This is a genomic window from Exiguobacterium indicum HHS 31 (assembly GCF_001939065.1).
Classification (GTDB): Bacteria; Bacillota; Bacilli; order Exiguobacteriales; family Exiguobacteriaceae; genus Exiguobacterium_A; species Exiguobacterium_A indicum.
The window spans coordinates 1-57,671 of sequence record NZ_MPSZ01000005.1 but is presented as its reverse complement, the minus strand read 5'-3'; the positions used below and the strand labels follow the sequence as shown (position 1 = coordinate 57,671).

At 46.2% G+C, this 57,671-nt stretch carries 54 protein-coding genes and 1 other annotated feature (1 of these 55 running past the window's edge); of the genes, 30 read left to right on the top strand and 24 right to left on the bottom strand.

What is annotated here, in order from left to right; translation table 11 throughout:
* Positions 1-1,400 carry the 5' portion of a formate--tetrahydrofolate ligase gene (locus N179_RS12220; protein WP_075642952.1) on the bottom strand. Its footprint begins 280 nt before the window's first position, so the window shows 1,400 of its 1,680 coding nt (coding positions 1-1,400); the start codon lies at positions 1,398-1,400; the stop codon falls past the left edge of the window.
* 166 nt (positions 1,401-1,566) lie between these two features.
* Here N179_RS12220 and N179_RS12215 point away from each other — a divergent pair, with 166 nt between their 5' ends.
* The 5 genes from N179_RS12215 to N179_RS12195 all read left to right on the top strand — a co-directional run bounded on the left by N179_RS12215 (position 1,567) and on the right by N179_RS12195 (position 5,798).
* Positions 1,567-2,454, top strand: coding sequence for a carbohydrate ABC transporter permease (locus N179_RS12215; RefSeq protein ID WP_023467232.1), 888 nt, complete (start codon positions 1,567-1,569; stop codon positions 2,452-2,454).
* Entirely contained in the window at positions 2,451-3,338 is an 888-nt protein-coding gene (locus N179_RS12210) for a carbohydrate ABC transporter permease (RefSeq protein ID WP_023467233.1), read from the top strand. The genes N179_RS12215 and N179_RS12210 overlap by 4 nt, the downstream gene beginning before the upstream one ends.
* Positions 3,339-3,481: 143 nt before the next feature.
* Positions 3,482-3,729 (top strand) — a binding site (T-box leader).
* 66 nt (positions 3,730-3,795) lie between these two features.
* Complete coding sequence (gene asnA / locus N179_RS12205; RefSeq protein ID WP_035398809.1) at positions 3,796-4,770, top strand: aspartate--ammonia ligase; 975 nt, start codon at positions 3,796-3,798, stop codon at positions 4,768-4,770.
* A 166-nt stretch (positions 4,771-4,936) separates the two neighbouring features.
* Positions 4,937-5,158 (top strand): hypothetical protein, encoded by a 222-nt coding sequence (locus tag N179_RS12200; protein WP_023467235.1) that lies wholly within the window; start codon positions 4,937-4,939, stop codon positions 5,156-5,158.
* Between the two features lie 16 nt (positions 5,159-5,174).
* Positions 5,175-5,798: a DedA family protein gene (locus N179_RS12195; protein ID WP_075642951.1), complete on the top strand. Its 624-nt coding sequence runs from the start codon at positions 5,175-5,177 to the stop codon at positions 5,796-5,798.
* 64 nt (positions 5,799-5,862) lie between these two features.
* On the opposite strand, the gene N179_RS12190 is transcribed toward N179_RS12195, so the two are convergent.
* Positions 5,863-7,323 (bottom strand): potassium/proton antiporter, encoded by a 1,461-nt coding sequence (locus tag N179_RS12190; protein ID WP_023467237.1) that lies wholly within the window; start codon positions 7,321-7,323, stop codon positions 5,863-5,865.
* A gap of 188 nt (positions 7,324-7,511) precedes the next feature.
* On the opposite strand from N179_RS12190, the gene N179_RS12185 reads away from it, so the two are divergent.
* Positions 7,512-8,792: an ABC transporter substrate-binding protein gene (locus tag N179_RS12185; RefSeq protein WP_075642950.1), complete on the top strand. Its 1,281-nt coding sequence runs from the start codon at positions 7,512-7,514 to the stop codon at positions 8,790-8,792.
* A gap of 58 nt (positions 8,793-8,850) precedes the next feature.
* Here the strand turns inward: N179_RS12185 and N179_RS12180 are convergent, their stop codons facing one another.
* Complete coding sequence (locus tag N179_RS12180) at positions 8,851-10,140, bottom strand: NCS2 family permease (protein ID WP_023467239.1); 1,290 nt, start codon at positions 10,138-10,140, stop codon at positions 8,851-8,853.
* A gap of 197 nt (positions 10,141-10,337) precedes the next feature.
* Here N179_RS12180 and N179_RS12175 point away from each other — a divergent pair, with 197 nt between their 5' ends.
* The 11 genes from N179_RS12175 (at position 10,338) to N179_RS12130 (ending at position 21,238) form a co-directional block, all read left to right on the top strand.
* The gene (locus N179_RS12175; RefSeq protein ID WP_023467241.1) at positions 10,338-12,101 is read left to right on the top strand and encodes a sensor histidine kinase; all 1,764 of its coding nucleotides are present in this window, start codon (positions 10,338-10,340) and stop codon (positions 12,099-12,101) included.
* Positions 12,098-12,802: a response regulator transcription factor gene (locus N179_RS12170; RefSeq protein WP_035398805.1), complete on the top strand. Its 705-nt coding sequence runs from the start codon at positions 12,098-12,100 to the stop codon at positions 12,800-12,802. Before N179_RS12175 ends, N179_RS12170 begins: the two co-directional genes overlap by 4 nt.
* A gap of 24 nt (positions 12,803-12,826) precedes the next feature.
* Positions 12,827-13,534 (top strand): purine-nucleoside phosphorylase, encoded by a 708-nt coding sequence (gene deoD / locus N179_RS12165; protein WP_023467244.1) that lies wholly within the window; start codon positions 12,827-12,829, stop codon positions 13,532-13,534.
* Between the two features lie 100 nt (positions 13,535-13,634).
* Entirely contained in the window at positions 13,635-15,017 is a 1,383-nt protein-coding gene (locus N179_RS12160) for an aldehyde dehydrogenase (RefSeq protein WP_075642949.1), read from the top strand.
* A gap of 40 nt (positions 15,018-15,057) precedes the next feature.
* Positions 15,058-16,251, top strand: a complete 1,194-nt coding sequence (locus tag N179_RS12155; protein WP_023467248.1) for a CDP-glycerol glycerophosphotransferase family protein — start codon at positions 15,058-15,060, stop codon at positions 16,249-16,251.
* Between the two features lie 17 nt (positions 16,252-16,268).
* Positions 16,269-16,658: a glycerol-3-phosphate cytidylyltransferase gene (gene tagD / locus N179_RS12150; RefSeq protein ID WP_023467250.1), complete on the top strand. Its 390-nt coding sequence runs from the start codon at positions 16,269-16,271 to the stop codon at positions 16,656-16,658.
* 3 nt (positions 16,659-16,661) lie between these two features.
* The gene (locus tag N179_RS12145) at positions 16,662-17,855 is read left to right on the top strand and encodes a CDP-glycerol glycerophosphotransferase family protein (RefSeq protein WP_338083377.1); all 1,194 of its coding nucleotides are present in this window, start codon (positions 16,662-16,664) and stop codon (positions 17,853-17,855) included.
* A 158-nt stretch (positions 17,856-18,013) separates the two neighbouring features.
* Positions 18,014-18,727, top strand: coding sequence for a Crp/Fnr family transcriptional regulator (locus N179_RS12140; RefSeq protein ID WP_023467252.1), 714 nt, complete (start codon positions 18,014-18,016; stop codon positions 18,725-18,727).
* 221 nt (positions 18,728-18,948) lie between these two features.
* Entirely contained in the window at positions 18,949-19,062 is a 114-nt protein-coding gene (locus N179_RS16890; protein WP_023467253.1) for a hypothetical protein, read from the top strand.
* A 12-nt stretch (positions 19,063-19,074) separates the two neighbouring features.
* A complete protein-coding gene (locus N179_RS12135; protein ID WP_075642947.1) occupies positions 19,075-19,545 on the top strand; it encodes a cytochrome c oxidase subunit II in 471 nt (156 codons plus the stop codon).
* Between the two features lies 1 nt (position 19,546).
* A complete protein-coding gene (locus N179_RS12130) occupies positions 19,547-21,238 on the top strand; it encodes a b(o/a)3-type cytochrome-c oxidase subunit 1 (protein ID WP_075642946.1) in 1,692 nt (563 codons plus the stop codon).
* Positions 21,239-21,535: 297 nt separating this feature from the next.
* Here the strand turns inward: N179_RS12130 and N179_RS12125 are convergent, their stop codons facing one another.
* The 5 genes from N179_RS12125 to N179_RS12105 are packed head-to-tail and all read right to left on the bottom strand — an operon-like array spanning position 21,536 to position 25,009.
* Positions 21,536-22,165 (bottom strand): response regulator, encoded by a 630-nt coding sequence (locus N179_RS12125; RefSeq protein ID WP_023467256.1) that lies wholly within the window; start codon positions 22,163-22,165, stop codon positions 21,536-21,538.
* Positions 22,162-23,187 (bottom strand): sensor histidine kinase, encoded by a 1,026-nt coding sequence (locus N179_RS12120; RefSeq protein ID WP_035398797.1) that lies wholly within the window; start codon positions 23,185-23,187, stop codon positions 22,162-22,164. Before N179_RS12120 ends, N179_RS12125 begins: the two co-directional genes overlap by 4 nt.
* The gene (liaF, locus tag N179_RS12115) at positions 23,184-23,903 is read right to left on the bottom strand and encodes a cell wall-active antibiotics response protein LiaF (RefSeq protein ID WP_029340864.1); all 720 of its coding nucleotides are present in this window, start codon (positions 23,901-23,903) and stop codon (positions 23,184-23,186) included. Before liaF ends, N179_RS12120 begins: the two co-directional genes overlap by 4 nt.
* Positions 23,904-23,962: 59 nt before the next feature.
* On the bottom strand, positions 23,963-24,580 hold the full coding sequence (locus tag N179_RS12110; protein WP_023467259.1) for a PspA/IM30 family protein: 618 nt from the start codon (positions 24,578-24,580) through the stop codon (positions 23,963-23,965).
* A 51-nt stretch (positions 24,581-24,631) separates the two neighbouring features.
* Positions 24,632-25,009, bottom strand: a complete 378-nt coding sequence (locus tag N179_RS12105; protein WP_023467260.1) for a lmo0954 family membrane protein — start codon at positions 25,007-25,009, stop codon at positions 24,632-24,634.
* A 273-nt stretch (positions 25,010-25,282) separates the two neighbouring features.
* Between N179_RS12105 and rsgA the strand changes: the two genes are divergently transcribed.
* A complete protein-coding gene (gene rsgA, locus N179_RS12100; RefSeq protein ID WP_035398795.1) occupies positions 25,283-26,332 on the top strand; it encodes a ribosome small subunit-dependent GTPase A in 1,050 nt (349 codons plus the stop codon).
* A gap of 72 nt (positions 26,333-26,404) precedes the next feature.
* Here the strand turns inward: rsgA and abc-f are convergent, their stop codons facing one another.
* The 3 genes from abc-f to pflB form a co-directional block, all read right to left on the bottom strand.
* Positions 26,405-28,105 carry a ribosomal protection-like ABC-F family protein gene (abc-f, locus tag N179_RS12095; protein WP_075642945.1) on the bottom strand — a complete coding sequence of 567 codons (1,701 nt, stop codon included), beginning with the start codon at positions 28,103-28,105 and terminating at the stop codon, positions 26,405-26,407.
* A gap of 274 nt (positions 28,106-28,379) precedes the next feature.
* Complete coding sequence (pflA, locus tag N179_RS12090; RefSeq protein ID WP_023467263.1) at positions 28,380-29,099, bottom strand: pyruvate formate-lyase-activating protein; 720 nt, start codon at positions 29,097-29,099, stop codon at positions 28,380-28,382.
* 34 nt (positions 29,100-29,133) lie between these two features.
* Entirely contained in the window at positions 29,134-31,383 is a 2,250-nt protein-coding gene (gene pflB, locus N179_RS12085) for a formate C-acetyltransferase (protein WP_075642944.1), read from the bottom strand.
* A gap of 340 nt (positions 31,384-31,723) precedes the next feature.
* Here pflB and N179_RS12080 point away from each other — a divergent pair, with 340 nt between their 5' ends.
* From N179_RS12080 to N179_RS12070, 3 genes are read left to right on the top strand one after another with little or no spacing between them, the layout of a single operon-like run.
* Positions 31,724-32,152, top strand: a complete 429-nt coding sequence (locus tag N179_RS12080) for a hypothetical protein (protein WP_023467265.1) — start codon at positions 31,724-31,726, stop codon at positions 32,150-32,152.
* A gap of 28 nt (positions 32,153-32,180) precedes the next feature.
* Positions 32,181-33,353: a DEAD/DEAH box helicase gene (locus tag N179_RS12075; RefSeq protein ID WP_023467266.1), complete on the top strand. Its 1,173-nt coding sequence runs from the start codon at positions 32,181-32,183 to the stop codon at positions 33,351-33,353.
* Positions 33,350-33,994, top strand: coding sequence for a hypothetical protein (locus N179_RS12070; protein WP_023467267.1), 645 nt, complete (start codon positions 33,350-33,352; stop codon positions 33,992-33,994). The genes N179_RS12075 and N179_RS12070 overlap by 4 nt, the downstream gene beginning before the upstream one ends.
* A 55-nt stretch (positions 33,995-34,049) precedes the next feature.
* On the opposite strand, the gene N179_RS12065 is transcribed toward N179_RS12070, so the two are convergent.
* The 7 genes from N179_RS12065 to N179_RS17060 all read right to left on the bottom strand — a co-directional run bounded on the left by N179_RS12065 (position 34,050) and on the right by N179_RS17060 (position 41,435).
* The gene (locus N179_RS12065; RefSeq protein ID WP_035398791.1) at positions 34,050-35,837 is read right to left on the bottom strand and encodes a GGDEF domain-containing protein; all 1,788 of its coding nucleotides are present in this window, start codon (positions 35,835-35,837) and stop codon (positions 34,050-34,052) included.
* 10 nt (positions 35,838-35,847) lie between these two features.
* Positions 35,848-37,689 carry a GGDEF domain-containing protein gene (locus tag N179_RS12060; protein ID WP_023467269.1) on the bottom strand — a complete coding sequence of 614 codons (1,842 nt, stop codon included), beginning with the start codon at positions 37,687-37,689 and terminating at the stop codon, positions 35,848-35,850.
* Positions 37,690-37,860: 171 nt separating this feature from the next.
* Positions 37,861-39,762 (bottom strand): ABC-F family ATP-binding cassette domain-containing protein, encoded by a 1,902-nt coding sequence (locus N179_RS12055; protein ID WP_055966670.1) that lies wholly within the window; start codon positions 39,760-39,762, stop codon positions 37,861-37,863.
* 1 nt (position 39,763) lies between these two features.
* Positions 39,764-40,462, bottom strand: coding sequence for a lysophospholipid acyltransferase family protein (locus tag N179_RS12050; protein ID WP_023467271.1), 699 nt, complete (start codon positions 40,460-40,462; stop codon positions 39,764-39,766).
* 78 nt (positions 40,463-40,540) lie between these two features.
* Positions 40,541-40,798, bottom strand: coding sequence for a hypothetical protein (locus N179_RS12045; protein ID WP_023467272.1), 258 nt, complete (start codon positions 40,796-40,798; stop codon positions 40,541-40,543).
* Positions 40,799-40,836: 38 nt separating this feature from the next.
* On the bottom strand, positions 40,837-41,142 hold the full coding sequence (locus tag N179_RS12040; protein ID WP_075642943.1) for a hypothetical protein: 306 nt from the start codon (positions 41,140-41,142) through the stop codon (positions 40,837-40,839).
* Positions 41,143-41,267: 125 nt separating this feature from the next.
* Positions 41,268-41,435 (bottom strand): hypothetical protein, encoded by a 168-nt coding sequence (locus N179_RS17060; RefSeq protein ID WP_023467274.1) that lies wholly within the window; start codon positions 41,433-41,435, stop codon positions 41,268-41,270.
* Between the two features lie 233 nt (positions 41,436-41,668).
* Between N179_RS17060 and N179_RS12035 the strand changes: the two genes are divergently transcribed.
* The 5 genes from N179_RS12035 to map all read left to right on the top strand — a co-directional run bounded on the left by N179_RS12035 (position 41,669) and on the right by map (position 46,826).
* Complete coding sequence (locus tag N179_RS12035) at positions 41,669-42,523, top strand: CvfB family protein (protein WP_023467275.1); 855 nt, start codon at positions 41,669-41,671, stop codon at positions 42,521-42,523.
* 332 nt (positions 42,524-42,855) lie between these two features.
* Positions 42,856-44,415: a degradosome RNA helicase CshA gene (gene cshA, locus N179_RS12030; protein ID WP_035398788.1), complete on the top strand. Its 1,560-nt coding sequence runs from the start codon at positions 42,856-42,858 to the stop codon at positions 44,413-44,415.
* A gap of 106 nt (positions 44,416-44,521) precedes the next feature.
* Positions 44,522-44,788 (top strand): hypothetical protein, encoded by a 267-nt coding sequence (locus N179_RS12025; RefSeq protein ID WP_023467277.1) that lies wholly within the window; start codon positions 44,522-44,524, stop codon positions 44,786-44,788.
* Positions 44,789-44,860: 72 nt separating this feature from the next.
* Positions 44,861-46,051 carry an EAL-associated domain-containing protein gene (locus N179_RS12020; RefSeq protein ID WP_023467278.1) on the top strand — a complete coding sequence of 397 codons (1,191 nt, stop codon included), beginning with the start codon at positions 44,861-44,863 and terminating at the stop codon, positions 46,049-46,051.
* A 13-nt stretch (positions 46,052-46,064) separates the two neighbouring features.
* Positions 46,065-46,826, top strand: a complete 762-nt coding sequence (gene map, locus N179_RS12015; protein ID WP_023467279.1) for a type I methionyl aminopeptidase — start codon at positions 46,065-46,067, stop codon at positions 46,824-46,826.
* 78 nt (positions 46,827-46,904) lie between these two features.
* Here map and menC read toward each other — a convergent pair whose 3' ends face one another.
* The 6 genes from menC to N179_RS11985 all read right to left on the bottom strand — a co-directional run bounded on the left by menC (position 46,905) and on the right by N179_RS11985 (position 54,052).
* Positions 46,905-47,975: an o-succinylbenzoate synthase gene (gene menC, locus N179_RS12010; protein WP_075642942.1), complete on the bottom strand. Its 1,071-nt coding sequence runs from the start codon at positions 47,973-47,975 to the stop codon at positions 46,905-46,907.
* On the bottom strand, positions 47,972-49,354 hold the full coding sequence (gene menE, locus N179_RS12005) for an o-succinylbenzoate--CoA ligase (protein ID WP_244150236.1): 1,383 nt from the start codon (positions 49,352-49,354) through the stop codon (positions 47,972-47,974). The genes menC and menE overlap by 4 nt, the downstream gene beginning before the upstream one ends.
* 63 nt (positions 49,355-49,417) lie before the next feature.
* Positions 49,418-50,242, bottom strand: a complete 825-nt coding sequence (gene menB / locus N179_RS12000) for a 1,4-dihydroxy-2-naphthoyl-CoA synthase (protein WP_023469886.1) — start codon at positions 50,240-50,242, stop codon at positions 49,418-49,420.
* A gap of 18 nt (positions 50,243-50,260) precedes the next feature.
* Complete coding sequence (gene menH, locus N179_RS11995; protein WP_075642940.1) at positions 50,261-51,037, bottom strand: 2-succinyl-6-hydroxy-2,4-cyclohexadiene-1-carboxylate synthase; 777 nt, start codon at positions 51,035-51,037, stop codon at positions 50,261-50,263.
* Positions 51,034-52,677 carry a 2-succinyl-5-enolpyruvyl-6-hydroxy-3-cyclohexene-1-carboxylic-acid synthase gene (menD, locus tag N179_RS11990; protein WP_083639944.1) on the bottom strand — a complete coding sequence of 548 codons (1,644 nt, stop codon included), beginning with the start codon at positions 52,675-52,677 and terminating at the stop codon, positions 51,034-51,036. The genes menH and menD overlap by 4 nt, the downstream gene beginning before the upstream one ends.
* Positions 52,667-54,052, bottom strand: coding sequence for an isochorismate synthase (locus tag N179_RS11985; protein ID WP_035398779.1), 1,386 nt, complete (start codon positions 54,050-54,052; stop codon positions 52,667-52,669). The genes menD and N179_RS11985 overlap by 11 nt, the downstream gene beginning before the upstream one ends.
* Before the next feature lie 159 nt (positions 54,053-54,211).
* Between N179_RS11985 and N179_RS11980 the strand changes: the two genes are divergently transcribed.
* The 4 genes from N179_RS11980 (at position 54,212) to N179_RS11965 (ending at position 57,647) form a co-directional block, all read left to right on the top strand.
* Positions 54,212-55,105: a 1,4-dihydroxy-2-naphthoate polyprenyltransferase gene (locus N179_RS11980; RefSeq protein ID WP_035398777.1), complete on the top strand. Its 894-nt coding sequence runs from the start codon at positions 54,212-54,214 to the stop codon at positions 55,103-55,105.
* A gap of 178 nt (positions 55,106-55,283) precedes the next feature.
* Positions 55,284-56,195, top strand: coding sequence for a guanosine-inosine kinase (locus N179_RS11975; protein WP_029340887.1), 912 nt, complete (start codon positions 55,284-55,286; stop codon positions 56,193-56,195).
* Between the two features lie 28 nt (positions 56,196-56,223).
* Positions 56,224-56,652 (top strand): NUDIX hydrolase, encoded by a 429-nt coding sequence (locus tag N179_RS11970; RefSeq protein WP_075642938.1) that lies wholly within the window; start codon positions 56,224-56,226, stop codon positions 56,650-56,652.
* Positions 56,653-56,738: 86 nt separating this feature from the next.
* Positions 56,739-57,647: a YihY/virulence factor BrkB family protein gene (locus N179_RS11965; RefSeq protein WP_029340889.1), complete on the top strand. Its 909-nt coding sequence runs from the start codon at positions 56,739-56,741 to the stop codon at positions 57,645-57,647.
* Positions 57,648-57,671: the final 24 nt, after the last annotated feature.

Below are 57,671 nucleotides of genomic sequence, written 5' to 3'. Positions count from 1 at the left end.
TCAAAATGAACGTCAGCTGCGCCGTAGACACGCTTTGCGATACGCTCGATCTTTTGACGAAGCGGTAAGACGTCAGGATACAGAGGGCGGAATTGGCTCGGTTCCTCAAGAGCTTGCATGACTTCCGTGACGAGTGCTTCGCCGCCAGCTCCCCCTTTACTGAAGACTTCACTTTCCGCGACACGAATATTACGATCCTGACACCATTCCAAGATCATATTCCGTTCTGCTTCCGTGTCGGTGAAGAAACGGTTCAAGGCAACAACGGCAGGGACACCGAACAGATTCATCGTCTCGACGTGTTTTTCAAGTAACGCAAGACCATCTGTTAAGGCGGCGAGATTTTCTTCGCTGAGTTGCGTTTTGTCGACACCTCCGTGCATCTTCAAGGCACGAATCGTAGCGACGATAACGACGGCATCCGGGTGAAGTCCGCCGATCCGTGATTTGATGTTGAAGAATTTTTCGGCACCTAAATCGGCTCCGAATCCTGCTTCTGTGACAACGTAATCACTTAGCTTCAGTGCAGTTTGCGTTGCAATCAAAGAGTTACAGCCATGTGCGATGTTCGCGAACGGTCCACCATGAATCAGTGCTGGTGTTCCTTCGACGGTTTGAACGAGGTTCGGGCGGAACGCATCTTTCAGGAGTAACGTCGCAGCTCCTGATGCCTGAATATCTTTGACTGTAACCGGCTGTTGATCGTACGTATAGGCGACGACGATGCGACTCAACCGCTGTTCAAGATCCGAAATGGAGTCTGCTAGACAGAGGACCGCCATGATTTCGGAAGCGACCGTGATGTCGAATCCATCTTGACGCGGCACACCATGCGCAGGACCACCAAGACCAATCGTAACTTGGCGCAAGGCACGGTCATTCAAATCAAGAACGCGTTTCCAGACGATACGACGCGGATCGATACCAAGGATGTTACCTTGATGCAGGTGATTGTCGAGCAAGGCACTGATTGTATTATGAGCAGATGTGATCGCATGCATATCGCCTGTGAAATGCAGATTGATCTCTTCCATCGGTAGAACTTGGCTATAGCCACCACCACACGCGCCACCTTTTAAGCCCATCGTCGGACCGAGTGAGGGTTCCCGTAAACAAATCATCGTCTTATGGTTTGCCCGATGCAACGCCTGTCCGAGTCCGACAGTGACGGTTGATTTTCCTTCACCGGCAGCTGTCGGATTGATAGCTGTGACAAGGATCAATTTCCCGTCAGATTTCGTTGCCAATCGGTTCAACAGTCCATCTGTCAACTTCGCTTTATACTTTCCGTACGTATCAAAATCCTCTTCTTGCAAACCAATCCGGTCCGCAATTTCTCGAATCGGGCGTAAGACGGTCTGTTGTGCGATTTCTAAGTCTGAACGAATGGTCTTTTCCATGGTATCGACTCCCTCTTTGATTGGATCTCTCTTTTTTCTAATAGTAGCGTATCTAGTGCGAACGCGCCAAAGGAAAACGTTCAATATTTTCCACCCAATGGGTCAAATGGTGACGTGTTCAAGTGTTAGAGAAAGACGTACTGTAGAGTGGAGGAGGGATGAAACAATGACATCTGGACAAAAGAAGTGGAAACGCGGTCTTGATTTTTGGCTCTTCGTCGGACCGGTCTTTCTTGTATTCGCAGTGATCGTGCTTGTACCGTTTTTCAATGGCGTTATGTATTCGTTCACGGATTGGAACGGTGTAACCGGAGAATTGAATTGGATCGGCTTTGATAACTATGTCCGTCTCTTTACGAGTGACGAGCAGTTCCAGCAGTCATTTTGGTTGACGACGAAATATACGGTCGTTGCCGTCATCTTAACGAATGTCGTCGGTTTCATCTTGGCGTTCTTATTGACACAAAATATTCGCACACGTAATTTCTTACGAACGATTTTCTTCATGCCGAACTTGATCGGTGGGTTGATCCTCGGTTTCGTTTGGCAGTTCATCTATGTCAAAGGCTTCGCATCGATCGGTGAATTGACAGGGTGGAGTATATTTGAACTTCCATGGTTAGGAGATGCCCGGACAGGATTCTGGGGTATCGTCATTGTTTCGATTTGGCAAGGTGGCGGTTACATCATGGTCATCTATATCGCGGCTCTGCAAAACGTGCCACAAGAGCTGATTGAAGCGGCAAAAATCGATGGTGCCAATCGTCTATCGACGTTACGGAACATTACGTTGCCACTGATCATGCCGTCGGTCACAATCTGTCTCTTCTTGACGATTTCATGGTCTTTCAAGTTATTCGATACGAACTTATCCCTAACGAACGGCGGACCATTCAAATCGACCGAGATGCTTGCTCTAAACATTTACAAAGAATCGTTTACGAATAATAATCTTGGACTCGGATCAGCGAAGGCAATCATCTTCTTCGTTGTTGTTGCAGCGATTACAGTCACTCAAGTCTATCTGACGAAAAAACGGGAGGTGGAAGCATGAGTACGGCACAACCATTACCCACTCCGCAAGAGGAGAAACCGAAGCGCTCTAAAAAGACGAGAGGTCGTTATTCACTCCGTCTTGGAACAGTCGAACTGGCAGCCTTATTGATGGGGCTACTGTACATGATCCCGTTTTATTACGTTGTCTCGAATTCTTTCAAGACGCAGGGCGATATCTTTACGAACACAACGGGTCTACCAAAGGAATGGATGACGTCCAACTATTCAGAAGCATGGGAAGCGATGAACTTCGGAAAAGTTTTTTTAAACTCCGTCATCATTACAGTCGGCGCTAACGCGGTCATCATCATCTTTTGTTCGATGGCGGCCTGGAAACTCGTCCGGACGAAAACACGCTTGTCGACGATCATCTTTTTCTTATTCGTTGCGGCGATGATCATTCCATTCCAGTCGATCATGATTCCCTTATCGAAATTGTCTGGTGATCTCGGATTGCAGAACAGTTATTGGGGATTGATTCTGATGTATCTTGGTTTTGGATCTGGATTATCAATCTTCTTATACCATGGATTCATGAAGTCGATTCCTGAAGAAATCGAGGAGGCGGCCATCATTGATGGTTGTTCACAATGGGGTGTGTTCTGGCGCATCGTGTTCCCATTACTCAAGCCCATCACGGTCACGATCATCATCTTGAACACGCTGTGGATTTGGAACGATTTCCTACTGCCATCGCTGATGTTACGAGACGTCGATTTACGGACGATTCCACTCGCGACGTTCTATTTCTTCGGTCAATATACGAAGCAGTGGGACTTAGCACTTGCCGGACTCGTCCTCGGGATCATTCCGTTATTGTTGTTCTTCTTTGCCTTGCAGAAACAGATCATTCAAGGAATTACGAGTGGATCGATCAAATAATTTTTGTAAGCGCGTTCTCGCTTCTGCGAGAACGCTTTTTTCATGATTCACACGTCAGATTAATCTGACAACTTTTATTTTTTTGAAAAAAAGTCTTTTCAAATGCTTGCGACCTGTTGTACGATGTTCTCAATTCAATTGTAACAACGACGTTGAAGGGAAGAGTAACACCTTGTACGACCGTATAGCGAGCTGGGGATGGTGAGAGCCCAGTCGGAAGCAAGATGCGAAGAACCTCCCGGAGTCGCTACCCGAACCCGAATGTCAGTAGGCGTAGCCGGAGTTGCCTGTCCGTTATCATAAGGCCGAAGATGAAGTGATTCGTCTTTTGAGTGAGCAACATCGTTGCTAACATGGGTGGTACCGCGGAACCGAGTCTTTCGTCCCATATTCTTGGGAAAGAAGGGCTCTTTTTTATGGCTTCTTTTTCAAAACACAATTGAGGAGGAACACCACCATGACAACACTCGTATCGATGAAACACACACAGGAAGCGATCACACTCGTAAAGAAACGCTTTGAAGAACGCTTTTCGACAACACTCGGATTGACACGTGTCGAAGCACCATTGTTCGTAGAAAGTACACTCGGTGTCAACGATCATCTCAACGGCGTAGAGCGAATCATTCGTTTCGATGCTTTGGATCACACAGCAGATCTTGAAATCGTACAATCTCTTGCAAAGTGGAAGCGTCAAGCGCTTCATACGTACGGATTTGAAGCGGGAGAAGGATTATACACGTTGATGCATGCGATTCGTCGCGATGAGATGCTGGATGCGACACACTCCATTCACGTCGATCAGTGGGACTGGGAACGGATCATCACGAAAGAACAACGGACGAGTGCTTATTTACAAGAAACGGTACAAGCGATTTATGCAACGATTCGCCAAGTCGAACAAGAAGTAGAAGCGGAGTATGGTATTTCAGCAATCTTACCGGAAACGATTCATTTCATGACAACACAAGAGTTAGAGGATGCGTATCCGACACTTTCGACGAAAGAACGTGAAACAGAAGTCACGAAAGCATATGGTGCTGTTTTCCTCATGCAAATCGGTGGCGCACTGGCTTCAGGTGAGAAGCATGATGGTCGAGCGGCTGACTACGATGACTGGACGCTCAACGGTGACATTTTAGTACACCACCCAGAAATCGGAGCATTCGAATTGTCTTCAATGGGTATTCGCGTTGATCGTGAAGCGTTGTTGAAACAGACAGCGATTGCTCAAGAAGAAGATAAATTGGCATTCCCATTCCATCAAGGTGTACTCGAAGAGCGTCTACCGTTAACGATGGGTGGAGGAATCGGTCAATCTCGTATGGCGATGTTCTTATTGAAGAAGCGTCATATCGGTGAAGTCCAAGCTTCTGTCTGGTCAGAAGAGACGCGTAAAAGTCTTCAAGCGGAAGGCATCCACTTGCTCTGACATATATATAGTAAGAAAGCGTCAAAACAGGATGTTTTATAAAGCAAAGGGCATGCTCCGATTCGGAAGCGTGCCCTTTTTTAGGTTCGTACGACCTCAGGCGGAGGAAAGACGTGTCGATTCCTGATAGAATGGGGATAACAATAAATAAGAAAGAGGTGAAAGCATGTCTTCTCTATTAATTGTTGGGATACTCATCCCTATTTTGTTCATTGCGTTTCTTTGGTTTAACATTAAGGGCTTACGAACGATGTGGCGGGATTATAAACGGACAGGCTCAATCGTTGCACTCGGTTTCTTCATTGTCGGGATCATCGGAATCTTCACAGGCGTCTGGACGACACTAGTCGTCATCATCTATTATCTCCTCCGTCCAGCGAGAGGATGAACGGAGGGTTACTTGTATGTTGGAATGGTTGTTCTCAGCCGGAGAATCCAATCTCTGGCTGTTTTTAGGAATTATGATCGTTGGTCTTGGTACGGAATTGATCCCAGCAGAAGTCGGCTTACCATTACTTGGTCTATATGTATCGAACGGAACAGTCAGTTGGACAGTTGCTGTTCTTGTCGGTTTTTTAGGAAGTCTAATGGGCGCGACGGTCTTTTATCTTTTAGGTCGTTATGCTGGTCGTCCGATACTTATCCGGTACGGCAAATGGTTACTGATTAAAGAAAAAGAAATTGAGCAAGGGGAGCGCATCGTCGTGAAATACGGCACATGGTCTGCTTTGTTCGGACGCTTCTTCCCAGTCGTGCGCTCGGTCGTTTCGATTCCATGTGGTTTGTTCGGCTTATCATTCAAACGTTATCTACTCGCTTCAAGTATTGGACTTTTCCCAGTTTCCTTCTTCTACATTTGGGTTGGTGAACGGTTTGGAGTAGAACGCGCGGAATCGATGCTAAAGGGATTAGAGCAAGAGTTGTGGTGGATCTTAGGTGGAATCGTCGTGATTCTTGGAGGGTATATCCTTTATCGTCGCTCTAAAGCAAAACAGAAGGAACAGACGCAAGACACAAAGACGAAATAATAGAATAAGTGAACATATAAAAAGGGAGTAGATGGCAAGCATCTACTCCCTTTTTATATGAAGCTCAAGCGGGTGGGAACAAAAATCGTTTCAGTGTTTTGATGCGATGTTTTGGTGTCAGCAATAACAGTTGATCATTGCCTTCAAGGGCAGTGTCGCCACGCGGTGTGATGATTTGATCATCACGAATGATGGCAGTGATCAAAAATTCTTGTGGCAAATCAATCTCTGAGATCGTCGTTCCAATGAATGGATGGGACATTGGTAACGTTAACTCAATAATTTCGGCGTTCGGTTTACCAATCGACATGAATTCAATGACCGTATGAATAGCAGAAGTCTGTGTTTCGTTCAGTCGTAATCGCTCGGAAAGAAACGTCAACATACTCCCTTGAATTAGCGTAGATAGTAAGACTGTGAAAAACACGATATTGAAGATCATCGATGCATTCTCGATATCCGCAACGAGAGGGTATGTCGCGAGAATGATTGGTACCGCTCCTTTTAGGCCAGCAAAGGAAATGAAGACCTTCTCTTGCCACGAATAACGAAACGGAAGAAGACTCACCCAGACTGACAAAGGACGAGCGATGAAAATTAAGATCAGCGCCAGCGCAATGGAAGATAGGATGACCTGGACATCGAGCAATTGTTTCGGAAAGACAAGCAGACCGAGCACGATGAACATTCCGATTTGAGCAAGATGCGCCATACTCATCGTAAAACGAACGAGTGTCTGTCGATAGACGAGTTCATGATTACTGATGTAGATCGCTGTGACATAAACGGCTAAAAATCCACTTGCATGGAACGTATCAGCTAAACCGAAAGACAGGAAAGCAAACGACATGAGCATGATCGGATAAAAGCTAGAAGAGGACAAATCGATCCGATTGATCAATGTCGAAGCTGCCCATCCGATGAACAAACCAATTAGAAGTCCCATCGCCATTTCCCAAACGAGTGATCCAAGTCCCGATAAGAGCGATGCTTCTTCAGGGTTCGTCACGAACTCAAGGAACAAGACAGTCAAAAAGACGGCCATCGGGTCATTCGTACCGGACTCGACTTCAAGTGTTGATCCGACTTTCCGTCGAATCGGCTGACCACTCAAGACAGAAAAGATGGCAGCGGCATCCGTCGAACCAACGATTGCCCCGAGTAAAAAAGCATTCGCCCAACTAAAGCCCAGAATATAATGGGAAGCAACGGCAACGATGGATGTAGCGATGAAGACCCCGAACGTCGCAAGCGAGAGGGAAGGGGCTAATTCATGACGCACTTCCTTCCAAACCGTTTGCAGACCACCCTCGAATAAGATGATGATGAGGGCGACAGTTCCAAGAAGCTGAGCCAGTTCTGCATCGTCAAAACGAATGAACCCCGTAATGTCGCTTCCAGCAATCATACCAAGGGCGATAAAAATCAGTAGAGCAGGAATATTCAGACGACTTGATAGCTTCGTCGTCCAGACGGCGGCAAACAGCAATATACCAATCAATAAAATCGTGAGTTGCAAGGACATGGCATCAAACTCCTATTCATAAAAGAATCTCTAGTTTCATGATACAACAATTCCGATGAAAAGACTCGGATAACGATTGTTCAATATTTTCCACCACACCGGACAACTTTCTCTCTCTTCATTGCAAGCGTTTTCATTTATTGTGAAGATGTAGCACGAAATGAAACGAAATCAGGGAGGGAATCCGAATGCGTAAAAGAAGATGGGCAGCATTACCTGTCGTCACGACGGCGATGGTCGTCGCTTTGGCAGCATGTGGTGGCGGTACATTGAATAGCGATGACTCGAAAGATAGTGGTTCAAAAGACGGTAAGACGCTCAACGTATTCCAATTCAAGGCTGAAATCGCAAAAGACATGGAAAAGATGGCAAAAGCGTATGAAAAAGAAACTGGGACGAAAGTCGTCGTGCAAACAGTCGGTGGTGGATCGGACTATGGCGCGGCTCTGAAATCACAGTTCGCTTCAGGTAATGAACCAGATGTCTTTAACAATGGTGGCTTTACGGAAGCAAAAACATGGCAGGATAAGTTAGAAGATTTGTCAGATGAAAAGTGGGTCGGTGATTTAACGGATCTATCAAAAGAGCCAATGACGATTGATGGTAAATTGTATGGTATGCCAATGAACCTTGAGGGATATGGCTTTATCTACAATAAAGATATCTTCAAAAAAGCCGGTATCACGGAACTTCCAAAAACATTAACGGAATTGACGGAAGCTTCTAAGAAGCTGAAGGCAGATGGAGTGACACCGTTCTCGATCGGATACGGGGAGTGGTGGGTTCTTGGAAATCACCTTTTAAACATTCCGGTCGCACAACAGGATGATCCAGATCAGTTCATTTCAGATCTCAACTCTGGAAAAGCGAAGTTCGAGGACAATAAACAGTTCAAGGAATTCATGAATCTATTTGATTTGACGATTGAGTATGGAAATAAAAATCCGTTAACGACAGACTATAATACACAAGTCTCTCAGTTTGCTGAAGGTAAGACAGCGATGATCCAACAAGGGAACTGGGCACAACAATTGATCACGGATGTCAATCCGGACATCAACATGGGCTTCATCCCGATGCCGATCAATGATGATAAAGAAAAAATGGATCGTCTGCCTGTCGGCGTACCAAACAACTGGGTCGTCAATAAGAACTCGAAGAACAAAGCAGAAGCGAAGAAATTCCTCGAGTGGATGGCGACGTCTGACACAGGAAAAGACTACATGGTCAATAAATTTAAATTCATCCCTGCCTTCAAATCAATCGAAGCGAAGGATTTAGGACCGCTTGCAGATGATATTCAAGCGTACTCGAAAGATGGAAAAACCATCTCATGGAACTGGTTCAAGTATCCGGATGGTGCTGTAAACGAGTTCGGAGCGATCATGCAAGCATACGTTGGTAAGCAAAAAACAGCTGATGAGATGCTGCAGGACTTCACAAAAACATGGGATAAAATGAAGAAATAAGAAGTGATTTAAAAAACATGCCTGTTCCGACTAACTGACGGAACAGGCATGTTTTTTATTATAAGAAGAATAATTGGATGAAGAAGAGAAGCGCGAACACATAGATGAGTGGGTGGACACGCTCTTTTTGGATAGCTTTCATGATCGGATAGACGATGAAACCGAATGCGATACCGGTTGCGATGCTACCGGATAATGGCATGATCAAGATGACGAGGAAAGCCGTGAAAGCTTCGCTGAAGTCATCCCATGGAATCTGCTTGATGTTTTGAATCATGAAGGCACCGACTAAGATCAATGCGGGCGCAGTAATCGCAGGGACGCTCGAAATCGATTGAACGAACGGTCCAAAGACGGCAGATAATGCGAATAGAATCCCGACCGTCACGGATGTGAGTCCAGTCCGTCCACCAGCAGCGACACCCGCTGCAGATTCTACGTAAGCCGTTGTAGGACTTGTTCCGAATAATGAACCAGCGACCATCGCAGTCGAATCAGATAATAGGGCACGTTCGCTGTTTTTCAATGATCCATCTTTTTCAATCAATCCAGCCTGTTCTCCGACAGCGACCATCGTACCTGTCGTATCAAACATCGTCACGAGAACGAAGGAGAGGACACCGCTGAACAGACCGTATTGGAACACGTCTTGAATGGCGTTGAACGGATTCGTGATGATCAATCCTTCTGGTAACGTCGGTAACGCAACGAAGGAATCGGAAAACTTCAATTCACCTGTCAGGAATGCAATCAATCCAGAGAGGATCATGGCATATAAAATAGCACCTGGTACACGTTTGATTGTCAAGATCGCTGCAACTAATAATCCGATGAGTGTGATCAATGCTTCTGGTGACGTCAATGCGCCAATCGTGACGAGTGTATCTTCACTAGCGACTAAAATTCCTGACATCTTGAGACCGAGTGAAGCAATGAAGAGACCGATTCCACCTGTGATCGCAAGCTTTAATGTCATCGGAATGATTTCAATCAGCTTCGTACGAATCGGTGAGAGTGATAACAATAAGAAAATGACACCAGCGACGAAGACAACCGAGAGTGCTGTCTGATATGGAATCTTCTCACCAACGACAAGTGTATAAGTAAAATACGCATTGAGTCCCATTCCAGGTGCGACTGCGATTGGTAGATTCGCATAAAGCCCCATCAGAAGCGTACCGATCAATGTCGCGATGATCGTCGCAGAAAAAGCTTGGGCTTGGGGGATACCGGCATCTGCTAAAATCGTTGGGTTGACGAGCAGAATATAGGCCATCGTAATGAACGTCACGAATCCAGCTTGGATTTCACGTTTTACGGTTGTTTGATGTGCGGCAAGTTTAAACATGGGTAAAAGGACCACCTTCATAACAAATTGATTAAAAAACGAACATTGATGATATTATAGTAAAATTCATTCGGAATCAAGTCGAAACAAAAAAGAATTTTTTGTAGGAATCATGAAAGAGAATATCAGGAAATGATGTAAGCGGATTCAAGGTTATGATACGATTGATTACAAGAAAAAGGATGGGGGCGCCTTTCATGAAAAGTATCCGGACGCGTTTGATTCGTCTCGTCGTCCTGGCGATCTTGATTCCGACTGCCCTCGCGACATCGATTTCCTATCTGTATGTGCGGCACCAAAACATTGAACAGGCAGAACGTTCTAGCCTGAACGTATTGACGCGGGGAAATACACAGGTGACCCATTATATAGAGGATATCCGCCGTCTATCGACGAGTCTGTACGCGAATCGTTCGTTGATGAACATCATGCGCGTCGGGGCAGATCAGGAACTAGACGAATCCGATGGAGTCGTTTCGCGGGCGATGTTAGGTCTGTTTTTATCACGTCAGGATATCGAGCAGTTACATTTCGTCATTTTAAATGGTTATTCGGAGTATTCGGTCTATAACATGAAAACAACGAGTCGAGGAAAGTTTGATTGGATGCAAGAAACGGATTATTTTCGATTGATGAAACAAAAAAACGGCTGGTTGATTGACGAAGCGCACACGATTGAACCATATAATGTGCACACGATGATTCTTGATGAAAAACAAGTCGTTAGTTTTCGTTATCGCATCGATCGTGTCGAAACAGATGAGCCACTCGGCTTCCTTTCGGTGGATATTCCCGTCCGTGTATTTGAACAACAGTTAAAACTGTTCGAGAATGATCCGGAAGAGTCGTTATGGTTGATGACAGAACAGCGTGTGTTGGCACAGACTGGGGCAGAGATGGAACTACCGGTCGATCGATTCACTGGGCAGAGTGGGAGTTTACGTGTCGGAAAATCGTTCATCGTCTACTCAAAGACGATGACGAATGGCGTTCCACTCATACTCGTCAAACGGATTCCGTATGCGTCAGTCATCCAAGGGGCGAATGAAACGGCATTGATTCTTGTTTTGATTGGTCTCGTCTCACTGTTCGTTATGATCATTGCCGCAAGTCTCGTTGCCATGCAGATCACGAAGCCAATCAAACAGTTGACAGCAAACGTCTGGCGAGTCGAACAAGGGGATTTATCAGCACCATTCGTTGCGACGACGAATGACGAGATTGGATTACTCAACCGTCAGTTCCAACGCATGATTCAACGGATTGATCGTTTAATCAAACGGGAGTATCGACTGGCACTCGAAAACCGGACGAATGAGCTACGGGCATTACAATCTCAGCTCAATCCGCACTTCTTATTCAATGCCTTACAATCGATCGGAACGACGACGTTACAAGGAGACCGGAAGATCGCGTACCGCTCCATCACCGGATTATCACAAATGATGCGCTACTCGATGAATAATGAGCAGACGATCGTGACGTTAAAACAAGAAGTCGATCATCTTCAAGCGTATATTCGTTTGCAACAGCAACGTTTTCCGGAACGCTTCCGTTATATCGTTGACGTCCCGTGGCATCTCAATGACATTGAAGTGCCGAAGATGATCTTGCAACCGTTCGCTGAAAATTACTTCAAACACGGCTTTCGACAGCAATTAGCAGCGACGGAGAACTATCTTGCTTACAAAGTCCGGACGGATGGCGGACGCCTCATTATTCAAATCGAGAATAGCGGTGCCGTCCTCGAAACAGGACGACTTGAAGAGATTGATCGTAAAATGCGCATGCATCGTAGCCCAGAGGATCTCGAGACGAGCGGCATTGGTCTCCATAATATTTATGAACGGCTCTTGATTTTTTACGGGGAACAAGCAAATATGACGCTCTCTTCTTCAGCTGTAGAGGGCGGATTCAAAATCGTGATTCGGATTCCATATGAGAAGGGGGACTTGGCATGAACGTGTTGATCGTAGACGATGAACGACATGTACGGGAAGCGGTCAAATTGCTCGGGGAATGGGACAGTTGGCAGGTCTCACATATTTACGAGGCGGAACATGGGGAAGAAGCGAAACGATTACTGGATACTGGAATGATCGATTTAATGCTGACAGATGTCGAAATGCCTGGACTCGACGGATTAACATTACTAGAATGGACAAAAAATCATCATCCAAAGGTCGTCACGATCGTGCTGACAGGGTATGATGATTATACGTATATGCGACGTGCCATTTTGCATCAATCCTTTGATTATTTATTGAAGCCGGTTGATCCAGATGTACTCAATGATGCCTTGTCCCGCGCGATGGAATGTATCCATCCGGTAGTGGAATCAGGGGAAGCGATTGATCAAATCGCCAAATACATCGAAACGCATTATGCGGAAGAATTGACACTGCAATTCATGAGCGAACGGTTTTACTTGAGCCGAGAGTATATATCACGACGCTTCAAACAGCGTTTTTCCGTTAACTTATCTGATTACATCCAAACGATTCGCTTGAATCGGGCGAAGGAATTATTGAGTGAAACGGAAGCGCGCATCTACGAAATCGCACTTGAAGTCGGATATCAGGACGATAAGTATTTTCGGAAAGTGTTCAAAAAACAATTCGGTATGACACCGAATGAGTTTCGTGAATTGTTGTCGATTTAAACGACTATCGAGGAGGAATCGTACATGAGTGTACACATTAATGCAGCTGAAGGACAAATCGCCGAAACGGTCTTACTTCCAGGAGATCCGTTACGTGCTAAATACATCGCTGAGACGTTTTTAGAGGATGTTGTTCTTTATAACGAGGTTCGAGGCATGTATGGCTTCACAGGTACTTATAAAGGGAAAAAAGTTTCGGTTCAAGGAACAGGTATGGGTGTACCATCGATGTCGATCTATGCGAACGAACTCGTTCAGTCATACGGTGCGAAGAACTTGATCCGTGTCGGTACTGCCGGTGGGATCACGCCAGACGTTAAAGTTCGTGACGTCGTCATCGCGATGAGTGCTTCGCATGACATGGCACAGAACCGTGTCCGTTTTAATGGACTAGACTACGCACCGACAGCTTCTTTTGATCTGCTGCATAAAGCATATACAGCAGCTAAAGAACAAGGTATCGATGCAAAAGTCGGTCAAATCTTCACGACGGATCAGTTCTATCAAGATGATTTCCATCATTTCAAAAAATGGGCGGATTTCGGATGTCTCGCAATCGAGATGGAAGCGGCAGGTCTTTACACACTTGCAGCAAAACATAAAGTAAACGCACTGACGATCCTGACGATTTCAGATCATCTGTTGACAGGTGAAGAAACGACATCGGAAGAGCGCCAAACGACATTCAACGATATGATGAAAGTCGCGCTTGAAACAGCGATTCAATTATAAGAAGTAAGACGGAGAAGCCTCTCCGTCTTTTTTCATAGTCGAAAAGAGATATGGTAAGATAAAGGCAGTGTTATAGATCAGTTAAAGGGGAGATTCTCGGATGGAGACAACGATGACAGAGACAGTGCTTTCAGAGCGCCTTGAGACACAGCGTCACTTTTTCCAAACAGGTGCAACACGTAGTCTAGCTTTTCGCTTAAGCATGCTGACATTCTTACGCCAAGCGATTGAAACGCATGAAGCGGAGATCTATGAGGCATTAAAACAAGATCTCAATAAAGGACAGCATGATGCTTTTACGACGGAAATCGGTTTCGTTTATGGGGAGATTCAACGGATGGAGCGACAACTCCGTCGACTGGCACGCCCGAAGCGTGTCGCAACACCGCTTCTGCATATCGGCTCAAAAAGTGAAATCCAGTATGAACCCTATGGCAACGTTCTTGTCATCGCGCCATGGAACTATCCTTTCCAGCTGGCACTTGCTCCGGTCATTGGTGCGATTGCAGCGGGGAATACGGTCGTCCTTAAACCATCCGAGCTGACACCGAACGTCTCTCGTGTATTACGAGAAGTTTTTGAAACGGCATTCCATGAACGATTCGGAATCGTCATAGAAGGAGATGCTGAAGTCAGTAGCGCTTTATTAAACGAACGCTTTGATTATATCTTCTTTACGGGTTCCACACGCGTCGGAAAAATCGTGCATCAAGCTGCAGCGAAGCATTTGACACCGGTCACACTTGAACTGGGTGGTAAATCACCGACAATCGTTCACAAGGATGCGGATCTTCGTCTAGCAGCGAAGCGGATCGCATGGGGAAAATGGCTGAATGCCGGACAGACATGTATCGCCCCGGATTACGTATTGATTCATGAGGACGTTAAAGAACGTTTCTTGCAGTTGATTGAAGAAGAAGCCTTCAAACAGTACGGGAATGGCGTCGGCGTCTCATCCTACGTCAAAATCGTATCGGACGATCATCTGAATCGCCTCAGCAGTTACTTGTCGCAAGGGACGATCGAATTCGGTGGACAAGTCGATCCGGAAACGCGTAAGATAGCGCCGACCGTCATGACGAATGTAGCGGTGGATGCTCCAGTGATGCAAGACGAAATCTTCGGACCGATCCTGCCGGTGTTGACCTACCGTGAAATCGAAGAGGTCATCGCGTTCGTCAATAATCGTGACAAACCGCTTGCACTTTATCTGTTCACAGAGAACAAAGCCGTCGAACATCGTATCCTTGAACGGATTTCATTCGGTGGTGGATGTGTCAATGACACATTGATGCACGTCGCACAACATCACTTACCATTTGGTGGAGTCGGGGCGAGTGGCATGGGTGGATATCATGGCAAGTATAGTTTCGAGACGTTCAGCCATCGTAAAGGAATCGTCAAAAACACGACGACGTTCGATTTACCTTTCCGCTACATGCGAACAAATAGCAATTCCAAATGGATGCGCTTTTTGTTATGATGAGCTGTATTGAATACGTGGTATGAGAGGGATTTTGATTGTGAAGAAGAAATTAATTCGACTCATGAAAAAAACAGGTATGGTGGAGCGAAGTCTTCGGGTCATGATGCGAATCTTCACCTTATTTCCGGTACGGAAAAATCGTGTCATGTTTGAAAGCTTTTTGGGCAAACAGTACAATGATAGTCCTAAAGCCATCTACGATGAGTTGAAAAAGATGAACGTTGACTTAGAATTGATCATCAGCAAACAACGCGGTGTTTCTATGACGGATGAACAGGTGACATCTGTGAATCGGATGACGATCAAATGGATTTTTTTATTAGCTACTTCTCGCGTTTGGGTGTCCAATAGTCGCCTTCCTTCATGGCTAGTAAAACGAAAAGGTACTCTATATTATCAAACATGGCACGGAACGCCACTCAAAAAATTAGCACTTGATATGGTGGATGTCCGAATGGCGAACACATCAACTGATCAATATAAAAAAGATTTTGTAAAAGAATCAGCAAAATGGGATGTCCTTCTCTCTCCGAACGCATACTCGAGTGAAATTTTCAAAAGAGCGTTTGGATACGAAGGAAAAATGTTAGAAATCGGATATCCTAGAAACGATGTGCTGTACCAAAATGAAAAACATGAAAGTATTATTGAGCGGGTAAAGGCACATTATCAAATAGAAACCGATAAAAAGATTATTTTATATGCTCCAACATGGAGAGATGATGATTACGTTGAGCAAGGAAACTACTCATTTACGTTACCTTTCTCCATTGAACGATTTGAGGAAGAATTTGGAGATGAGTATACAATGCTTGTACGACTCCATTATCTTGTTGGCGATCAATTGGATTTGAGTGCTGTCTCAGCGATTAAGAATGCCTCTAGATATCCGGAAATTTCTGAGCTATACTTAGCGGCAGATATCTTGATAACGGATTATTCCTCAGTGATGTTCGATTATGCGCACTTAAAACGTCCGATGCTATTCTACACCTATGATCTCAAACATTATCGTGATCATCTAAGAGGATTCTATTTTTCTTTTGAGGAAGAAGCACCGGGTCCGTTGATTCAAGAAGAGCAAATTCTTTTTGAAGAGATCAGACAGATCGAGTCGTGGGAGCGACGATTCGATTTGAAAAGTGAAGCATTTCGTCGTCATTATTGCGAATGGGATGACGGTCACGCAGCACAAAGAGCTGCGCTGGATATCTTAGAGAATATTAAATAAACGGGGAGTGTTTTTAGATGAAGAAGGTCATTACGTACGGTACATTTGATTTGTTACATTGGGGACATATCAATATTTTACGTCGCGCTAAAGAAATGGGAGATTACCTCATCGTGGCAATTTCGACAGATGAATTCAATCGTCTTAAGCATAAACAAGCGTACCATAACTATGAGAATCGTAAATTAATCTTAGAAGCAATTCGTTATGTGGATGAAGTCATTCCAGAGAACAACTGGGAACAAAAAGTAGAAGACGTTCAAAAACATAATGTTGATGTATTCGTTATGGGTGATGACTGGAAAGGTGAATTCGACTTCTTAAAAGACCATTGTGAAGTCGTTTACTTGGAGCGCACTGAAGGAATTTCAACTAGCCAAATTAAGAATGAGCTAGGCTCGAATTAATGGATGAAGAGACCTCGCGGGAGTGAGGTCTCTTTTTTAAGGGAGTCACTAAATATGCGTTCAATGATGATTTCGATCTATTTATTTATCTTTCGAATAGTCTATCAACTATTTTGTTTTTTACCTATTCAAGAAAAGACGTTATTTTGGATGAGCTATGGTGAAAATGCTATGCCAATACATCTTCGCTTAAATCAACGAAACAACCAACAAAAGCAAGTTCTTATCTTCGACGAACGCTATATGCGGGCGACAGATTGTTGGAATGTCAGTCGCAAAATTGCTTATCATCCAATGCGATTAATTACGATTTCTTATCATTTAGCTACTTCTCGTCATGTTTTTTTAGATAATTATATTGGAGAATTCAGCGTTTCCTCTACTCGAAAAAATACAAGGCGGATTCAATTGTGGCATGCCGCTGGAACGTTAAAACAGTTTGGGCTGACCTCATCGAAAACTCGTTCGATGTCCACGTCGACACAGAAACGATTTCGACGTGTCTATCAAGAATACGGAGATTTTATTGTTCCAGGAATGCGGTGTGCTGAACAATTCATGATGCCGCACGATTTAGAACGATCCCACTTTAAAGCGTTCGGCATGCCACGAACGGACTATTGGTTTGATGAGGAGCAACGAAAACAGAAAACAGTGGAATTAAGAAAACAATACGCAAAGACTGATCGTCGGATCTTATTGTATGCACCGACATACCGGGAATACAAAGAAACAGAAGATCATACGATTCAACAGTTTGAAAAACTTGCTCAAGCGGGGTGGACGATTCTCGTTAAATTGCATCCGACGATTCGAGCGCTTTCGACCTATCGTTCTAGCCATATCCATCTTGTGGACGATACGTATTCAATCAATGATTACTTGCTGATCACAGATGTGCTCGTAACTGATTATTCCTCCATTCCATTTGAAAGCTGTCTCCTCAACATTCCGGCGTTCCTGTATACACCGGATATCGATACATATCGACAACTACCAGGTCTCGTCGATCAGTATCCGAAACCATTGCCTGTGCGACAGACGGAGCGAATGGAACAATTGATGGATTGGATCATGTCTGAGACGATACTAGAAGAGTGCCGTCAGTACATGCAGGAATTTCAAACGAGTTGGTATGATCATCCTCCTGGTCAAGCAGTGGAACGCATCGTTGATCATTATTACGGAGATATATGATACTCAATCTGACGATTGCTTTAGTTTTAGAAAGCGGTCGTCAGATAAATTTCCGAAAATAAATGTGAAACATTGAACAAAGTTTGACAATCTTTTGAAAATCCATTCTTTTCGACTGTGATGTTCTATACTAAAAGTAGAAGAAGAGGAGAGGAGAAATGGATATGCTAACTTGTGGAACGACTGAAGCCAATACGTTCGTCTTATCACCCGAAACGCGAACGTTGCTTGAGAGCTTCATGACAGAAACGACGTTCAAAAAGGATTCCATTGTCTGTTGGGAAGGGGAAATGAACGATAAATTGTTTTATGTGAAACAAGGAGGCGTCAAACTATCGAAGTTGACGAAAAAAGGCAGTCCATTACTCATGTTTTTATATTTCAAAGGAGATTTGTTTGGCGAATTTGATGTAGGAGAAGCTTTTCCGAGTTCCTACAGTATTGAAACGATGGAAGATAGCATCATCGGATTCTTATCGAAAAATCAATTAGAAGAGCTTATGAAAAAAGACGGTGCCTTTGCGCTTGAGATCATGCGATGGCAAGCATTAATGCGGAAGCAAACGGAAACGAAATTACGTGACTTACTACTGTTTGGAAAACCAGGGGCATTAGCTTCGACGTTACTTCGCTTGATTGCGATGGAAGGGGAACAAGTGGGAGAAACGTATCGTCTTGCGAAGCGACCATCCGACGGTGAGTTTGGTCAATTGATTGGTGCACCACGTGAGACCGTTAATCGTATGTTTTCTCAGTGGAAAAAAGAAGGGGTCGTTTCGATGACAGCAAAAGAAATCACCATTCACGATCCGCAATATCTACGGGATCTGTGTCATTGTGAAGGGTGTCCAGCAGGTGTTTGTCGAATTTAATAAGATGTACGAATCATCCCGACGCGAAACAGGACTTTCCTGTCTCGCGTTATTTTTGTGTATAAAAGTTTTTTCTACGCTCGTTTAGATGTGAACTTTCTGTGTGTTTTCGAAATGAAAAGTGCGGAATTTTCATATTTAAAGTGATATTTATCACAGTTTCCAGACTTGCTGAATTCTTACAATAAAGACAAGTTCAGAGTAGGAAAGGAGTAATCACGATGAGTCAAAAGACAGAATCGAACCTAAAAGGAACATTCGTTGCCGTCCTGATCGTAGCAGGTGTCATCATCGGGATGTGGAGTTCAATCTTTCTATTGTTCATATCACGTTAAGGAGGAATCACGATGCACATTCATCTTTTAGAAAAAATCTGGCTGATCTTCGGAGTAGCGATGCTCGCGATCTTCTTGACGATCATCGGTATATCCGCTTTTGCATCCGGAAATCAACCGCCATCCGATGCGACATTGATTGATCCGACGAAAGTCGATCAGACGAAACCGTTTGATAAGCCAGGACTAAAGAAAATTGATGACAACCGATATGAAGCGGTCATCGTTTCACAAGCTTTTCAGTTTACACCAAAAGATATGGTCATACCTAAAGGGGCGACAGTCGATTTTCTCGTGACATCGAAGGACGTCGTTCATGGATTTGAAATCGTTAAGACGAACGTCAATATGATGGTCGTTCCCGGACATATTAATTCGATTGAGTATACGTTCAAGGAAGCAGGCGAATATCTCGTCGTCTGTAATGAATATTGTGGTAATGCCCATCATATGATGGCAACGAAAATCAAGGTGGTGGAATAAGATGAATGCTATATCAAATAAACTAAGACAGTTCGAGATGGAGCGTGGTCTACCCGCTACCGTCATCGGAGTCAAGGAAGCGAAAATGGCCTTTGCACATGTTAGTTTTTCACTTGTCGCCTTATTGATCGGTGGTCTATGTGGATTACTACAAACGATGGTACGGACAGGTGCCATTCCAGAAATCGCTGGAATCGGATACTATGAGCTTCTGACTGCTCACGGATTGATGCTTGCAATCGTCTTTACGACGTTATTCATTTTCGGATTATTGTTCTCATTTTTAGGTCAATCGTTCGGACGCTTCGAAGAGTTTCCGCGACGTCTCGGATGGGTCGGGTTCTGGTTCATGATTCTTGGTGTCGTCCTCGTCACGTGGATGGTGCTTGCAGGTGAAGCTTCCGTCCTCTATACGTTCTATGCACCACTCAAGGCACATCCTGTTTTTTATATCGGACTCGTCATCTTCGTCGTCGGAACGTGGATCGCGTCTGGTGCCATGTTCCGAATGTATGCTGATTATAAGCGGGAACACCCTGGTGTTCATCCACCGCTTCAAGCCTACATGAGCATTATGACTGCCTTGTTATGGGTGGTTGCGACACTCGGCGTAGCGGCAACGATTCTCTTTCAACTTCTTCCTTTATCTCTTGGTTGGACGGATAAGGTCGGGATCGAGCTATCTCGGACGCTATTTTGGTACTTTGGTCATCCGCTCGTCTATTTCTGGTTGTTACCTGCCTACATCGTCTGGTATACGGTCATTCCGAAAATCGTTGGTGGGAAGATTTTTTCTGACGCGTTAGCACGCATGTCGTTCTTGTTATTCCTACTCTTTTCATTCCCTGTAGGTTTTCACCATCAATTGTTAGAGCCAGGGATTTCTGCATTTTGGAAGTATGTCCAAGTCGTCTTGACATTCCTCGTCATCATTCCATCATTGATGACTGCCTTCTCGATGTTTGCGACATTTGAGCTAGCAGGTCGCCGTAAGGGAGCAACTGGCATATTTGGTTGGGTGAAGAAAATGCCATATCGGGATGTCCGGTTCCTTGCACCGTTCATCGGGATGTTGTTCTTCATTCCAGCAGGTGCAGGTGGTGTCATTAATGCATCGCATCAGCTGAACATCATCGTTCATAACACATTATGGGTTACGGGACACTTTCATATCACGGTCGGTGCTGCTGTCGCACTAACGTTCTTCGGAACAGCCTACTGGCTTGTCCCGCTCTTACGTGGTCGGACGTTAACAGCGGCAATGAATCGTCTTGGACTTATTCAAACGGCTGCCTGGACGATCGGAATGCTCTTCATGTCGACTGCGATGCACATCTCAGGATTACTCGGTAATCCACGACGGACGGGACCAGCCACCTACTTCAAGGATTCAATCGTCGCTGACTGGATTCCATATCATGTCGCAATGGCGATCGGCGGAACGATTTTATTCATCTCGATTCTGCTATTCCTCTATGCGATGTTCCAACTGGCCTTCCGAGCGCCAAAAGGAACGGAAGAATTTCCGATTGCTGAAACGGAAGAAGAGGCGATGGCAACGCCACTCTTCTTTGAAAATTGGAAGCTATGGATTTTCGTGACGTTCGCTTTGATTGCGTTTGCGTACACGGTACCGATTTGGCATATGATTGAAAATGCCCCTCCAGGAGCTCCCGGATGGAGACTCTGGTAAGACAGTGAAGAGGGGACTGACTCAAAAAAAGAATGACGCGTCATTACACACCATTTCCTCAGGCGAGACAAAGCCCCCCTTTCCTACTTCATTTAAGCAAGAAAGGGGGGCTTGTTTGTCTCTGACAACGCATAAATGCGCTTTTCCTGTAGGAGTTGCGTGTGACGCGTCATTCTTTTTATTACGAGATAAGGGAGGCAGATCATCAATCTGCCTCCCTTATCTTTGTAGAGACTGACTTTTGAGTCAGCCCCTTATTTGCGTGAGCTTAAGGAATAAGTAATGAAGGGCTAAATCTTATTTGACGAGATTATGCTTGAAGGCATAGACGACAGCTTGTGTACGGTCTACGACATCGAGTTTCGATAAGATGTTCGAGACGTGTGTCTTAACGGTTTTTAAGGAAATGAATAATTCGTCTGCGATTTCTTGGTTCGCCATACCACGAGCCATCAATTGAAGAACTTCCTGCTCACGTTCCGTCAAATCGTCATGCAAGTGTGTCGTAGGACGACGAAGACGTTCCATCATTTTACCGGTCACTTGTGCTGCCATGACAGATTGACCGTTTGCCGTCTTGCGAATCGCTTCTGCGATGTCAAAGGCGCTAGCCGTTTTTAAGACATAACTCATCGCACCGGCTTCAATGACAGGATAAACTTTCTCATCATCAAGAAAACTCGTCACGACGAGAATTTTTGCTTCCGGCCAGTCTTTGCGAATCAGTCGCGTTCCTTCGACGCCATCGACTGGCTCCATCACTAAATCCATCAAGATGACATCCGGTCGGTGTTCAAGCGCAAGCAAGGCTCCTGCTTGACCATCCGACGCTTCGGCGACGACCTCGATGTCTGGTTGTGTGGAAAGGAAAGCAGACACACCGGCCCGGACCATCTCGTGATCATCTACTAATAATACGCGTATCATACTTGCACCATCCGATCTTTTCTAAGTTTGACTTCGATTTGGGTTCCTTGTCCTGGAACACTGACGAGACGAATCGTTCCGCCCATCTCAGCCGTTCGTTCCCGCATCGAATTAATGCCATAAGAGGCAAGTTTTTTTTCATCAACGACGAATCCAACACCATCATCATTCATGCTCAGAATGATCGTTTCGTTGAATTGTCGGAGCTCGATATCCATATGAGACGCTTTCGCATGACGTAATGCATTCGTCAATCCTTCTTGGACGATCCGGAACAACTCGTTTTCGATTTGTCGTGGAAGTGTCATCTCTTCTAACTTCCAACTCAACTGTGTGGACTGCTTTCTAGATAATTCTTCGAGCAGTTGCGAAAGTCCTTGTTGTAACGTCATCCCTTCTAGTTCGACAGGGCGAAGCTGAAGTAAGAGGGAGCGCATTTCAGACTGCGCCGTTTGCGCCATCGTCTCGACCATCTCGATCTGTTTGGCTGCAGCTTCAGGTTGAGACAGAATCGTCTGTTTAGCTGCTGTCGTCATCATGGAGATGGCATAGAGCTGTTGCGAAACGGAGTCGTGTAAATCACGTGCGAGTCGCTTTCGTTCCTCCGTGACGGCTTGAACTCTTACTTGTTCAACGTGTTGCGGACGTGTACTGATTTTTTGGACGGTCTCGACTTGTTCGTCGATACGTTTTCCAATCCGCGACAAGCGCGTCAACGTATGAAAGTAGGGACCCGGAACGATCGTCACATCTTTTCCTTGTTCCAGTTCAATGATGGCAGTCGTGACACGTTTGAAGTCACGTCGCAAGAAAAAGTAATGCATGCTACCGATGGCAAGCGGTAGTAATAACGAGAGTCCGATGACGAGTAGAAGGACAGGGAAATCTTGTTGACGGACGAATAGGACATGCCAATCGACTTGTCGTGTACTTAAGAATAACAACGTCGTCATGACGGCAGTCAAAAAGCCCGTCATGACTTGGAGTGCAATGACACCAAGCGGGAATTGATCACGCTTCATATCGAAGACACCTCCACGTTGCCAATACCGAGCATGACATGAATGCGAACCTTCCGCGTCGCTTCGCCGTATTCCGGTGCCCGGAATTGAATGCGTCGATTAAAGAAGGTCGGAATCCGGCGGATATCTGTCTTGACGCTTCCGAAGCCGATTGACGTGTCGAGTGTATAGTCGTAGCCGGACGGTAAAAGAATTCGGACGTCCCCGACGACACCACTGACGACGATCAAGGTCTCGCCTTCTGGAACATAGGCGTGCGTCAAATCGATTTCTAAATCCTTGACGATGAACTGTTCGCTCAAATCCTGTAAGACGTACGGTGCATCGGCTTGAGTCGAGAAGGAATAAGCGGGTTGAATCTTGATCCCTTCCTCTTCATATTGATGCGGAGCAATCCGTGAAAATAAAAATTCGCGGACAGAATGTCGTGTCACGAGAATGATCCCAAGATAGAGCAAGATACCAGCAATGACAAAACCGATGGCAGCCGAACTAAGGACGACGCCAGCAAGAATGATCGTACCGACGATGTAGAAGAGGATTGCTAATTTTTCATGATTGCGTCGCCGGAAATGAATCCCGACATAATACAGCAGGAACGGAAATAAGACACCAAACAATACATTTCCTGCACCGGACAATAGGTCATAGAACAGACCGAGGGCGAACAGGATCGATACGTAACCGACCAGTTGTTTCGTACTTAATCGTCGCACGATCAATCTCCTTTCTAACATGACAAAGGGAGGCATACGCCTCCTTCATCATTGACTGCTTATTGGTGAATGCGGCGTTCGAGTTCAGCGATACGCGCATCGATATCATCTTCATCAACGGCTGGTTGTTTTGCTTCAGGCTCTTCTGCCGTGAACGGATGTGCTTCTTCTTTTATAGTAGCATTTGGTTCGCGATCTAGCACCTGGTTCATCTTGTTTTTTAAGTTCGAGACGTTTTCGCGCATCATCCATTCGTACCGTTTGTTTTGTAGATCTTCGAGCTTTAACTTCAATTCGAGGGCTTCACGTTCCAATTCGTTCAGCTCGCGTTTCGTCTCAGCGACGAGTTCTTCAAAGAACCGGTACTGCTCCCCGTAATGCTTCGATTCGATGGCTGCACGCTCAGCCAGTTGTTGTTCACCGGCTTCGTTCGCGATTTCGACTTGCTTGAAGCGTTTATCGGCTAAATCCTTCGCTTCTTCCTGTTTTTGTGTCAGTTCCAGCAGCAATGTCCGTTGACGCTCGAGTAGTCGATCAATCTCTTTTAAATCAGCTTCTGTTGATCGGATATGACGAACAAGTTTCTTAGCAGGTACTTCGCCCTGTTCAGCAGCTTTTTTGACTTCTGTCATCATTTGTGTCGCAAAATCGTTGAGTTGATCAAATACGTTTTTCATGAAAAAATTCCTCCTTGGAAGTGGCGAATGATATCGGGTCACACATTTTGATTAGAAACGTTTTTCGTCTAGGTCTTTCCAGTCTGCTTCGAAATGTGTCGTTGATGTACGGCGACGGTTAAAGAGATCTTGAACATTGACACGTTGTAGTTTCATACGCATGTAACCGACGTACAATGCGATGGCTGCTGCGATTCCGATGACTGCCCAGATGTTCGAGAGGGCAAGCCCGATTCCGATGGCTGCTAGGAATCCGAAGCCGAGTTTCGCTGGCCATTTGTTCGATTGCATGAACTTACTGATCGAATAGAACGCGAGTAACGCCCCTAAACCAAGTCCGATCATATGCGGTAATGTTCCGATAACGACGGCAAGTAACGCCAGTCCGGCGAGAATCATCACCAGTTGTTTTCCTTTCGATTGCTTCATGAGGAAGCCTCCCTTGTGTTGATACCTTTATGATACGGGAGTCCTTCTATTCCTACGACACTCTTTGGACCGTATTTGCTCTCGGGCTTAAGGCGGAGAGAAGGTCTGACTTTAAGGGAAGCGCTATCAGAACCAATGATTCATATGATACTCTATAAGGGAATTGAATCGAGAGGAGTGATGTTGATGAGTGCAACAATCAACGCTAAAAAAGTAACATGTATCGGAAACCAGGGAGGGGTTTCCCTCCCTTAAATCAGAGGAGGAAACCATTTGAACGAATGGGGTACACCACCTGTCTACGAAACGACAGGAACAGAACGATTAGGACGGATCATAGCCGTCTATCAAACACATTATCGCGTCATGACGGAAACAGGAGAATCGCTGAGCGAACTGTCTGGTAAATTGCGTTTTCAATCGGGAACGAAAGCTGAATTACCAGCGGTTGGTGACTGGATCATCCAAACAGAGCGAGAACCGGGGAAGGGACGGATCGAACGTGTCTTGCCACGATCTTCTCAATTTTCCCGAAAAGCGGCAGGAACGGAGACCGAGGAACAAATCATCTGCGCGAATGTCGACGTTGCCTTGCTCGTCATGGCTTTTGGACATGACTTCAACGTCCGTCGACTGGAACGTTATTTAACGGTTGCTTGGGATGCAGGGGTGACACCAATCATCGTCCTGACGAAAAAAAGTCTGATGCCGTCGATTGAAACGGAACTGCAGGCTGTCGAAGCGATCGCGTTCGGAACACCAATCCTTGCCGTTGATTCTTTGACCGGCGACGGATTAGAGGAGTTGCGTGAACAGTTACAAATCAAGCAGACGATCGTGTTAGTCGGATCGTCCGGCGTCGGGAAGTCGACGCTCGTCAATGCTTTAGCTGGAGAACAGTTAATGGAGACGGGTGGCGTACGAGAAGACGATGAACGTGGACGTCACACGACGACGCATCGCGAACTGAAACGACTATCGAACGGTCTACTGCTCGTTGATACACCGGGGATGCGAGAATTGGCCTTATGGGATGGAAGTGACGGACTATCGTCGACGTTTTCCGATATTGAGGAGCTTGCTGAAAACTGTCGTTTCCGAGACTGTAAACATGATAAGGAACCGGGCTGTGCCGTTCGGACAGCTTTAGAAGATGGCACACTAACTGCTGAACGCTGGAATAGCTTCGTCAAGCTAAAACGAGAAATCGCTTATGCGGAACGCAAGCAAAATGTGGCGTTGCAGGCGGCGGAGAAAGAAAAGTGGAAAAAAATCCACAAGCAGGCCCAAGCGCATACGAAAGTGAAGTATCAAAAGCGATAATACGACTGAAATATGAAAAGCATCTGCAACGGAAAAAGGAGTCTCTTTTTCTATGCAGATGCTTTTTTCTCGTTATTCTTTTGAAAGGAATTCATTTGTTTCTGTATGGAACGGCACGTTACCCGTCAACGCATCAAGACGATGTAAGTCGGATTGAATCGCTTCAGGGTCACTTCGGCGCGCGTTTCGTACCGTGGCCGTTCCGACCGGATGATCGTTGAATCCAGTCGTTAAATCAAACGTCCGATTCGACAGCCGATCAGTAAAATAACGATCGTGGGAGACGAAGAGGAGCTCACCAGGGAAAACATCGAGGGCGGCTTCGATTTGTTCACGAGTCGCAAGGTCCAAATAGTTCGTTGGTTCATCGAGAATAAGCAAGTGAGCACCAGAAAAATACAGGCGTAAGAAAGCAATCCGACATTTCTCACCCATACTGGCGTCGGAAATCGACCGGTAAACATCATCGCGACGGAATAAAAAACAGGCGAGTAACGTCCGGGCGTCCGTTTCACTCATCGTGCCGTACTCAAGTAATGCCTCTAACAACGTACCTGATGTCGGTAAGTGGGAAAGGGCTTGTGAAAAATAGCCGGTCTTCAATCGAGGATGACGGATTATGTTCCCTTGATGAGGAGCATATTCGCCCTCGATGAGACGCAGTAAGGTCGTTTTTCCGCTTCCATTCGGTCCGATGACAGCAATTCGGTCACCATGTTCTACCGTAAACGAAACATCCTTTAGGATCGGTTTCGTCTCATGCATGAAAGAGACACGTTCAAACGAAATCAGTCGTTTCGCACGAATCGCTTCATGTTCGAATGCGACGTGAACAGTCGGTGCAACTTGTGGTTTTTGTACACGATCCTCGAGTAGACGCTCGAGTTGCTGCTCTTTTGCCTTGACCTTCGTCGCATGTTTAGCAGCCTTCTTTTTCGCATACGGATCCCGTTCACTCGCTTGATTCGAGGCTTTTTGATGCCATTGCCGGTATCCTTGAATCATGCGTGTCAGCTCTTTACGGGTGCGTTCTTGTTTTTCGTACGCTCGTTGTTGCGACAGAGCTTGATGTTCCTTTTGTTCTTTATAGGACTGGTAGTTTCCACTGTATCGCGTTGCCCCTGATTCGGATAATTCAATGACGGCATCAGCTGTTGCGTCGATGAAGAATCGTTCGTGTGAGACGTAGAGAATCGAGGTCCGTGACATGTTGACCCATTCCGTGAGCCACTCGAGCGTCTCTTGATCCAGATGATTCGTCGGTTCATCGAGAATGATGAAATCAGGTCGTGACAGAAGCAGGCAGGCAAGTTGGAGGCGCGTCTGTTCACCACCGCTTAAACTGGATGCTTTGTGTGTCCAGAGTGCTTCCTCTAATTTGACTTCTTTTAAGACGCGTGTTGCATCTGCTTCAAGCGAGAAGGCGTCCTGATCGAGTGCTTGTTGATAGATCGTCAAGTCACCATTCATGGCATTAGCGCGAAGTTGATAACGAACCGCATCCGCTCGTTCGACGAAATCAAGAACGGTGTGATCGCCCGCTACGAAGTGTTGTGATAGTAGACCGAGTTTTTTGTAATGACGCTTGATCGAACCGTCAGTCGGCTGAAGTTGGTCAGCGATCAAGTGTAACAGTGTCGTTTTTCCGATGCCGTTCGGACCGATTAAGGCGACATGTTCACCGGTATGAATATGAAAAGAAACGTCCGAGAAAAGACGTCGTTCGTCGTAGTCCATCGATAGGTGTTGGATCGTAAGTGTTTCAGTAGGCATAAAAGCAGCTCCTTTAGTGTTCATTTCCGATAAGATGAAATGAAAAACACACCATCCGAAGCGAGCGGATGGTGTGCCGGAGTGTAACTCAAAGAAGGTGCTGGCCAGAGGTTGGTCACACCGAAATAGAGCAGACTCGTAGCGTCAGACATCCGCAACTGCATTGCGAAAGAGATGATTTCATTCATCAAGCGACGTGTACGAGTGATTGCTTCATTTCGATGTTGTACCTCCTGTTCATAGTCTATGCCGTCATTGTAACAAAATGGAAACGTTAACACAAGTACGATTCAAGTAAGGTTTGCGCAGTATCCGTTTCTTCTGATGAAGGGGGAAGCACATCAGTTAACGGATATGCGAGACCGAGGTTTTCCCACTTATAGACACCGAGTTGATGATAAGGGAGTACTTCGACGCGCTCGACGTTTCCGAGCGTCCGGATGAACTCGCCGGTCTGACGGAGGAAATGTTCTGACATCGTAATACCTGGAACGAGGACGTGGCGAATCCAGACGGGAATGTTTCGCTCGGCTAGGCGTTTTGCGAAGGCGAGTGTATTGGCGTTACTCCGTCCAGTCAAGACGCGACAAGCGGCATCGTCGATATGTTTGATATCGAGTAGTACTAGATCCGTCGCATCGAGAATCGCATCGATGTTTTTCGGGACGACGGATCCCGCGGTATCGATGACCGTATGCAGTCCATGGCGTTTTGCTTCTGTTAAAGCAGCCTCCAAGAATTCTGGCTGAGCGAGCGGTTCACCTCCAGAGAAGGTGATTCCGCCACCCGTGGCCTCGAAAAAGGAGCGATAGCTGATCGCTTCTTTTACGACTTCGTCTGCTGAGACACGCCGTCCGCAACCGAACTCCCATGTATCCACGTTATGACAGTATTGACATCGTAGTGGACATCCTTGCGTAAAGACGATGAATCGAATGCCAGGACCATCGACTGTTCCACATGATTCAACGGAATGGATCATACCATAGGTCATCCTGCTCACTTCCTTTCACATACTACACATCATTTTAGAGAGAACCGTGGAACGTTCGATTGATGACATCGATCTGTTGTTCACGCGTCAGTTTAATGAAGTTGACTGCATAACCGGATACCCGAATCGTTAACTGTGGATATTGTTCTGGATGCTCCATGGCATCGAGTAACGTCTCACGGTCAAAGACGTTGACATTCAAATGGTGTCCTTTTGAAGTCGTACCACCCATATATCCGTCAAGTAATCCGACTGTATTGCGAATGCGTGTGGCTTCATCCTTACCAAGTGCTTTTGGCACGATCGAGAACGTGTAGGAAATCCCGTCGAGCGCATGTTCATATGGTAATTTTCCGACAGATGTCAGTGCGGCGACAGCTCCTCTAGTGTCACGTCCATGCATCGGGTTAGCACCAGGTGCGAATGGTTCACCCGCACGGCGTCCATCTGGCGTATTTCCTGTTTTTTTACCGTAGACGACGTTTGAAGTAATCGTCAGGACAGACTGCGTCGGAAGGGCATTGCGATACGTTGGATGTTTACGGATTTTCTCCATGAACAGTGTGACGAGATCGACCGCCATCTGATCTACCCGTTCATCGTTATTCCCGAACTTCGGAAACTCGCCTTCGATCTTGAAATCAACTGCAATCCCATCCGCATCTCGGATTGGACGAACTGTTGCGTAACGGATGGCAGATAGACTGTCAGCGACGACCGATAAACCAGCGATACCGCATGCCATCGTCCGTAAGATTTCTGGATCATGTAAAGCCATCTCAATCCGTTCGTAGCTGTACTTATCATGCATGTAGTGGATGACATTCAGTGTGTTGACGTACAGTTCTGCGAGCCAATCGAGTTGACGATCATAAGCCGCCATGACGGTTTCGTAATCGAGTACTTCATCAAGCATCAATGGACTTGCTGGGGCGACTTGGATTTTGAGCTTCTCATCCATTCCGCCATTGATCGTATAAAGTAATGCTTTTGCCAGGTTTGCTCGCGCACCGAAGAACTGCATCTGTTTCCCGATCTTCATCGCGGAGACACAACAAGCGATGCCGTAATCATCTCCATAAACCGGTAACATCAAATCATCGTTTTCATATTGAATCGAGCTTGAAACGATCGACATCTTCGCACAGAATTCCTTGAATCCGCGTGGAAGCTGAGTAGACCAGAGAACGGTTAGATTCGGTTCCGGTGCCGGACCAAGTGTCGAGAGAGTGTGTAAGAAGCGGAATGAACTTTTCGTGACGTTTGATCGTCCATCTTCACTCATTCCACCGATTGATTCCGTTACCCACGTCGGATCACCTGAGAATAGATCGTTGTAGTCTGGTGTCCGTAAGAACTTAACGATCCGAAGCTTCATGACGAAATGATCGACGAGTTCTTGTGCAGTCTCTTCCGTCAAGCGACCAGCCGCAAGATCACGTTCGACATAAATATCAAGGAACGTCGAGACTCGACCGAGTGACATGGCTGCCCCGTTTTGCTCTTTGATGGCAGCAAGATAGGCAAGATAGACCCACTGGAATGCTTCTTGTGCTGTTTCTGCAGGGCGGGAGAGATCGAAACCATAGCGAGCTCCAAGCTCGGTCAATTCCGTTAATGCGCGCAACTGTTCATTCATCTCTTCACGGTCGCGAATCATCGATTCAGATAAGAACCCGCCACGTGCCTTTAAATCCTTCTTACGTTCTTCGATCAAGCGTGCCGTTCCGTACAAAGCAACACGACGATAGTCACCGATGATCCGTCCGCGACCATAAGCATCAGGTAATCCGGTGATAATACCGGCTTTACGTGCAGCGCGCATTTCAGGGGTATAGGCATCGAAAACCCCTTGGTTATGTGTCTTCCGGTACTCGCTGAAAGTTTTCGTGACGGTCTCGTCTGCTTCAAAGCCATACGCAGCTAGGGCATCATTCACCATCCGAATCCCACCGTTCGGATGAATCGAACGTTTAAACGGTTCGTCTGTCTGTAAACCGACGATTTTTTCAAGTGAGCGATTCAGATACCCTGCATCATGCGAGAGGATCGTTGATGGTGTTTTAGCATCGACGGCATATACACCACCACGTTGTCGTTCTTCATTCGTCAGCTGTAGAATTTGTTGCCAGAGACGTTCCGTTGCTTGCGTCGGACCGACTAAAAAGTGATCATCTCCTTTATATTCCGTGCGATTGAGTCGGATGAAGTCTGCGACATCGATCGTCTTTACCCATTCACCAGACGTAAAGCTTGCCCAGGCACTTGTTTTTTCTAATAACATGGATACCACTCCTTTAATATTGAGCTAATCATCAGTTCCTTATGTGAATAGTGTAACAAAAGGAAGGGGTGATTCCCTTTACGTTCATGTGAATGTTTTAACAAGTGTAAAAACGTTGGTATGACAGCCTTTCTTTATTTCTGTATTCATGAAAGAGTGAAGAACAAAAAAACAGTTGACGCTTGATAAATCAAGGTTTTTTAGAAACTGTATGAGTTGATTTGAAAAAGATTTACTAGAACAGTTGAAACTGTGAGGAATGTCACGCTACGGTGCCTTGTATTTTTAAGATGTATCGTTGACAATGAAAAAGGGAATATAGAACGTGGAGGTGTGCCAAATGGAGTATGTATCATTAACACAACAAGGAGAGTATCAGTCGGGAGACTGGGTCTCGCTGAAAATCGGATCGGACGGTTCAACGCGAACGGGAATGATCACGGAATTCGAAAATGATGGATTCTGGATTCGATTTGAAGATGATTTTGATTATGAAGACTTTATCGGCTATGATGAATCGTATTGGATTGCGCTTGTTCGTCGTCCGGTTGACGTAAAAGCGACGTATGCGAGTCTTGCGGAGTACCCGGCACTCGCTGCAGAATTACAGGATCGTGTCATCCAAGGATTCGAGATTTTAGAAGAAGAAGCCGGTGAAAGCGAGATTCGATTCCACATTCGATTGCTCGACGCAGGAAATGAATATACACAGACATTACGGGGATACCGTGATGCATCAGGAGATCATGTCGAATACGTAACGGCATGATGGAATTAAGAGAGTAGGAGAAATCGTTATGAACTTTACAAAACCATTTTTACAGGAAGCATGGGAACGGGCGCGCTTTACCGAGTTGATGCCTGTTCAAGAACAAGCGATTCCGTTGTTGCGCGAAGGAAAAGATGTCCTGGCTGAAGCGCCAACAGGAACAGGGAAGACGCTTGCTTATGTCATTCCAGCTTTAGAAAAGATTGAAGTAGAAGAACCACACGTGCAAGTCGTGATCACGGCACCAACACGGGAACTCGTCATGCAAATTCATCAAGTCATTCAATTGTTTGCTCAAGGAAGTGGTATCAAATCCGGTGCATTCATTGGTGGTGTTGAATTAAAACGACAATATGAACGATTGAAGAAAAAACCACAAATCATCGTCGGAACGCCAGGGCGTCTCGTTGAGTTGATCGATTCGAAGAAGCTAAAGATGCATAAGGTGAAATTGATCGTCTTGGACGAAGCGGATCAAATCTATGAGAGTGGTATGAGTGACTCGGCGACGCGAATCGCAAACAGTGCACTACGCGATCGTCAGTTAGCATTCGTCTCCGCGACATTGCCGGAACGGACAGCAGAATGGGGACGGACGCTTGCAAACAACCCTGAGACGATTCGGGTTGAGCGTGCCGTCAGCACACAAGTGACATTCGGTTATTTGGAGACTTCACGTCGTCAGAAGCCGGAATTGTTACGTCGCCTGGCGAACATGCAAGGATCAAAAGTGCTGACATTCATCAACAACCGCTCCTTCCTCGGACCATTAAATGGTGAGTTGAGTAAATTCTCATTGAAATATCGGATTTTGGATGCTGAAAAAGGAAAACGAGAGCGAATGGAGACATTACGTTCTTACAAAAAAGGAGAGTTTCCTTTACTCGTCACGACAGGTCTTGCGGCACGTGGTCTAGATATCGAAGCAGTCACGCATGTCGTCCATTACGATTTACCGGAGTCGCTTGACGATTTCGTACACCGTTCAGGTCGGACGGGACGTGGAAATGCGAACGGAATGGTACTTGCTCTTGTTACGGATCAAGACTTAAAACACTTAAAAACACTTGCGAAGCAAATGGGCGTCGAGATGGAAGCAATGGAAATTTACCGTGGGGAAGTCATTCCAAAACGTGAATTCACAGCACCTCAGACGATTAAACGACCGGCTACTCCTCACCGGAAAGGGCGATCGAAATGAAGAACGATCGAAAAGTAATTCCGTTTCCGACGACGGTTTCTGAAGCGGAAATGAATGCAGCCTTGAAGAAGATGTATCAAGAAGCAGCGACAGCACGTAGTACGGATTGGGTCGCTTTCATAGAAGAGATTGCAACGGAGGGACGTTGGTATTTAAAAGATGCTGAGTTGTTCCGGGACTTATTCGTAGATTGGGCCATCTTCTATGAGACGGATGATCAAGGAAAAACGCCGCACGGTCGTTTTCTTGAGCAGGTCAAAGAAGAGTTATCGCCTAGCCTCTATCGTGCCTTGCGTGGATTAGCGGACCCGATGCCCTCGCTATTTCAAGTCGAGGCGGATGGTGTCGTTGATTTGATGTCAAAACAGACGTATCAAACGGATTTGTCTGAGATTGAAGTCGAACCAGGTGATTTGTTGATTGGAAAACTGCTCTACATTTCTGGGAAATGGCGCTTTGCGATTGCCTACATGAAAGTAGCGCGCGCACTGGTACCAGAAGTCCTCGCCTTGTTGACAGATTTCGTGGATGAAGTAGGAGAAGACGCGTTGCTTCGCCAGTACCCTGAGTTTTGTGCGGAATTGATCGACTTACTCCTCGATATCGAAGAAGGCAACATTGCGCCGAGACCAGAAGAATAATCGAAAAAACCTAGGACACATGACCGATTATGATCAATGTGTTCTAGGTTTTTTTTCAAGAATCTGCTCGATATAGGGCGACATCGTTTTTATCCCGATGTTTCACGCGATACATGGCAAGGTCGGCTTGCTTTAAGCATGTTTCAAGATCAGCTTTATGACACGCGGTCACACCGATGCTTGCAGAAACGAATAAGGATTGTCCTTTATAGACGTAAGGACGTCTTAAAAAGTGTAAGAAGGATTTACATTTTCGACGTAAGGACAGTTCATCATCGGCGTGTAAGAGGATCGCGAACTCATCTCCACCCAGTCGATACACCTGTTCTAAAGAATTCGTATGCTCGCTCAATCGTTTCGCGACCTCGATCAATACGTAATCACCTGCTTCATGACCATACGTATCATTGACTTGCTTAAAACCGTCTAAATCGACTACCGCAAGATAATTCATCTCGAGGAGATGGTTCGAAAAATCTCGCTCTAACGAACGACGGTTTCCGATACTTGTCAAGGCGTCATGGTAGGCGTGGTATTCGATCCGTTTTTGCCGGAGCTTTCGTTCAGTGACGTCATGTAAAATCGTGAAACGTCCCATCGAGGTGGCAGCAATTTGAATCGGAATATCAATGATCTCATATCGTCTATGTTGTTCATCTTCATACTCATCGATATCTGTCTCAAGTGTTTCTAATAGGTGACGCATCGTACGAGGAATATGTTCAATCGTCATGTCGGGTAAATGAAACAGACGTTGGGCAGCTAAGTTCGCGTATAGTGCCGTTCCGGATTGATCGAGTCGAATCATCGGATCAGGGTGACCGAGAAAGAGTGGGATGACTTGCTGTTCGCTATCTTTAATTTGTTGTTTTCGATGTTCGATGCGTGAAGCGAGTTGTTCATTCCGTTCGTGTAATTGTGCGACGATCAACCCATGCTGACGAGCAATCAAGATTTGTCGAATGATTAGTAAAACTAAAATGATAAAGATATCGAGCTTTCCGCCTTCTCGTTCCACCATGTAATGAATGAATAAAGGAACGGCCAGTAGAGGGAGCCAGGAACGGGGAATGACCGTCGTTCGAGTGGTTCCTTCTTCGATATGATCAATATGCCATAGAATAGCTGCACTTTGCACCAAACGGATCAAGATCGGGAAAAACAATAGATAATTCGCTGAGAAGTCCGGGAAATAAACACTTGAGACTTCGTAGATACCGCGAATAAAAATGGATAAAAACAATAAGAACAATGCCATCCTTGATACCCAATGGGTTTCTTGGATGAACGTGAAATAGAAGAAAACGAATAAACCGAGTGATGTATTCGTGATGACGATGATGGCATAAGGAACAGTTTGCAGTCCAGGATTCGTCAATTCATTGAGGACGTGAAACGCGACAAGTCCAATGAAAACGACGATGATCGCGGCATCGACGAAAGCGAGTACGTGTTGTCCGAGTGTCCGTTTTGTGATGATTCGGTAAAAAATCGCGTATAAGAATACGTAATGGGATATTGAAAATAAAATTAGGCTATAAATAGATGGAACTGGAAAGTCTGGATTGAAGAAATGTAATGTCTCAAGAACGGAACCGATACAGGATAAAACTAGTGATCCTAAAGCGATCAGCCAGAATTTTCGTCTTGGTACGACTAATGCTTGTTCCTTACGATAAGCAGTAAGAATAAAATAAGCAATCAATCCAAGAGAGGCATACTGTAGTACTTGTTCAACGATCCGATTAGAGATGGAAGGGGTCCATGTGGCAAGGATCATTAGAGCAAAAGACATGACGAGCATGGCAGGAAACCAACGGATGAAATAGTTCGATTTAAGCATGGACTCCCTCCTAACGTTTAATTTGAGTAGCGAACAAAAAATTGTTTTTTTCGGTCTTCTTAATATGGTACATGGCTTCATCTGCTCGAATCAATAATTGTTCTGAGCTTTTACCATCTTCAGGGTATAAGGAAATTCCGATTGATGGTGTGACTTGAAGCGTATGTGTCTGAATATAGAACGGATGATTTAGAACTTCGAGAACGTGTTCGGCAAACTGACGTGTTTCCGAAGCAGATGCCTGAATGAAGATCAAGAACTCATCTCCTCCAAGACGTGCAACGAGATCAGTTGACGTCGTCATCGATTGAAGGCGGCTCGCCGTCTCTTGTAACACGAGGTCACCAACATCATGCCCATAAGTGTCATTGATTTGTTTGAAACCGTCTAAATCAATGAATAGTAAGGAGCCGTATTCTAACGTCGGCAGAGTTAGATAAAGTTGTTCCTCGAAGTAACGTCGGTTTGGCAAATGCGTGAGCGAATCATGGTACCCCATACGTTCTAGCCATACTTCCTGTTGATAATCTTCCGTGATATCCGCCAAGATGACGAAATAGCGTTGTTGATCCGGGATATCGATGATTGTCGTATTCAAAAAGATTTCCGGATGTTCCTCCGTGGCCGGTACATGTAGCAAATGAGAGGGATAAATCAGCTGCGCTTGTTGAAGCAATGGAATGAGTCGATCGAGTTGTAGCCGTTGGCTCGGTCCGAGCGGTAAATCGCTCCATCCAGCTTCGACAGCAGCTGGATTGACAGATCGAATCTGATACGTAGCATCGATTTCAAGAACAACTTCTGGATAAGATAGAAAAAGCGACGTTAGTTCTTTTTCACGTAACTGTAAGAGTGCTGTCTTTTGATGGACGATGTCTTCTAGATTCGTTTGCAATGCTGTTGTTTCCTGTAACAACCGCAGATTTTCCTGATATGAAAAAAGCTGTCGTGTTAAAAATAATAAAAACGTAATGCCGACGGAAAGTGAGAAAAAGGTTTGGGAGACAGGGAAGAATGTAATATAGAGAATCAGTACAGATAATAAGATGTACGACATCAAGGAACGCGTAAGTGTTTCGACCCGAATAAGAGTTGCTTGTTGTTCATGACTGATGGGAAGAGCGCGAGTATTCATGAAGGCAAGGATGAAGAGTCCGCTGAGTGGGTATAGCGGAAGCAATAAACCAGCTATTCGCGGTTCACCGTTCAATAACAACGTATAAAAAATAAAGTTCGTCATACCGAGCACGAACGTTCCGAGTACCAGAAAGAGGAATCCTAATCTCGATACGTTTCGCTTTAGTCCAGAAGCATAAAGTAAGAAAAAGAACAGCGTCAACAGAATCGTCAAGAAGGCATAGAAGGTCCAACTGATTTGCTCGAGCACCGTTCGCGTATAAGAGGGGACAAAGCGGAAAATAGCGATGTATCCAGCAATCATCGATACAGTGAACAATGTTAAAGAATCAAGAATCAATAATTTTTGTTTTTGAAACAAAGTCAAATCCAACTGCCGAAATAAGAAGATGACTATCATCGTTAAATGAACCGTGTAAGGCAAATCCAGTAAGACGTTCAGGTTAACAGCGTTCCATTGAAAAAGACGACCAATCATATTGAGGAAATCGCCTAGAAAATACGAGAAAAAGGCGACCGATAACCATTTATATGGAATGGAAGATTGTTTGAAAGCCTTCGATTGACTAAGTAGGAAAATGACGAAAGAACCGACTAGACTAATGATCGCTGAAAGTTGTAACGAGCGATCTTGTGGTAATAGCCAGAGCAGGGTGTACGTGACAACTAAGTAGAATGCGACGGTAGGGTAGATGTTTTGAACGATCCGTTTCACCGGAACTCCTCCTTTCGCAAGCCTTCCATAAAAACGAAATATGCTATAACATTACCCGATATTTAGTTTGAATTCACATTTATTTTCAGATTTAAAATGAAAATAAGAGGTGATTCCCATTTCATGAAAAAAGCGGGGTTCTTCTTTAAGGAAGAACTCCGCTTATCGAAATTATTGATTAGATTGACGATAGTTTTCAAATGCCTCGATTTTTTCAGAAAGGTACGTCCAATACTCCATCCGTTCATCAAGCATCGCTTTCGTTTTTTCAATGGCTTGATACAGTTCATTGACTTTACCAAGATCGCTTCCTGCCGAAGCAAGTTCGGCTTCTAATTGCTCCAGTTCTGTCTCACTTTCTTCGATTTGTTGTTCAATGATTGCCCAATCTTGTTGTTCCTGATAACTTAGTTTTTTTGGCGTCTCTATCTTTGGTGCTGTAGCAACCTCAACCGTCTTTTCAACAACGATTGATGGAACGGGTGCTGTCATTTGCTCAAGATAGTCTGTATATTGTCCATAATAAAAGACGACATTCCCGTCTTCAAATGCAATCAAGCGATTGACGACCCGGTCGAGGAAGTAGCGATCGTGGCTGACCGTGATGACGGTGCCTGGGAATGATTCTAAATAATCTTCGAGGACGGATAACGTCTCAGTATCCAAGTCGTTCGTCGGCTCATCAAGGAAGAGGACGTTTGGTTCTTCCATCAAAATCGTCAACAATTTCAGACGTCGTTTTTCGCCGCCGGACAGCTTACCGATTTGTTTATATTGGGCTTCCGGTTTAAAGAGAAACTGTTCGAGCATCTGACTTGCCGTGATCTCCTCACCAGCGAGTGTCGTGATGACTTTTGCGATCCGTTCGACCTCATCGATGACACGGCGTTCGGGATGCGTGAACTCGGCAAATTGCCCATAAAAGCCGATCTTCACCGTTTCGCCGTGAATGATTTCACCGGTTGTTGGTTCTAAGCGTTGCGCAAGTATTGAAAGAAGTGTTGATTTTCCACTCCCGTTTCGCCCTACGATGCCATACCGTTCTTTCCGTCCAATCAGAGCGTTAAACGATTCAAAAAGGGTCCGTTCACCAAATCGATGGGAGACGTCATGCGCTTCGATGACTTTTTTACCAAGACGGGTCGAACCGACCTGTACTTCGAGTGTTGATTCTTCTTCCTCGTACGAGAGGTCTTGTAAAGCATCCACGCGCTGGATCCGAGCTTTTTGTTTCGTCGTCCGCGCCTTTGCTCCGCGACGCAACCAGGCGAGTTCGCGACGGAGGATGTTTTGACGTTTTTCTTCCATAGAAGCTGTCCGTTCACGACGTTCGGCACGTTTTTCAAGAAATGATTCATAGTTTCCGACATAGAAATAAGCTGTACCGTTCGCGATCTCCATCATATGATTCGTCACACGATTCAAGAAATAGCGATCGTGGGTGATCAGTAGAATCGCACCACGGTATTCCTTGATTTGAGTTTCAAGCCAGCTGATCGTTTCGGCATCCAGTTCGTTCGTCGGCTCATCGAGCAGGAGAAGATCGGCTTCATCGAGTAAAGCTTCAGCGAGTCCGACACGTTTGCGTTGTCCTCCGGAAAGCGAGCCGATCAACGCGTTCAAGTCGAGGATACCGAGTTTGTTTAAAATCATCTTTAAGCGTGATTCCGTGTCCCAAGCTTGCGCAGCATCGACTTCTGTCTGAGCAATGATGAAGCGATTGAGTAACGTTTCACTCGTCGGATCTTGTTCGAGTGCTAGACGCGCCGTTTCATAGTGACGTAAGGCGTTAATCGTTGGTGTATCACCAGACAATAGTACTTCCATGACCGTTTGGTCTTCCGGATAATCGGTCGTTTGCGATAGCAAGCGGATCCGATAATCATTCGGGTGATGCATCGTACCAGCGTCTGCCGTCTCTTTACCTGCCAAGATATGCAGGAGAGTCGACTTACCGGTACCATTGACGCCGATGATACCAATCCGGTCGCCAGGTGAGACGGAGAATGTCACATCTTCGAAGACGATTTTATCGGCAAATTCTTTTTTGAGATTTTCTGCTTTCATTAACATATTAGACACCTTCTACAATCTGTTTGATTTGCTGTTCGACTGTCTGGACGAGTTCTTTCTGTGTCATCGTACTCGGATCAATCGACGGTAAAATCGTAACGTCGACCGTGGCAGGGCGAATTTTACCCGTTTCCTCCATAACGCGATAGCTCCCCGAAATTGCGACGGGTACGACACGAGCACCACTTGATGTCGCGAGTGTGAAGCTTCCCGCTTTGAACTCCGCCATTGGACCGCCTTTAGAGCGTGTTCCTTCCGGGAAGATGATCATCGATTGTCCGTCCTTGATCGTGTCGACACCAGAACGAATCGCTTTCAGCGATTGGCGTCGATCTTTTCGATCGATCATGACACATCCCATCAGATTCATCCAAACATTGACGATTGGAATTTTATTCACTTCGATTTTTGAGATGAATGCTTTCGGTTTATCGATTGTTCCAAGTAGAATCGGAACATCGAAGTTCCCTTGGTGATTCGAGATGAAGACGACGGGTTCGTTTGCCGGGATATGCTCACGACCCGTCACGTTGACACGAACGCCAGCGAGTCGGAGAAGAGAGTTTGCCCAGACGCTCGCTACACGCTGAACGAATGCATAGCGCGCGAGATGCGTTCGACGTTTTGCGCTTGGTAAAAACGGTAAGGTACAGGGTAAGACAAGTCCAAAATAAATGAACCAAATGACAGTACGGATCATGGTGAAGTGACAGCTCCTTTTTTCATTGCTGATGTTATTGTACAAAAAAAGACCGGGCGTCGCACCCAGTCTGCGTGATTATTCCCAGTAACGAGGCTCAGATTCCTCTTCGCTTTCTCCAAGTTCAAAGGTGAGGCGACGTGTCGTCGGATCAACAGAGAACGTGGCGTTCGTATTGTCGATCTGTTTGATTTCCATCGTTTCCTCATCCAAAATGAGAGTCAAGCGGACCTTATCTTCGTGATCTACGAGCAGTACGCCATCTTCCTTCAACCATAAATCGATGACAGGAGAGTAGCGAAGTGTCCAACCGTTTGATAAAGGGATTTCGTTCATAATGAATCTGTTCCTCCTAGGTGATGAAATCGTGTTCTTTACTTATCATGCTGGTCTGTCGCGGAGAATGCAAGTGGTGTACTCGGATCTCGATGAGGATAGCCGATTTGATAAGATTGTTCTCGTTTCTTCATCCGTTCGTACTGTTTTTTGACACGACGGTGTTGAATGTATTCAATGTAAGTCAGATAGGACGTACGGATCAACTGGCGGATCGATGATAGTGACAGACAAATCGCTAGTGTAAAGACGAACACACCGATCGAACTCGTATAATAACCGGTAACAAAACTTAAGTATGTAGTGATGAGACCCGTAATCGTCGTAAATAAGTAGAAGAGCACGTCCGTTTCCTCCTCAAAAATTAAAATGATGGCATGTTCATTTAATTCGAGGTCAAACGCAATTTTCCTTTATCGTCCTGTAAATGTCCGGAAAAAATAAAAAATCCACACGGAAGGTGTAGATTTTAAGGGCGATCGATTTGCTGAAGCGCTGGTGTCTTCGGTGTCATATCCGTACTGTTCGATCCTTCTGCGAAGACAATTCCAATCGTAGCAAGGAACGCAAAAAATGCAAAAACCAATGTTTTCGTGAAGCGTCGTGCGAACGAACGCGATTGAATGTTATGAAACATTTTTATCCCCCATATTTACCTAAACTAAACCTTCTTTTTCCTGTTATTTAATCATATATCTTTTTTTCAAAAAAATCACGCAAATGTGTTCCGTTCACAAATATGTCACAACTGTCACCATTGTGTCGATATCAGAGATGAATGGAAAAAGAGTATAGTATGGTAGGGAAAGAACAGCAGAACGATTCACAAGAACTGGAATCGATTCAAATACAGAGAGGAGATGACCCGAAATGGGATTACGCGCAGGACAGGTTGTCACATTAAAAGTAGAACGCGAAGCAGAGTTCGGAGTGTTTCTGACAGATGGAAATGAAGACGTGTTGTTGCATAACAATGAACAAACACGGAAAGTAGCCCTCGATGAAGAGGTAGAAGTCTTCTTGTATCAAGATAATGAAGGGCGTCTAGCATCATCGATGACGATTCCAGAAGCTTCATTTGAAGACTATGTCAAGACGACGATTAATGGAACACGCTATAACACAGGAGTGTTCGCGAACATCGGTATTCAAAAAGACGTTCTCGTCTCACTCGACGATTTGCCGCAGCGCCGGATGTTCTGGCCAGAAGAAGGCGATCAACTCTTCATTCGTCTGAAACATGATCAGAAGCTTCGGTTACTCGGAGACCCTGCACCTTATGCATACTTCAACTTACGTGCGAAGCCAGCTCCAGAGGAGTGGAACAACATGGACGTCGAAGGTCTCGTCTTCTCACAACGTGAACCAGGCGTTAACGTCTGGGTCAACGATCAATCGATCGGATTCTTGCATGAACGTGAGATGGAACGTTGGCCGCGTCTTGGAGAAGTCTTGAAATTACGAGTGACAAATGTAAAACCAGATGGTACAGTATTACTTTCAGCACGACCACGTGCCTTTGAAGCCATTGATACAGACGCGGAGTTGATTCTGAACCATCTACTTGAACATGATGGTCAGATGCCGTATGGTGATAAGACAGCTCCCGAGACGATCGATGAAGTATTCGGTCTCAGCAAGGCAGCATTCAAACGAGCGCTCGGTCGCCTGTTGAAAGATAAAAAAATAGAAAAAAATGAAACGGGTATTCGGTTGACGAAATAATCGGACCGAGTAAGCCTGCGTTTCGAATAGATAGTAAGGAATTCATCATTTTGGTGGTTGCGGCTGGTTTGATTACCGGCGACCATTTACTGAATATACCCCATCACTAGTGGGGGCACGCGATGACGTACATCGCACGGTCCGGGCACTTCGCCTTTCCCTCGCCCTTATGGCAACGATTATGATGGTGACTTCCCTAAACATTATTATAAGAGAAACCACTCTATCTTTATGTGATAGATTCTGTTATAATAGGTAGTCGATTGTATTCGTTACGGTAGCGTCTGTTTAGTGGCAGACGCTTTTCATATGACAAAGGAGAGTATTTAGCATTGACAACATTTCGTGAATTAAATCTTAGTGAGGCACTTATCAAAGGTGTCCTAAAAATGGGCTTCGAAGAAGCAACACCAATCCAAGCAGAAACAATTCCAGTCGGACTCAGCGGCGTTGACTTAATTGGTCAAGCACAAACAGGTACTGGTAAAACTGCAGCATTCGGTATCCCAACAATCGAGCGTCTTGACGCAAAATCACGCAACATCCAAGCGTTGATTCTTGCTCCAACACGTGAGCTCGCAATCCAAGTAGCAGAAGAATTGAACCGGATCGGTGAAGTAAAACGCGTTCATGCACTTCCTGTTTACGGCGGTCAGCAAATCGATCGTCAAATCCGCGCACTTCGCAAAAATCCACAAATCGTCGTTGCGACACCAGGACGTTTGATGGACCACATGAACCGTAAGACGTTGAACCTCGATCACGTTCAAACGGTCATCCTTGACGAAGCAGATGAGATGTTGAACATGGGATTCGTCGAAGACATCGAGAAAATCCTCGGTGCACTTCCTGAAACACGTCAAACACTCTTATTCTCAGCAACGATGCCACCACAAATTCGTAAAATCGCAGATCGTTTCATGACGACTCCGACACACATCAAAGTCAAAGCAAAAGAAATGACAGTTGAAAACATCGACCAGTCATTCATCGAATTGAAAGAAAGCCAAAAATTCGACGTTCTTTGCCGTTTGATCGACACGGATTCTCCGGAACTCTCAATCATCTTCGGTCGTACGAAAAAACGTGTTGACGAAATGACTGAAGGTTTGATCCAACGTGGATACACAGCTGACGGTTTACACGGTGACTTAACACAAGCAAAACGTGACCAAGTCATCCGTCGTTTCAAAAAAGGAACGATTGATATCCTCGTCGCGACAGACGTTGCAGCACGTGGTCTTGACATCTCTGGTGTCACACACGTCTACAACTTCGACGTCCCACAAGATCCAGAGAGCTATGTTCACCGGATCGGTCGTACGGGTCGTGCTGGTAAAACAGGATCGGCTGTCACATTCGTTACACCACGTGAATTCGGTCAAATCAAAACAATCGAACGTGTCACGAACAAAAAAATGTCACGTCGTCATGCACCAACACTTGATGAAATCTTAGAAGGCAACTTGAAGCTTGCTGCACAAGAACTCATCAAACGCGTTGAAGCAAAAGACTCAAAAGAATATACGACACTTGCACAAGAACTCTTAGAAGAGTACGAAGCAGTGGAACTTCTTTCAGCAGCACTTAAAGGATTGACGAAAGAGCCGGATGCAACACCAGTCCAAATCTCTTCAATCGAACCAATCCGCGTGAAACGTTTCGGTAGCAACGGTGGTGGAAACCGTCGTCCTTACGGAAACAAAGGTGGAAGTGGAAGCGGCAACCGCAGTGGCGGATACCGTGGAAACAACCCACGCGGTGGCGAGCGTCGTGAAGGTGGTCGTTCATCTTCTTCATCAGATCGTCGTGAAGGCGGTTATGCTGGACGTAGCAACCGTAGCGAAAGCGATCGTAACCGTGGTGGACGTAAACCACGTTTTGAAAAGTAAACGATTCGAACCGATTTGTCACAGACAAGTCGGTTCTTTTTTATGATTTATCTGAGCGGTCATGATAAAATGAGCCATGAACGATAGGGAGAGGGCTGAATCATTCGTGTATACCATTTATGTAGCAGCATCCGTCTGTCTCGTTGCACTGATCGTCGCGACGAAAAAGATTTGTGAGCGGACGACAAAAGGACATTTTCGTTATATTCCGTTGGCGACCTTATTATTTGGCGGCATCATCTTTCTTGTGCTAGCCATCGGTAAGGGAGGAGCCGTCGGAATCCAATACGGTGTCCTGAGTATCATCTACTTGACGGCGACATTCGGTGTGTACTTGTATATCGCATTGCGGAAAGATACGACGTTATCGTAAAACAGGGGCTCTCTCGTTACAGAGAGGCTCTTTTTTTGTTAAGATAGAACAAGAGTACAAAGGGGGAATAGAATGGATGCATTAGATGTCATCGTTCATCCCGAAGAGATAGAGGCATGGTTTCAACCGATCGTAGGCGCTGCCCCTTTTAAGGTGGAAGGGTATGAAATCCAGTCCCATTTTCGTGGAGAACCGTTAAAACCATTTTTTCAGGAAGATGATGTTCCAATCGAGTATCAACTCGAAGTCATGGGGCATGTCGTCCGTCAAGCATTCCAAAAAGTACCCTCCGATGCACAAGCGTTTATTCTGATCCGTTGTCGTCCAGCTTGGCTGTTTGAAAACGGTGGGGAGGACTTCTTGCATGTCTTACGGACGGTCGACTCGTCGTTTCCAAAAGAGCGGATGTACGTTACTTTGACGGATGTCCAAGTCGATGATTTTGACCGTCTGGGTCGGATCGTCGCGTATTACCAGAACTCTGGACTGAAGGTAGCGCTGGACCGTGCGGAAGCAACGAGTCTTGAACGTGTCTTTTCGATGTCGCCGGATATGTTGATCGTCGATTTATCCTCCATGATTGAAAAAAAGACCGTCTCAGCGTCGTATCCACATCTCTTACAGACGATGGAGCATCTTTGCGACCAGCTTGGAGCGCCACTTTTGTATAAGAATATCAGTCATCTCGGTCAACTTCGGTATGCGTGGCAACACGGAGGACGTTACTACATGGGGAATCTACTTGGAGAAGCATCACCTGAATGGGTCATGACCTGTCCTGGTATGGAAGTGTTGATCCATGAAGTCCCGATGTTTTATAAATATGATCGCGAGCAGATGAATCGCTTGTTTCAGCTAGAGCAAGACTGGACGGTTCGATTTAATGAAGATTGTCAGTCCTTGAAGCCGGAGCAAGATCTCGATCAATGGTTGCTGACGCTCGCCCGGAAGATGGAGCCGGAATTCATACGGTTTTATATCACGGATGCGAATGGATTCCAACAATCTTCAAACGTCAGTAAAAAGAGTGGGGAGTGGAAGCTGTATTCCTTCTACAAAGGGTACAACTGGAGTTTCCGTCCTTACTTCATCCGGACGACGGTAGCGATGGAACGACGACATAGTGGATATTTATCCGAACGGTACGTCGACTTCAGCTCGAGTGAACAAACGCGGACATTTAGTATGCCGCTCAGTAATGGGATGTTCTTATTTGCGGATATCTCTGCAGATTATCTATATCAAGAACGATTGAGTGAATGAGGAGGAAATGAAAGTGTTAGATTATGATTACGAGGCATTACGAGAAATTGGACGAATCGTCGCCATGGCACGCGATGAGATGGCGGATGCCGTCAAACCGGGAATCACGACAAAGGAACTCGATGACATCGGAGCACGCATCCTGAAGGAACAGGGAGCAGAGTCTGCTCCAATCGTCATGTACGATTTCCCAGGAGCGACATGTATCAGTGTCAACGATATCGCAGCACACGGTATCCCAGGGAAGTATGTCATTCAAGAAGGTGATATCGTCAATGTCGATGTCTCGGCTGTGAAGAACGGTTACTACTCGGACACAGGGAAGACGGTCATCGCAGGAGAAGCAAAACGTCCGGAAGATGTCCGACTCGTTGAAGTGTCATTGACGGCGCTTGAGAAAGGACTTGAAAAAGTCAAAGCCGGAACGAAGGTCAACCAGATCGGAAAAGCAATCTATGCCGAAACACGTAAGAGCGGTTTCACGGTCATCCGTAACTTAGCGGGACATGGTCTCGGTAAGACACTCCATGGTGAGCCAGAATCCATCTCGAACTACTTCAATCGTGAAGAGAATGATTTGTTGAAGGAAGGGCAAGTCATCGCTGTCGAGACGTTTATTTCAACAGGAGATGAGTTCTGTATCGAAGATGAGCGGGACGGTTGGACGTTATACACACCGAACCGGAGTCTCGTCTCACAATTCGAGCACACGGTCGTCGTCTTAAAAGACGGGTATGAGATTTTGACGAAAGTCGAAGGCAAAGAATCGTTCTAAGAAAAGCTTATATAGTAAAATACGAAAAAGAGACAATGGAAGTCAATCCATTGCCTCTTTTTTGTTGTAGTACTCCTATTATAAGGATATCCGGGATGTTGCCAATTTGTTTAACTGTGACTCGGATACGGCTGGAGCGGAATAACGAATGTGTCCGTGTTCGACATGATACGGGGTCTCAAGCAAATCTTCTTCGAAATAATCGGCAGTACTTGTCATATCGATCGGATAAGCGAGTCCAGGCAGTGTTGCAAAAGCAAGGGTCTGACGACGCCCGATACCGCTCTCGAACATCCCACCGAGCCAGTAGGGTGCTTTTGTTCGAAGGGACAAAGCGTTCGTCAGTCCACCGACGCGTGCCGGCTTGATGTTTAGAATCTGACCGGCGTGGAGCGCTTGCATCAATTCGGCATCCACTGGAGCGACGATGGATTCATCCAGACAAATCGGTGTCTGTAAGAGTCTAGCGAGACGTTGATGTCCGGACCATTCCGACGCTGCGAGCGGCTGTTCCATCATAACGAGACCGAATGAATCCCACTGTTGTAAAAGAGGGAAGTCTGCTTCAGTGAAGCTGCCGTTAGCGTCAAACATCAAGGGCGCATCAGGGAAAACGGCACGTACTTGCTCAAGAACGACGGTATCCGTTGGAGCGAGCTTCAGCTTGATCCGTCCATATCCGGAAGCGATCGCTTGTCCGACGGCTTCGACGGTCTGTGCTGCAGAAGCCCGTCCGAGTGCTTTCCCACAAGGTACGAGAGATGATTCATCACCTCCGAGATACGTGGCGAGCGATTGACCGGTAGCTGCTGCGAATAATTCATAGATCGCTCCTTCGAACATCGCCTTTGCCATCGGATTACCTTGGACGATGCGGAAACGATCCGTAACGTCTGCTGGATGATGGAGCGGTTGTTCAAGTAACCGATACAGCAGCGGAGCGATTCCTTGAAGAGAGTGCTGCGTTTCCGATGTATACCACGGTGTATCAAACGCGACACCTTCCCCGTAACCCACTCGTCCTTCCGAATCAGTCAGACGCAAAATCGTCGTCCGACGTACTGTCAGCGTCGAAAGGGCGGTTTGCATCGGACGACGAAAGACGAGCGGAACATCGAATAGTTCGGCAGACCGGAGAGTGATACTCATAATGACTCCTTCAGTTGCTTCCGCAATAGTTTACCGTTCGCATTGCGTGGCAGCGCGCTATGATAGATATATTCAACCGGACATTTATATTTAGCGAGCAATTGACTGATTTCCGTTCGGACGGTGACTTCATCGAGTGTGCTGACGATGAAGGCGACCGGAACCTGTCCCCATTTAGCATCAAATCGTCCGACGACACCTGCTTCTTGAATCCCATCAATCGAGAGAAGTGCTGATTCGACTTCAGCCGGATAAATGTTTTCTCCACCTGAGATGATGAGGTCGCTTCGACGATCGAGGACGTAGAGGTATCCATCGGCGTCCAAGCGTCCTAAGTCACCAGTCTTGAAAAAACCGTCTGCCGTAAACGCGTCTGCCGTTTTCTCTTCCTCATGAAAATAGCCTTTCATGATCGTCGGACCTTTGACTTCGATTTCTTGATGACGTGTAATGCGAATTTGTGTCGGATGAATCGCTTGTCCGGCCGATCCAATCTTTCGTAAGGCGTCCTCAGGTAAGAGGGTTGCGATTTGAGAAGCCGTTTCCGTCATCCCGTATGTCTGCATGACCGGGATATTGCGGTCGAGTGCACGCGTCAGAATCGGTAATGGTACAGGACCGCCTCCTGTCAGTACGACGCGAAGCGCGTGGCGACGTAGCCCGGCTTCGAGCAGTCGATCAAGCATGACCGAGACGAGTGAGACGTGGGTGATCTTTTCTGTCGTAATCCAGTGCAAGGCGCGTTCTGGTGAAAAATGTGGCTCAAGAATGATCGGTACTCCATAGATGACTGCCCGATAGACGACAGCTAATCCACTCATATGGAACAGCGGTGTGACGATCAAAAAACGATCCTCTGGCAGTGATCCGATATGACGCGCGGCGTTCGTCGCACTCGAAAAATGATTCAACATCGTTTGTTCGACGGCTTTCGGATGTCCGGTCGTACCACTCGTAAAGAGCATCGATTGGACGTATTGCTTGGGCATATGGCGTATTAATAGGTCAGGTGCTTCTTTTTCATAAGAGAAAGCCACGCACGGGATCCTTGTATCAAGTGTCCGGTCCGTCACGATGAGCCGTACATCTGCCTGCTTGAATTGACGTAATACTTCCGTTTGCGTTAAACGCGTGTTGATCGGGACGACGGTCAGTTCGAGCAACTGAGCAGCGTGAAGTGCGACGATGTAGCGCGCACTCGATGGACCGTAAAGAGCAATCCGGTCTCCGCGTGTCACGATCGTTGCCCAAGTACTCGCTAAGCGATGCGCGCGTGCATATAGTTCGGACCACGACCAACGCTCTGTTTCCGTAATGAGTGCGATGTCATCCGGCTGTTCTTTTGCCCGTGTATAGATCCAAGGATACAAAATAGTCACTTCCTTTTGAGATGAATATACGAAAAAGGTTCAATGTCGTAAGACGATTGAACCTTTTTTTCATTATGGGAAACGCGGGAACTGTCCGAAGTCCGGGTTGCGTTTTTCTTTGAACGCATCGCGTCCTTCTTTTGCTTCGTCCGTTGTGTAGTACAACAACGTTGCATCTCCTGCGAGTTGCTGAATCCCTGCAAGACCATCTGAATCAGCATTGAATGCCGCTTTGAGGAAACGAAGAGCCGTTGGTGAATGTTGAAGGATTTCAGCACACCATTGAATCGTTTCTTGCTCGAGATCTGCGAGTGGGACGACCGTGTTGACGAGTCCCATATCCAGTGCTTGCTGTGCGTCATATTGACGGCAGAGGTACCAGATTTCACGCGCTTTCTTGTGTCCAACAACGCGTGCGAGGTAACCAGAGCCATATCCAGCATCGAATGAACCAACTTTTGGACCAGTTTGTCCGAAGCGGGCGTTGTCTGCAGCGATCGTCAAGTCACACACGAGGTGAAGGACGTGTCCGCCGCCAATCGCATAACCTGCGACCATAGCGATAACTGGTTTTGGGATGACACGAATCAAACGTTGAAGATCAAGAACGTTCAAGCGTGGAATTTCATCGTCACCGACATATCCACCATGTCCACGTACCTTTTGATCTCCGCCAGAACAGAATGCGAGATCGCCTTCACCTGTTAAGATGATGACGCCGACATTTTGATCGTCACGTGCACGTGAAAATGCGTCGATGAGTTCGTGGACCGTGTGTGGTCGGAACGCATTGCGAACTTCAGGACGGTTGATCGTGATTTTCGCGATCCCGTTCCATTGTTCATATTTGATGTCTTCATAGCTGCGGGCTGATACCCATTCCGGAGCATATTTCATGTGAATTCCCCCAATATGTTAGTGATGAATAAGTAGATTCTCTACCATTGTAACAAACTTTTGCGGTTGGTCGATATGTGGGGCGTGCGAAGCGTGCAAAATCACGTGAATTTTTTCAGGTGATGCCGCTCGTGAAGCGATGGCACGGAATTTTTCATCCTCTGCCCCGACGATCCAATCAATCTCTTTCGGAAGGCATGACCATAGGGATGGCATGCTTCCTGTACCTTGTGTACGTAACGAAGCACTTAAACCTTCAACCGTTTGGGAAAGACGCTCCTGACGCAGTCGCGTGCGTTGCGATTCCGGGAGAAGGGCTTGGGGTTTAAATAGTCCAAGTGTCTCCCAGTGATCGATGAAAGCTTCGAGTCCGCCTTTTTCGAGTCGCTCCGCAAGCAATCGATCCGATGTACGACGTACTTTTCGCTCGATTGCCGTCTCGATACCCGGTGTCGTACTAACAGCGATCGTCCGAGCGATTTGCTCAGAGACGACGCTCAGCATTAAAGCGATTCGTCCACCCATCGAGTATCCGAGGACGATCCATGGCTCGGATCGCATAGCGAGCAGTGCCTCGAGATCCTTGACCTGTTGCGTCAAACGCATTCGTTGCTCAGACGCCGGTGTCGTTTTTCCATGTCCCATCAAATCGAGGCGATAGACGGTGAAGTGAGTCGATAAATGCTCACTTAGCATGTCCCACGTCGAGAGGGAGCCTGTAAAACCATGAAGCAATAGGAGCGGTGGACCCGATCCCTCGATTTTCACATGATACGTATGCCCACGCAAAATCATTGGAACACCTCGGCTAACGCATGATTCGTCACGTCCCAGATCGAACGGTGCATCTGTACGTTTTCTGTTCGTGTCGTCTTGACTTCAAGAATCCGAGTGACGTTCGTCTCTTCCGCAAGTGCTTGACGTAACGCGGCAATGGAATCGATCGCCTGATAGGTTACACCGTATCCGGAAGCGAGAGAAGCGAAGTCGAGATGCTGCGGTGTACCGAAGAGTGGTTCGAATACCTCTTGCTCAAGTCGTTGTTGCGGTAAAAAGCTAAAAATGCCACCACCTGCATTGTTGACGAGAATGATCGTTAACGGAAGCGTCCGTGCTGTCATCAGACCGTTGATATCATGAATGAACGCCAAGTCACCGACGAGTAAGTAGCGATGTGTGGCATCAAACGTTGCTCCTAGAGCGCTTGAGAGAATGCCGTCAATTCCGTTCGCTCCTCGGTTCGCGAGTAGACGAAGGGATGTTCCTGTCGGTAGGAACGTATCGACATCCCGGATAGGCATACTGTTCGAAACAAAGAGACTTCCGTCCTGTAACGTCGCCAATGCACGGACGACGTTATATTCCGTCATCTCCTCTTGATCGATTGTCGCAAAAGCAGCGGCGACGCGTCGCTCCGCCTGTTGCAACAGTGTCAGATACGCAGGATCGTGCGGAGCAGATTCATGATGCGCGAGTTGTCGCACGTGACCAATTACGAAATCCGAATGAAGCTGTGGATCGCGCCAGTTTCCTGGATGACCGACGACCGTCGTCGGAATCTCCCGAGACCAAAGCAGATAAGGTTTTGACGTCGGCATGGCACCGAAACGAATGATTCGGTCTGGTCGGACGTGCTGAGCGGTAGCGGGATGTTTGAGCCATGTATCGTAATAGGCAAAAACGTGAGCATCATGCGATTGTCGTCCTTGACTGAGTGGATCCGCCAATACCGGAATCCCTGCTTGTTTCGCATACGAGATGACAACCTGACTGTCCGCCGCAGTAAGTTGTGGTCCAAGTACAAAAAGAAGACGCTCTTCTTGAAGTGCGGTCGCTAAAGCGTCGTTTACGCCCGGTGTCGGTTCAGGTAAAACACCGACCGGGCGTCCTGTCCGTAAGAGATCGAGTTCCGGCACGAGTGGTTCACGTAACGGAACATTGATTTGAACCGGACCAGCTGGTTCCGTTAGAGAGAGTAGGGTTGCGCGTTGTGCAACATGAGCGACGTAAGGAAGGCTCGCTTCTTCTGCTAACGGAAGATCAAACGCATGCCGAACCTGCTTCCCGTACAGACCAACCTGATCAATAGCTTGTGGCGCACCGACATTCCGTAATTCATGTGGTCGATCGGCGGTCAAGACGATCAGCGGAAGTTCAAAAATATTCGCTTCGGTCACTGCTGAATAATAGTTCGTCGCAGCGGTACCGCTTGTACAAATCAACGCAACGGGACGAACGCGTTCTTCCGTCCGTGTTAGACCTAAAGCAAAAAAACTAGCCGACCGTTCGTCAACAAGGACGTGGGTACGGCTAGAAGGATGCAGAAAAGCAGCAATGGCAAGTGGTGTCGAACGGGAACCGGGACTGATAACGAAGTCCCGGACACCAGAAGCGACGAGCGTATCAATTAACGTGTGCATCCACTTAGTCAACATAAATATCATCCTTTTCAATCGAACCGACGTGTCCAAGTGCTTGTACCATCGGTGATAGTTTAGTTTCCGTCTCTGCCAGTTCACTATCGAGATGAGAGCCTTCGACGAGACCGCAACCGGCGTAAAGAATGACCGCCCGTTCTGTAAACAATCCAGATCGAATGGCAACGATGAATTCCCCGTCATCCTGTCCGTTCATCCAACCAACAGGTGAACCGTACCATCCTCGTTCGAACGTTTCGATTTCTTGGATGGCATCGACTGCTAACTGCTTAGGTTCGCCCCCAAGTGCAGGTGTCGGATGCAGTTTTTCGATTAATTGGAATAACGTCACATCTTCTTTTAAATGAGCTGTGATTGGTGTATAAAGATGTTGAATATGGCGATTCTTCAAGAGAATCGGCGTATCCGGACAATCCAGTTCCTCTGAAAATACAGATAATGTCCGTTCGATCGAATCCGCGACGATTCCGTGCTCTACCCGGTTCTTTTGATCTTGTAATAACGATTGACCGAGTGCTTCGTCCATCTCATCCGTTGCGTGGCGTGGTGCAGAACCAGCGACGGCTGCCGTTTCAAGACAACGTCCACGTTTTAAGACGAGTCGTTCCGGTGTAGCGCCGATAAAGGCTTCTTCCGGATTTGGTTGGAAACAGAAGACGTAGCTGCCGGGCTGCGTATCTTCGAGTTCAGCGACGACAGCGGCTACGTCGAGTGGACGATCCAGCTCATAGACGACTTCGCGCGCCAGGACGATTTTTTCAAGTGTCGTCTCCAAGTAGTGCATCGCTTGATGGAACGAAGCTTCAAAGGCTTCATTCCCATCTCGCGATAGTCGTAAGCGCGTGACGCCTGCGGCAGTCGATGGTTGCGGTTGATTGACTTTGGCGAAATCGAGTGCGAGTTCATTTAAGATAGAATCGACTTGATCCATTGGCTCGACGCGAGCAAAAATCGTCACACGTGTCTTGCCATCTTGTTCTAGAAATAAAAACTTCGGAATCGTCATCGAAGCGTCTCCGAAGGAAGACCAACGATAATCCGGTTGTTTAAGTTCGGTAAACGAAAATCCGCTGAACGCAAATAAATCATGACCGACATGATCGCGATTCAAGTTTGCCCATTGCGATTGAATTCGTAAAAAACGATCCGTTCCTGAAGCCTGAAGTTGTTGTACGATGCCAAACCCGATGGCCCGCATCGAGCGATCAGGTGTCGCGAAATAAAATCGTTCCTCGATACCCTGTTCGAGGGAACGCATGTCAGTTGCTTCGATTTCCCATGAATACGAAGCGAGTATAGGTCGTTGTGAGGCGTTCGCCTGACTGACGGCCTGTTCGATACACTGTTTTAGCTCTTGTTGAGCGTAAGCCATACCGCTCATTGCCCCCTAGTCTATAGATACTGTGATATGTTTCACTTAATCTAAGTGTAAACTTTTTGCGGACAAAAAAGAAGGAATAAGCTATCTCGGATTGAACATTGACAGCAAAAAACGAAACCCGATACACTTAGACAGGAAAGGGGTTATTATATGAATAAATCAATCGCTGTCTATTGGCGAATGACACGACCGCATACATTAACAGCAAGTTTTGTTCCGGTCGTCGTCGGTACGGCAGTTGTCGCACCACGCGTGGAATCGATACGCTTGGATTTGTTCGTGGCGATGTTGATCGCATCGATGTTGATTCAAATCGCAACGAATCTGTTCAATGAATACTACGATTACAAACGTGGTTTAGATACGGAGGAGTCGGTCGGAATCGGTGGATCGATCGTTCGTGACGGATTCAAGCCGGGGACGATTCTAGCGTTCGCACTTACATTGTACGGCATTTCGGCATTACTCGGTGTGTATCTGTGCATCGAGACATCGTGGTGGTTACTTGTCGTAGGACTCATTTCGATGTTCGTCGGATATATCTATACAGGAGGACCGTTACCAATCGCCTATACACCACTTGGAGAGGTCGTTGCAGGCTTTTTCATGGGGTATATTATCATCGCGATTTCGGCGTACTTGCAAATTGGTTATGTTCCGACAGAAGCCGTTGCGATTTCGGTACCAGTCGCCATCTTGATTGGTTCAATCCTACTTGCGAATAACATTCGGGACTTGGATAATGATAAGGTCAACGGACGAAAAACGATTGCCTGTCTCGTCGGACATCGCCGTGCCGTGTACGTCTTGATCGGATTTTTTGCGGCAGCTATCCTGTCTCTCATTATTGCTGTACTCGCATTTGACGTTTCATGGTTTGCGTTACTCGCGTTATTGAGTATTCCGCTCATGATCAAAGCAGTACGTCTCTTCTGGGAAGACTTACCACCGGAAAAGCTGATGCCTGGCATGGCACAGACCGGTAAAGTGAACACGATTTTCGGACTCTTACTCGCAATCAGTCTCGTGATCGCGAATATCTAATCTTTAATCAAAGCAGCAGGCGATCCGCTTGCTGCTTTTTTAACGTGAAGATAGCAAACAGTTAGAAAAAAACTACTTCGGTTGTCACTGATTTAAAATTTTACTATAATTGAAGCAATGTGCCTGAAAGATCAAACAAGGTCGGAAATCAGGAAATATGGTTAGAGGTGGAACTGAAATGAATAAAATCGCGGTAATCGGAAAAGTATTCGTCGACATAAAAGGAACTTCGTTCGCTCCTTTGCATAAGGATGCGAAAAACGTAGGAGACATCACGTTTTCAAATGGAGGAACAGGACGCAACGTAGCACAAAATCTAGCCGTCCTCGGGAATGAAGTTCGCTTTATCTCGACGGTTACGAATGATCAGATTGGCGTGGGAGTGCTCGATGAGCTGAAATCTTACGGTGCAAATGTGGATCACGTCGAAATGTTAGAAGATCATGGAATGGGCATGTGGCTAGCTGTCATGGATAATGAAGGCGATTTGCAAACATCGATCTCAAAACAACCAGATGCCAAGTTGCTCGAAGAGGCGATTTTACGTCAATCAATCTATGCACTCGATGGAGTCGATGCCGTTGCAATCGATCTTGATTTGTCCGTTACGGTTTTAGAACGTTTGATTCATCTATGTCGTAAAATGGAGTTGCCATTGTTTGGTGTTTGTGGTCACTTGAGCGTCATCGAACGAAATCGTCATCTGCTACAAGGGTTCACTGGATTCATTTGTAGCCGAGAAGAGGCGGAAATTCTGTCTGATCTGTCGATCGTGACTGTTGAAGATGCGATTCATGTAGCGAATGAGCTAGCGAAAAAGGGTGCTCCGTTCACGGTCGTGACGATGAGTGAACTCGGGGCGGTCTACGTTGATCGTCGTACAGCGACATCAGGTCATGTCGGAACGAAAAAAGTAAAAGTCGTCGACTCGACGGGAGCAGGCGACTCATTCTTCTCTGCTGTCTTGTCTGAATTGACACAAGAAAAGTCAGCAGAAGAGGCATTGAAGCTTGGTATGAAGGTTGCAGCAGAAGTCATCGCTTCGACAGAGAATGGACTCGTTCCTGAAATGCTGGATGCTCTTCAATAAGTAGAAATGATAAAAGGGAGGTGGCGTCATGCCGATTCAACGAAGTGCAATCATTTTACGAAACGAACAAGATGAAGTTGCGTTGATTCGTCGGGATAAACTGAACGAAACGTATTATGTCTTTCCAGGCGGTGGGAAAGATGATGGAGAATCGCTAGAAGAAACAGCGATTCGTGAAGCACATGAAGAACTTGGAATCGACGTGGAGTTGACCGGTATTGCCGCCATCGTCCGTTTTAATGGATTTGATAATCCTTATTTTTGGGCGAAAACAATTGGTGGTCGGTTTGGCACGGGTACGGGTGAAGAATTCGAAGAGGAAGGATCGGGTTATACACCGGTCTGGATCAAGCGTTCGGAGCTACCTTCGTTACCGGTTCGTCCACCGTCACTTGCCAAACAGCTGGCAGAAATGACAGAACCATTCTATGAATTGATCCTTTCTGAAAACGAATGAGGTTTTAGTTGAAATAAAATGGGAAAAGTATATTAAAACAATGAGGTGGTCGTTGACTGCCTCTTTTTCATGAAGGAGAGATGACGATGGCGCATTCACGCGATCCAAAAGGGCTTGCCCTGAACTTAAAGCAACGAATGTCCGATCATAACATCACGGATTATGCAGGGACACTCGCTTATTACTGGTTTTTATCCATTTTCCCAGGAATCATTTTCGTCATTTCCGTCTTATCATTCTTTGACATCGATCGTCAGACACTCGAGTCACAAATTCGCGACTTAGCGCCAGGTGGAGCCGTCAACACATTCACGGATACGATTTTCCAAGCCATCAAGGAACCACAAGGTGGTCTGTTATCGATTGGTGCGATTCTTGCTGTCTGGTCTGCTTCCAAAGGGGTCGATCGTTTGATCACGACAGCAAACCATGCCTATGGTGACTTCTCGCCCCGTGGTTTCGTCGCAGCGCGTGGGATTGCCTTATTGCTCACGATTGTGCTCGGAGTCGGGATGTTGTTGCTGATCGTCTTGAATGTGCTCGGTGGTCCGATCATCACGTATCTTGCCAACTTCGTGTTGCCGATCGATATGGGGCAAAAAATCCTACTGACGGTCTTACGATATGTCGTGTCGACGATTCTATTGATCGGTATCCTGTCGATTTTTTACCGCGTCGCACCAAAGCGTCCGATTACATTCAAAGAAGCAATTCCAGGAGCCGTTTTTGGTGTCATCGTCTGGCAATTATTATCGGTTGGATTCGGATTTTACGTCTCGAACTTCTCGAATTACAATCAAACGTATGGTTCGCTCGGTAGTGTCGTCATCTTGTTATTATGGCTCTACTTCACAGGGCTGATCATCTTACTCGGTTCTGAATTGAACGCGTCATGGGAACGGTTCATGAAAAAAGCGGATCCGAAGAAAATGGAAGAAAAGCGCTTGAAGGAACAAGCCGAACTTGATGCCATTCCGACGAATACGTTCGGATGAAGGTACAAAAAAGCCTGACTGCCA

What these genes read in the sequence shown, in the direction of transcription:
- menH (WP_075642940.1), bottom strand. Translation starts at nt 51,037, where the DNA reads ATGATTTTGCGTGGGCATACGTATCATGTGAAAATCGAGGGATCGGGT.
- N179_RS12180 (WP_023467239.1), bottom strand. Translation starts at nt 10,140, where the DNA reads ATGTTTAAACTTGCCGCACATCAAACAACCGTAAAACGTGAAATCCAA.
- N179_RS12195 (WP_075642951.1), top strand. Translation starts at nt 5,175, where the DNA reads ATGTTGGAATGGTTGTTCTCAGCCGGAGAATCCAATCTCTGGCTGTTT.
- N179_RS12050 (WP_023467271.1), bottom strand. Translation starts at nt 40,462, where the DNA reads ATGATCCGTACTGTCATTTGGTTCATTTATTTTGGACTTGTCTTACCC.
- menB (WP_023469886.1), bottom strand. Translation starts at nt 50,242, where the DNA reads ATGAAATATGCTCCGGAATGGGTATCAGCCCGCAGCTATGAAGACATC.
- N179_RS16890 (WP_023467253.1), top strand. Translation starts at nt 18,949, where the DNA reads ATGAGTCAAAAGACAGAATCGAACCTAAAAGGAACATTCGTTGCCGTC.
- N179_RS12170 (WP_035398805.1), top strand. Translation starts at nt 12,098, where the DNA reads ATGAACGTGTTGATCGTAGACGATGAACGACATGTACGGGAAGCGGTC.
- N179_RS12160 (WP_075642949.1), top strand. Translation starts at nt 13,635, where the DNA reads ATGGAGACAACGATGACAGAGACAGTGCTTTCAGAGCGCCTTGAGACA.
- N179_RS12105 (WP_023467260.1), bottom strand. Translation starts at nt 25,009, where the DNA reads ATGAAGCAATCGAAAGGAAAACAACTGGTGATGATTCTCGCCGGACTG.
- asnA (WP_035398809.1), top strand. Translation starts at nt 3,796, where the DNA reads ATGACAACACTCGTATCGATGAAACACACACAGGAAGCGATCACACTC.
- N179_RS12130 (WP_075642946.1), top strand. Translation starts at nt 19,547, where the DNA reads ATGAATGCTATATCAAATAAACTAAGACAGTTCGAGATGGAGCGTGGT.
- N179_RS12075 (WP_023467266.1), top strand. Translation starts at nt 32,181, where the DNA reads ATGAACTTTACAAAACCATTTTTACAGGAAGCATGGGAACGGGCGCGC.
- N179_RS12140 (WP_023467252.1), top strand. Translation starts at nt 18,014, where the DNA reads ATGGATATGCTAACTTGTGGAACGACTGAAGCCAATACGTTCGTCTTA.
- N179_RS12120 (WP_035398797.1), bottom strand. Translation starts at nt 23,187, where the DNA reads ATGAAGCGTGATCAATTCCCGCTTGGTGTCATTGCACTCCAAGTCATG.
- N179_RS11970 (WP_075642938.1), top strand. Translation starts at nt 56,224, where the DNA reads ATGCCGATTCAACGAAGTGCAATCATTTTACGAAACGAACAAGATGAA.
- N179_RS12045 (WP_023467272.1), bottom strand. Translation starts at nt 40,798, where the DNA reads ATGAACGAAATCCCTTTATCAAACGGTTGGACACTTCGCTACTCTCCT.
- menD (WP_083639944.1), bottom strand. Translation starts at nt 52,677, where the DNA reads ATGTTGACTAAGTGGATGCACACGTTAATTGATACGCTCGTCGCTTCT.
- N179_RS12145 (WP_338083377.1), top strand. Translation starts at nt 16,662, where the DNA reads ATGAAGAGACCTCGCGGGAGTGAGGTCTCTTTTTTAAGGGAGTCACTA.
- N179_RS12070 (WP_023467267.1), top strand. Translation starts at nt 33,350, where the DNA reads ATGAAGAACGATCGAAAAGTAATTCCGTTTCCGACGACGGTTTCTGAA.
- N179_RS12055 (WP_055966670.1), bottom strand. Translation starts at nt 39,762, where the DNA reads ATGTTAATGAAAGCAGAAAATCTCAAAAAAGAATTTGCCGATAAAATC.
- N179_RS12185 (WP_075642950.1), top strand. Translation starts at nt 7,512, where the DNA reads ATGCGTAAAAGAAGATGGGCAGCATTACCTGTCGTCACGACGGCGATG.
- N179_RS12065 (WP_035398791.1), bottom strand. Translation starts at nt 35,837, where the DNA reads ATGCTTAAATCGAACTATTTCATCCGTTGGTTTCCTGCCATGCTCGTC.
- N179_RS12210 (WP_023467233.1), top strand. Translation starts at nt 2,451, where the DNA reads ATGAGTACGGCACAACCATTACCCACTCCGCAAGAGGAGAAACCGAAG.
- abc-f (WP_075642945.1), bottom strand. Translation starts at nt 28,105, where the DNA reads ATGCCTACTGAAACACTTACGATCCAACACCTATCGATGGACTACGAC.
- deoD (WP_023467244.1), top strand. Translation starts at nt 12,827, where the DNA reads ATGAGTGTACACATTAATGCAGCTGAAGGACAAATCGCCGAAACGGTC.
- N179_RS12215 (WP_023467232.1), top strand. Translation starts at nt 1,567, where the DNA reads ATGACATCTGGACAAAAGAAGTGGAAACGCGGTCTTGATTTTTGGCTC.
- tagD (WP_023467250.1), top strand. Translation starts at nt 16,269, where the DNA reads ATGAAGAAGGTCATTACGTACGGTACATTTGATTTGTTACATTGGGGA.
- N179_RS11985 (WP_035398779.1), bottom strand. Translation starts at nt 54,052, where the DNA reads ATGGCTTACGCTCAACAAGAGCTAAAACAGTGTATCGAACAGGCCGTC.
- N179_RS12125 (WP_023467256.1), bottom strand. Translation starts at nt 22,165, where the DNA reads ATGATACGCGTATTATTAGTAGATGATCACGAGATGGTCCGGGCCGGT.
- N179_RS12110 (WP_023467259.1), bottom strand. Translation starts at nt 24,580, where the DNA reads ATGAAAAACGTATTTGATCAACTCAACGATTTTGCGACACAAATGATG.
- pflA (WP_023467263.1), bottom strand. Translation starts at nt 29,099, where the DNA reads ATGACCTATGGTATGATCCATTCCGTTGAATCATGTGGAACAGTCGAT.
- pflB (WP_075642944.1), bottom strand. Translation starts at nt 31,383, where the DNA reads ATGTTATTAGAAAAAACAAGTGCCTGGGCAAGCTTTACGTCTGGTGAA.
- N179_RS12035 (WP_023467275.1), top strand. Translation starts at nt 41,669, where the DNA reads ATGGGATTACGCGCAGGACAGGTTGTCACATTAAAAGTAGAACGCGAA.
- N179_RS11980 (WP_035398777.1), top strand. Translation starts at nt 54,212, where the DNA reads ATGAATAAATCAATCGCTGTCTATTGGCGAATGACACGACCGCATACA.
- N179_RS12135 (WP_075642947.1), top strand. Translation starts at nt 19,075, where the DNA reads ATGCACATTCATCTTTTAGAAAAAATCTGGCTGATCTTCGGAGTAGCG.
- N179_RS11975 (WP_029340887.1), top strand. Translation starts at nt 55,284, where the DNA reads ATGAATAAAATCGCGGTAATCGGAAAAGTATTCGTCGACATAAAAGGA.
- N179_RS12175 (WP_023467241.1), top strand. Translation starts at nt 10,338, where the DNA reads ATGAAAAGTATCCGGACGCGTTTGATTCGTCTCGTCGTCCTGGCGATC.
- N179_RS12020 (WP_023467278.1), top strand. Translation starts at nt 44,861, where the DNA reads ATGGATGCATTAGATGTCATCGTTCATCCCGAAGAGATAGAGGCATGG.
- N179_RS12190 (WP_023467237.1), bottom strand. Translation starts at nt 7,323, where the DNA reads ATGTCCTTGCAACTCACGATTTTATTGATTGGTATATTGCTGTTTGCC.
- menC (WP_075642942.1), bottom strand. Translation starts at nt 47,975, where the DNA reads ATGAGTATCACTCTCCGGTCTGCCGAACTATTCGATGTTCCGCTCGTC.
- N179_RS11965 (WP_029340889.1), top strand. Translation starts at nt 56,739, where the DNA reads ATGGCGCATTCACGCGATCCAAAAGGGCTTGCCCTGAACTTAAAGCAA.
- N179_RS12200 (WP_023467235.1), top strand. Translation starts at nt 4,937, where the DNA reads ATGTCTTCTCTATTAATTGTTGGGATACTCATCCCTATTTTGTTCATT.
- N179_RS12080 (WP_023467265.1), top strand. Translation starts at nt 31,724, where the DNA reads ATGGAGTATGTATCATTAACACAACAAGGAGAGTATCAGTCGGGAGAC.
- N179_RS17060 (WP_023467274.1), bottom strand. Translation starts at nt 41,435, where the DNA reads ATGTTTCATAACATTCAATCGCGTTCGTTCGCACGACGCTTCACGAAA.